Annotated in this window: 53 protein-coding genes and 3 pseudogenes (2 of these 56 cut by a window edge); 29 read left to right on the top strand and 27 right to left on the bottom strand. The window is 70.7% G+C overall.

The window, feature by feature from the left end; genetic code table 11:
• The 3 genes in view from OG787_RS01330 to OG787_RS01340 are tightly spaced (at most 54 nt apart) and all read left to right on the top strand, a layout consistent with a single transcriptional unit that may run on beyond the window.
• A protein-coding gene (locus tag OG787_RS01330; protein ID WP_405534030.1) for a DeoR/GlpR family DNA-binding transcription regulator crosses the window boundary here: on the top strand, positions 1-279 show its final stretch. It extends 528 nt beyond the left edge of the window; only the last 279 of its 807 coding nucleotides appear in the window; its start codon lies off the left edge, out of view; it ends in the stop codon at positions 277-279.
• Entirely contained in the window at positions 276-1,013 is a 738-nt protein-coding gene (locus OG787_RS01335; RefSeq protein ID WP_405534031.1) for an HAD family hydrolase, read from the top strand. Before OG787_RS01330 ends, OG787_RS01335 begins: the two co-directional genes overlap by 4 nt.
• A 54-nt stretch (positions 1,014-1,067) precedes the next feature.
• Positions 1,068-1,421, top strand: coding sequence for a VOC family protein (locus tag OG787_RS01340; RefSeq protein WP_369034191.1), 354 nt, complete (start codon positions 1,068-1,070; stop codon positions 1,419-1,421).
• Positions 1,422-1,429: 8 nt separating this feature from the next.
• Here OG787_RS01340 and OG787_RS01345 read toward each other — a convergent pair whose 3' ends face one another.
• A complete protein-coding gene (locus OG787_RS01345; protein ID WP_405534032.1) occupies positions 1,430-2,473 on the bottom strand; it encodes a sulfotransferase in 1,044 nt (347 codons plus the stop codon).
• 89 nt (positions 2,474-2,562) lie between these two features.
• Entirely contained in the window at positions 2,563-3,696 is a 1,134-nt protein-coding gene (locus tag OG787_RS01350; RefSeq protein WP_369034193.1) for an acyl-CoA dehydrogenase family protein, read from the bottom strand.
• Between the two features lie 215 nt (positions 3,697-3,911).
• Between OG787_RS01350 and OG787_RS01355 the strand changes: the two genes are divergently transcribed.
• The gene (locus tag OG787_RS01355; protein WP_405534033.1) at positions 3,912-4,454 is read left to right on the top strand and encodes a hypothetical protein; all 543 of its coding nucleotides are present in this window, start codon (positions 3,912-3,914) and stop codon (positions 4,452-4,454) included.
• 14 nt (positions 4,455-4,468) lie between these two features.
• Here OG787_RS01355 and OG787_RS01360 read toward each other — a convergent pair whose 3' ends face one another.
• Both OG787_RS01360 and OG787_RS01365 read right to left on the bottom strand, forming a co-directional pair.
• Positions 4,469-5,143 carry a response regulator gene (locus tag OG787_RS01360; RefSeq protein ID WP_369034195.1) on the bottom strand — a complete coding sequence of 225 codons (675 nt, stop codon included), beginning with the start codon at positions 5,141-5,143 and terminating at the stop codon, positions 4,469-4,471.
• The gene (locus OG787_RS01365) at positions 5,140-6,732 is read right to left on the bottom strand and encodes an ATP-binding protein (RefSeq protein ID WP_405540378.1); all 1,593 of its coding nucleotides are present in this window, start codon (positions 6,730-6,732) and stop codon (positions 5,140-5,142) included. The genes OG787_RS01360 and OG787_RS01365 overlap by 4 nt, the downstream gene beginning before the upstream one ends.
• Positions 6,733-6,898: 166 nt before the next feature.
• Between OG787_RS01365 and OG787_RS01370 the strand changes: the two genes are divergently transcribed.
• From OG787_RS01370 to OG787_RS01390, 5 genes are read left to right on the top strand one after another with little or no spacing between them, the layout of a single operon-like run.
• Positions 6,899-7,909: a Bug family tripartite tricarboxylate transporter substrate binding protein gene (locus OG787_RS01370; RefSeq protein WP_369034196.1), complete on the top strand. Its 1,011-nt coding sequence runs from the start codon at positions 6,899-6,901 to the stop codon at positions 7,907-7,909.
• Positions 7,906-8,439 carry a tripartite tricarboxylate transporter TctB family protein gene (locus OG787_RS01375; RefSeq protein WP_405534034.1) on the top strand — a complete coding sequence of 178 codons (534 nt, stop codon included), beginning with the start codon at positions 7,906-7,908 and terminating at the stop codon, positions 8,437-8,439. Before OG787_RS01370 ends, OG787_RS01375 begins: the two co-directional genes overlap by 4 nt.
• Complete coding sequence (locus OG787_RS01380; RefSeq protein ID WP_369034198.1) at positions 8,439-9,938, top strand: tripartite tricarboxylate transporter permease; 1,500 nt, start codon at positions 8,439-8,441, stop codon at positions 9,936-9,938. The genes OG787_RS01375 and OG787_RS01380 overlap by 1 nt, the downstream gene beginning before the upstream one ends.
• A 24-nt stretch (positions 9,939-9,962) precedes the next feature.
• A complete protein-coding gene (locus OG787_RS01385) occupies positions 9,963-10,358 on the top strand; it encodes a universal stress protein (protein WP_369034199.1) in 396 nt (131 codons plus the stop codon).
• A 2-nt stretch (positions 10,359-10,360) separates the two neighbouring features.
• Positions 10,361-11,464 carry a DUF475 domain-containing protein gene (locus OG787_RS01390; protein WP_405534035.1) on the top strand — a complete coding sequence of 368 codons (1,104 nt, stop codon included), beginning with the start codon at positions 10,361-10,363 and terminating at the stop codon, positions 11,462-11,464.
• Here OG787_RS01390 and OG787_RS01395 read toward each other — a convergent pair.
• Positions 11,391-12,035 (bottom strand): hypothetical protein, encoded by a 645-nt coding sequence (locus OG787_RS01395; protein WP_405534036.1) that lies wholly within the window; start codon positions 12,033-12,035, stop codon positions 11,391-11,393. The genes OG787_RS01390 and OG787_RS01395 overlap by 74 nt on opposite strands.
• A 222-nt stretch (positions 12,036-12,257) precedes the next feature.
• Here OG787_RS01395 and OG787_RS01400 point away from each other — a divergent pair, with 222 nt between their 5' ends.
• From OG787_RS01400 to OG787_RS01410, 3 genes are all read left to right on the top strand, one after another.
• Positions 12,258-13,400 carry a sensor histidine kinase gene (locus OG787_RS01400; protein ID WP_405534037.1) on the top strand — a complete coding sequence of 381 codons (1,143 nt, stop codon included), beginning with the start codon at positions 12,258-12,260 and terminating at the stop codon, positions 13,398-13,400.
• Between the two features lies 1 nt (position 13,401).
• Positions 13,402-14,055 carry a response regulator gene (locus OG787_RS01405; RefSeq protein WP_369034203.1) on the top strand — a complete coding sequence of 218 codons (654 nt, stop codon included), beginning with the start codon at positions 13,402-13,404 and terminating at the stop codon, positions 14,053-14,055.
• A gap of 184 nt (positions 14,056-14,239) precedes the next feature.
• On the top strand, positions 14,240-15,088 hold the full coding sequence (locus OG787_RS01410; RefSeq protein ID WP_405534038.1) for a hypothetical protein: 849 nt from the start codon (positions 14,240-14,242) through the stop codon (positions 15,086-15,088).
• Positions 15,089-15,107: 19 nt separating this feature from the next.
• Here the strand turns inward: OG787_RS01410 and OG787_RS01415 are convergent, their stop codons facing one another.
• Complete coding sequence (locus OG787_RS01415; protein ID WP_405534039.1) at positions 15,108-16,787, bottom strand: protein kinase domain-containing protein; 1,680 nt, start codon at positions 16,785-16,787, stop codon at positions 15,108-15,110.
• 130 nt (positions 16,788-16,917) lie between these two features.
• On the opposite strand from OG787_RS01415, the pseudogene OG787_RS01420 reads away from it, so the two are divergent.
• A pseudogene (locus OG787_RS01420) lies at positions 16,918-17,067 on the top strand (DNA alkylation repair protein); the annotation flags it as partial.
• Positions 17,067-17,237 (top strand): annotated as a pseudogene (locus OG787_RS01425) (transposase); the annotation flags it as partial. The pseudogenes OG787_RS01420 and OG787_RS01425, both read left to right, overlap by 1 nt.
• A 166-nt stretch (positions 17,238-17,403) precedes the next feature.
• On the opposite strand, the gene OG787_RS01430 reads toward OG787_RS01425, so the two are convergent.
• The 4 genes from OG787_RS01430 to OG787_RS01445 all read right to left on the bottom strand — a co-directional run bounded on the left by OG787_RS01430 (position 17,404) and on the right by OG787_RS01445 (position 19,656).
• Positions 17,404-17,820 carry an RNHCP domain-containing protein gene (locus tag OG787_RS01430; protein WP_369034206.1) on the bottom strand — a complete coding sequence of 139 codons (417 nt, stop codon included), beginning with the start codon at positions 17,818-17,820 and terminating at the stop codon, positions 17,404-17,406.
• Between the two features lie 26 nt (positions 17,821-17,846).
• A complete protein-coding gene (locus OG787_RS01435) occupies positions 17,847-18,212 on the bottom strand; it encodes an RNHCP domain-containing protein (protein ID WP_351838430.1) in 366 nt (121 codons plus the stop codon).
• 355 nt (positions 18,213-18,567) lie between these two features.
• On the bottom strand, positions 18,568-18,942 hold the full coding sequence (locus OG787_RS01440; RefSeq protein WP_369034207.1) for an MFS transporter: 375 nt from the start codon (positions 18,940-18,942) through the stop codon (positions 18,568-18,570).
• Between the two features lie 204 nt (positions 18,943-19,146).
• Positions 19,147-19,656, bottom strand: a complete 510-nt coding sequence (locus OG787_RS01445) for a DinB family protein (RefSeq protein ID WP_369034208.1) — start codon at positions 19,654-19,656, stop codon at positions 19,147-19,149.
• Between the two features lie 396 nt (positions 19,657-20,052).
• Between OG787_RS01445 and OG787_RS01450 the strand changes: the two are divergent.
• The 3 genes and pseudogenes from OG787_RS01450 to OG787_RS01460 all read left to right on the top strand — a co-directional run.
• A pseudogene (locus tag OG787_RS01450) lies at positions 20,053-20,319 on the top strand (phospholipase D-like domain-containing protein); the annotation flags it as partial.
• Between the two features lie 25 nt (positions 20,320-20,344).
• Positions 20,345-20,869 (top strand): phospholipase D-like domain-containing protein, encoded by a 525-nt coding sequence (locus OG787_RS01455; protein WP_405534040.1) that lies wholly within the window; start codon positions 20,345-20,347, stop codon positions 20,867-20,869.
• A gap of 242 nt (positions 20,870-21,111) precedes the next feature.
• Positions 21,112-21,966 (top strand): BTAD domain-containing putative transcriptional regulator, encoded by an 855-nt coding sequence (locus OG787_RS01460; RefSeq protein WP_405534041.1) that lies wholly within the window; start codon positions 21,112-21,114, stop codon positions 21,964-21,966.
• Between the two features lie 76 nt (positions 21,967-22,042).
• Here OG787_RS01460 and OG787_RS01465 read toward each other — a convergent pair whose 3' ends face one another.
• The 16 genes from OG787_RS01465 to OG787_RS01540 form a co-directional block, all read right to left on the bottom strand.
• Positions 22,043-25,045 carry a hypothetical protein gene (locus OG787_RS01465; RefSeq protein ID WP_405534042.1) on the bottom strand — a complete coding sequence of 1,001 codons (3,003 nt, stop codon included), beginning with the start codon at positions 25,043-25,045 and terminating at the stop codon, positions 22,043-22,045.
• A 38-nt stretch (positions 25,046-25,083) separates the two neighbouring features.
• On the bottom strand, positions 25,084-27,312 hold the full coding sequence (locus OG787_RS01470; RefSeq protein WP_405534043.1) for a DNA/RNA non-specific endonuclease: 2,229 nt from the start codon (positions 27,310-27,312) through the stop codon (positions 25,084-25,086).
• Positions 27,313-27,326: 14 nt separating this feature from the next.
• Positions 27,327-27,953, bottom strand: coding sequence for a hypothetical protein (locus OG787_RS01475; RefSeq protein WP_369034213.1), 627 nt, complete (start codon positions 27,951-27,953; stop codon positions 27,327-27,329).
• Entirely contained in the window at positions 27,946-31,047 is a 3,102-nt protein-coding gene (locus OG787_RS01480) for a LamG domain-containing protein (protein WP_405534044.1), read from the bottom strand. Before OG787_RS01480 ends, OG787_RS01475 begins: the two co-directional genes overlap by 8 nt.
• Complete coding sequence (locus OG787_RS01485; RefSeq protein ID WP_369034215.1) at positions 31,044-32,351, bottom strand: baseplate J/gp47 family protein; 1,308 nt, start codon at positions 32,349-32,351, stop codon at positions 31,044-31,046. The genes OG787_RS01480 and OG787_RS01485 overlap by 4 nt, the downstream gene beginning before the upstream one ends.
• Before the next feature lie 7 nt (positions 32,352-32,358).
• Positions 32,359-32,748, bottom strand: coding sequence for a hypothetical protein (locus OG787_RS01490; protein ID WP_405534045.1), 390 nt, complete (start codon positions 32,746-32,748; stop codon positions 32,359-32,361).
• Positions 32,745-33,056, bottom strand: coding sequence for a hypothetical protein (locus OG787_RS01495; protein WP_369034217.1), 312 nt, complete (start codon positions 33,054-33,056; stop codon positions 32,745-32,747). The genes OG787_RS01490 and OG787_RS01495 overlap by 4 nt, the downstream gene beginning before the upstream one ends.
• Complete coding sequence (locus tag OG787_RS01500) at positions 33,056-34,786, bottom strand: hypothetical protein (protein WP_405534046.1); 1,731 nt, start codon at positions 34,784-34,786, stop codon at positions 33,056-33,058. Before OG787_RS01500 ends, OG787_RS01495 begins: the two co-directional genes overlap by 1 nt.
• Positions 34,783-35,151, bottom strand: a complete 369-nt coding sequence (locus OG787_RS01505; protein WP_405534047.1) for a hypothetical protein — start codon at positions 35,149-35,151, stop codon at positions 34,783-34,785. Before OG787_RS01505 ends, OG787_RS01500 begins: the two co-directional genes overlap by 4 nt.
• 68 nt (positions 35,152-35,219) lie before the next feature.
• Complete coding sequence (locus OG787_RS01510) at positions 35,220-35,726, bottom strand: hypothetical protein (protein WP_369034220.1); 507 nt, start codon at positions 35,724-35,726, stop codon at positions 35,220-35,222.
• Between the two features lie 54 nt (positions 35,727-35,780).
• Positions 35,781-36,077, bottom strand: coding sequence for a hypothetical protein (locus tag OG787_RS01515; protein WP_369034221.1), 297 nt, complete (start codon positions 36,075-36,077; stop codon positions 35,781-35,783).
• Between the two features lie 5 nt (positions 36,078-36,082).
• Positions 36,083-36,475 (bottom strand): hypothetical protein, encoded by a 393-nt coding sequence (locus OG787_RS01520; protein ID WP_319094399.1) that lies wholly within the window; start codon positions 36,473-36,475, stop codon positions 36,083-36,085.
• Positions 36,476-36,485: 10 nt separating this feature from the next.
• Positions 36,486-37,622, bottom strand: coding sequence for a hypothetical protein (locus OG787_RS01525; protein WP_369034222.1), 1,137 nt, complete (start codon positions 37,620-37,622; stop codon positions 36,486-36,488).
• A 90-nt stretch (positions 37,623-37,712) separates the two neighbouring features.
• Positions 37,713-38,540 carry a hypothetical protein gene (locus tag OG787_RS01530; protein WP_405534048.1) on the bottom strand — a complete coding sequence of 276 codons (828 nt, stop codon included), beginning with the start codon at positions 38,538-38,540 and terminating at the stop codon, positions 37,713-37,715.
• Positions 38,541-38,557: 17 nt separating this feature from the next.
• Positions 38,558-39,763, bottom strand: a complete 1,206-nt coding sequence (locus OG787_RS01535; protein ID WP_405534049.1) for a hypothetical protein — start codon at positions 39,761-39,763, stop codon at positions 38,558-38,560.
• Between the two features lie 459 nt (positions 39,764-40,222).
• On the bottom strand, positions 40,223-41,026 hold the full coding sequence (locus tag OG787_RS01540) for an IclR family transcriptional regulator (RefSeq protein ID WP_369034225.1): 804 nt from the start codon (positions 41,024-41,026) through the stop codon (positions 40,223-40,225).
• 210 nt (positions 41,027-41,236) lie between these two features.
• On the opposite strand from OG787_RS01540, the gene OG787_RS01545 reads away from it, so the two are divergent.
• From OG787_RS01545 to OG787_RS01570, 6 genes are all read left to right on the top strand, one after another.
• Positions 41,237-44,212 (top strand): BTAD domain-containing putative transcriptional regulator, encoded by a 2,976-nt coding sequence (locus OG787_RS01545; RefSeq protein WP_405534050.1) that lies wholly within the window; start codon positions 41,237-41,239, stop codon positions 44,210-44,212.
• An 88-nt stretch (positions 44,213-44,300) separates the two neighbouring features.
• Positions 44,301-45,944, top strand: a complete 1,644-nt coding sequence (locus OG787_RS01550) for a glycosyl hydrolase family 28-related protein (protein WP_405534051.1) — start codon at positions 44,301-44,303, stop codon at positions 45,942-45,944.
• Between the two features lie 48 nt (positions 45,945-45,992).
• The gene (locus tag OG787_RS01555) at positions 45,993-47,261 is read left to right on the top strand and encodes an alginate lyase family protein (protein ID WP_369034227.1); all 1,269 of its coding nucleotides are present in this window, start codon (positions 45,993-45,995) and stop codon (positions 47,259-47,261) included.
• Positions 47,262-47,426: 165 nt separating this feature from the next.
• The gene (locus OG787_RS01560) at positions 47,427-47,867 is read left to right on the top strand and encodes an Rrf2 family transcriptional regulator (protein WP_369034228.1); all 441 of its coding nucleotides are present in this window, start codon (positions 47,427-47,429) and stop codon (positions 47,865-47,867) included.
• Between the two features lie 105 nt (positions 47,868-47,972).
• Positions 47,973-49,181, top strand: coding sequence for a globin domain-containing protein (locus OG787_RS01565; protein ID WP_405534052.1), 1,209 nt, complete (start codon positions 47,973-47,975; stop codon positions 49,179-49,181).
• A gap of 87 nt (positions 49,182-49,268) precedes the next feature.
• Positions 49,269-49,742, top strand: coding sequence for a carboxymuconolactone decarboxylase family protein (locus OG787_RS01570; RefSeq protein WP_235472507.1), 474 nt, complete (start codon positions 49,269-49,271; stop codon positions 49,740-49,742).
• 93 nt (positions 49,743-49,835) lie between these two features.
• On the opposite strand, the gene OG787_RS01575 is transcribed toward OG787_RS01570, so the two are convergent.
• A complete protein-coding gene (locus tag OG787_RS01575) occupies positions 49,836-50,222 on the bottom strand; it encodes a cupin domain-containing protein (RefSeq protein ID WP_369034230.1) in 387 nt (128 codons plus the stop codon).
• Positions 50,223-50,397: 175 nt separating this feature from the next.
• Between OG787_RS01575 and OG787_RS01580 the strand changes: the two genes are divergently transcribed.
• The 6 genes from OG787_RS01580 to OG787_RS01605 form a co-directional block, all read left to right on the top strand.
• Positions 50,398-51,156, top strand: a complete 759-nt coding sequence (locus OG787_RS01580; RefSeq protein ID WP_405534053.1) for an SDR family oxidoreductase — start codon at positions 50,398-50,400, stop codon at positions 51,154-51,156.
• A 7-nt stretch (positions 51,157-51,163) separates the two neighbouring features.
• Positions 51,164-53,815, top strand: coding sequence for a pyruvate dehydrogenase (acetyl-transferring), homodimeric type (aceE, locus tag OG787_RS01585; protein WP_405534054.1), 2,652 nt, complete (start codon positions 51,164-51,166; stop codon positions 53,813-53,815).
• A 43-nt stretch (positions 53,816-53,858) separates the two neighbouring features.
• Entirely contained in the window at positions 53,859-54,629 is a 771-nt protein-coding gene (locus OG787_RS01590) for a trans-aconitate 2-methyltransferase (RefSeq protein ID WP_369034233.1), read from the top strand.
• Positions 54,630-54,727: 98 nt separating this feature from the next.
• Positions 54,728-55,225: an Ohr family peroxiredoxin gene (locus OG787_RS01595; protein ID WP_369034234.1), complete on the top strand. Its 498-nt coding sequence runs from the start codon at positions 54,728-54,730 to the stop codon at positions 55,223-55,225.
• A 70-nt stretch (positions 55,226-55,295) separates the two neighbouring features.
• The gene (locus OG787_RS01600; protein ID WP_405534055.1) at positions 55,296-56,531 is read left to right on the top strand and encodes an NAD(P)/FAD-dependent oxidoreductase; all 1,236 of its coding nucleotides are present in this window, start codon (positions 55,296-55,298) and stop codon (positions 56,529-56,531) included.
• Positions 56,532-56,624: 93 nt separating this feature from the next.
• Positions 56,625-56,865, top strand: the 5' portion of a protein-coding gene (locus OG787_RS01605; protein ID WP_369034236.1) for an L-aspartate oxidase. Its footprint extends 1,490 nt past the window's final position; the window shows 241 of its 1,731 coding nt (coding positions 1-241); the start codon lies at positions 56,625-56,627; the stop codon falls past the right edge of the window.

Consider the following 56,865-nt stretch of genomic DNA (forward strand, 5'->3'; position numbering starts at 1 on the left):
CTCGCCCTGATGTCCGCCACGGCCGTCCTGGACGGCCGGCTCTTCCACCCCCTGAGCGACTACGTCGAGGTGAAGCTGGCCATGCTCGCCTCCGCCGATCAGGCACTGCTCCTGGTGGACCACTCCAAGTTCGGCAAGACCGCCACGTACGCGTACGGCACCGCGGCCGACTACCACTCCGTCATCACCGACACCGGCACCCCCGAGGGGGAACTCACGGCCATGCGCGACCTCGGCGCACCCGTCGAGACGGTCGAACCCGAAGAGCCCGCCCTGTGATCCGCACCCTGTTCGAAACGCCGACCGCCTACCACCCCAGTGACGCCCAGACAGCCGCGCCGGTGCCCCCGGTCCAGGCAGTGCTGTTCGACTTCAGCAACACCATCTTCCAGATGATCGACCTGGACACCTGGCTGCACCGGGTCGCCGCCGCCACGGGCCGTCCCGCCGTGCTGGACGCGCCGGGTGCGGTGGCGGAGATCTCCGACCAGTTGCGGGCCGCCTTCCGGCTGCCGTCCGTCGTCGCCCTCCAGGAGGGACGGGACCTCTCCTGCGAACAGCACCGCCGTGCCATGTGGGGCTGGTGGGAGCGGGTGGACTTCCTGCGCGGCGCGGAGGAGGCGGCCTACCGGGAACTCACCGCCCCGGACGCCTGGGTCCCGTACCCCGACACCGAACCGGTGCTGCGGGCCCTGCGCGAGCGCGGACTGCGCGTCGCCGTCGTGAGCGACTTCGCCTGGGATCTGCGCATCCACCTCGCCCATCACGGGCTTGACGCCCTGATCGACACCTGCGTCGTCTCGTACGAGCAGGGCCGGGAGAAGCCCGATCCGCAGCTGTTCCTGAAGGCCTGCGCCGACCTGGGCGCGGACCCGCGGGCCACCCTCATGGTCGGTGACAACCCGGTCCGTGACGGGGGCGCGGCGGCCTGCGGTCTGCGCACCTACATCCTCCCGGCCGAGCACCGCACCGGTGAACGCGGCCTGGCGGACGTGTTGCGGCTCGTGGACTGACAGCGGGGGCAGCATGCGAAGGCGGACTCATCACCCTGCTGGCAGGATGACCGCATGGAACGTGTGCTTGGCATCGGTGGACATTTCATGCGGGCGGCCGATCCGGTGGCCCTGAGCGCTTGGTACCGCGACTGTCTGGGCCTGGACGCCGACGAGCACGGCCTGTGGGAGCAGGCGGCCGGGCCCACGGTGTTCGCGGCGTTCGAGTCCGACACCGACTACTTCGGGTCCCGTACCCAGCAGACCATGCTCAACTTCCGGGTCCGCGACCTGGACGCGATGCTCGCGCAACTGCGCGCCCGGGGAGCGGACGTCGCCGAGGAGACGCAGGACATGGAAGGTGTGGGTCGGTTCGGCTGGGTCACCGACCCCGAGGGCAACCGGGTCGAGCTGTGGCAGCCCGCCTGACCGCACCCTCACGCGGGCGGTGACACTCGGCCCTCCAGGACGCGGGTGCCCGGGGCGCAGCTCTCCCGCAGTGCGGCGAGTTCGGCGGCGGGCAGACTCAGGGCGGAGCCTCGCCGACTGTGGTCCAGCAGGGCCGACCCTGCCTTCAGCCAGCTCGGCACAGGGTCCACGCCGATGAACTCCGCCAGGCGGGTCAGGTCTTCGGCAGGGCTGTCCAGGAGGTCCTCGTAGGAGAGGGTGGTGCGCCGGTCGGCGGGGAGCCCGGTGAGGAACTCCGTTCCCTCGGTGACGAGTTGGGACCACAGGGTGCCGAAGGTCCGCAGGGGGATGTCGCGGTCGCGTACGAGGGCCGGGTCGAAGCGGTCGTCGAGAAGTGGTGCCAGGTCCGGGGGCAGTGCGCGGACGTGCTCGGGGGTCAGGTCGCCGAAGCTGTCGATGCCGGCGCGGGTCTTGATCTCGCGGAGCAGGCAGATCGCGCGGTATCCGGGGTGGCGGCTCATGGACAGGGCGCAGTCGGGGCCGTCGCGGAACATGTGCACGAACTTCGCGTCGGGGAAGGCCTCCCGCAGTCCCGGTGCCCAGCCGGTCGAGTAGCCCGAGCGCTCCACGACGGCGGTGCGTCCGAAGCGGGCGCAGAGCAGTTCGTACAGGGCCCGGTGGTGCTCGGCGGCGGTGCGCCGCGGCCACTGGACGACCGCCGCGCCGAGTTCGTCGAGGAGTCCGTCCGGGTCGTCGGTGAGGTGGGGCAGCACCATCAGGGAGAGCGCGGGAATGCCGGCCGTGGTCCGCCCCGAGTATCTGCCGGGGCGGCTGGTGTGGAGGAACTCCGGCAGCGGCAGCCCGCTGCGGATCATCCGCTCGAAGTGCGGCGCGGGGTCGGAGAGCGCCTGCCAGAACTCCTCGCCGCCCACTTTCCCCTGGGGGAAGGAGGCGTCGCCCACCGAGGCCATGAACTCGTTCAGGCTCAGCACGTCCGGGTGGGAGTTGAGGATGCGGGACAGCGCCGTGGAGCCGCTGCGGCCCGTACCGAAGACGAAGGTCAGAGAACGCATGATCCCCTTTCGACTGGTGGATTTCGAGTGGTGGACGGTGCGCGCTGTTCAACTCTGCCCGGCCCGGCAGGTTGCGCACCCCGCGAGTCCTAGAGGTAGCCGGGGAAAGCCTGGACGCCCATGAGGACCGCGCCCGCGCCGTCGTACATGCCCTCCTGGAGGAAGGCGTGCTGCGGTACGACCGAGGCGTCACGCAAGTAGCGCTGGAGAGGGCTGTCGTCGGCGACGGCGTCGATGCCGCCGAGTTGGTAGGCGGTCCGGACGACCTCGAAGGAGGTCTTGGCGAGGTGCGCGGAGGCCAGGCGCAGCATGCTCGCCCGGTGGGCGGTGACGGGGTCGCCGGCCCGGACCATCGCCCACGCCTCCTCCGTGGCCTCGTAGAAGAAGGCGCGTACGGACCGGAGTTGGGCCTCCGCCCGGCCGACCGCGATGCGGTAGGTGGCGCGTTCGGCGGGTTTGGGGGCGCCCGTGTAGCCGGACCGGCCACCTTGCGCGATGACGTGGTCGAGGGCGGCGCGGGCGACACCGAGGCCGACGACGGCCAGGACCTGGGAGGCGTAGGGGACGGTCGGATAGCGGTAGAGGGGTTCGTCGACGGTGGCGGCGCCGCCACGGACGAACGTCCACTCCTCGGGTACGACGGCCCCGTCGACCACCAGGTCATGGCTGCCGGTACCGCGCAGACCGATGACGTCCCAGTTCTCGGCGATCCGCACCCGGTCGGGCCGCAGTACGGCGGTGAGGGGCCGTCCCGCCTTGTCGGCACCGGCCTTGATGCCGACGCCGAGGACGTCCGCGCCCATACAGCCGCTGGCGAACCTCCAACGGCCCGAGACCCGGTAGCCGCCCTCGACGCGCTCGGCGGGTTGTACGGGGAACAGGCCGCCCGCGAAGGCGACATCGGGTCCGTCGGCGTACAACTCGGCCTGGGTGTCGAGTGGTAGGCCTGCCAGGTAGACGCCGGAGCAGCCGAAGCTCGCGACCCAGCCGGCCGAGCCGTCGACGACCGAGATCCGCTCGATCAGGCGGAGGAACTCCGCGGGCGCAAGGGCGTCGCCGCCGAACCGCCGTGGCACGCTCGCCCGGTAGAGTCCCGCGTCTTTGAACACGGCGATCACCTCGCGCGGAACGTGCCGTTTCTTCTCGAACTCGGCCCGCCGATCCTCGACCACGGCCAGCACCCGGTCCAGCTTCGGCCCCGGGACATCCAGCGCATGTGTCATGAGAACAATCCCCTCGCATCGCCCTGTAGGGACGCCAAGTTCGTCATCTGTTCGTCAACGCGCGGCTCGGCCGCGTTCGGTGGGGCCCGATCAATGATTCGAGGGGGCAAACGCCGCAAGGCACCACATCCGGATTCCCCGGACCCTCCTCCGCCCGGCGGTCTACCGTACAGACATGCCGCGCCGCCCGCCGCGGTCGGACGAGGAGGAATCCCGTGTCATCGCCCTGTGACCCCCAGTACGCTCCCGCCGGCGACGTGGGGGCGGCGCTCATGGTGGTCGACTCCCGGATCAGAGCGATCCACGACGGCAAGACCGACACGGACCCGCAACAGCAGCAGCTGATCCAGCAGTACGCCGCGACCTTGGGTCCCGAGGGGGTCGACGCACTGGTGGACGGCGCGTGCACCCTCATCTACATGTTCATGGAGTGGCTGAGGAAGGCCCACGAGGACCACGACAAGGACGTCATCGAGTACGTGGTGCCCACCCTCGTGGCCACGATGCGCATGATGCCCAAGACCTTCCGGCCCGAGATCATCCCCACCATGGCCGGCCTGGTCGTCGCCGCGGGCACCGGTCTGAGCCCCAACCTGTGGCGTGCGCAGTACGGGCTCTGGACCGACGCCGAGATGAATCCCCTGGAGGCCACGGCGGTCCTGCTCGCGGAGCACATCAACCGGATCGCCGAGGACCACGACTTCGCCACCCGTCTGATCACCGACGCGCTGTCCAGGGCGGACGAGGAGCTGGACTGACCCACGGTGTCCGCTCAGGTGTGCCAGTGGTAGCGCCGCTCGGGGCGCCCCGTCTGCCCGTACCGCAGGGTCACCACCGCCTGGCCCGTGACGCTGAGGTATTCGAGGTAGCGGCGCGCGCTGACGCGTGAGATGCCGACCCTGGTCGCGCACTCGGCGGCGGACAGGGTTCCGTCGGCCGTGCGCAGTGCGCGCTGGACGAGTTCGGCGGTCTCCACGCTCATGCCCTTCGGCAGGGTGGGCGTCACCGTCGGAGCCGCCGTCCGTCCCAGTGCGCGGTCCACGTCGGCCTGCCCGCTGACGGTGGCAGCGTGCAGATTGCCGCGCCGGGCGCTGTAGCGCTCCAGCCGGTGCTTGAGGTCGTCGGCGTCGAAGGGTTTCAGCAGGTAGTCGACCACTCCCTGGCGTACGGCGCCCCGGACCGCCTCCGCCTCGCGGGCGGCGCTGATCACCAGCACGTCGCAGTCCTGGGCCGCCGTCCGCAGCCTCGGGATGACATCGAGGCCGAACATGTCGGGCAGATACAGGTCGAGCAGCACCAGGTCGGGCTGGAGTTCGGCGGCTGCGGAGAGTGCCTGTTCCCCGCAGTTCGCGGATCCGACCACGCGGAAGCCGTCGACTCCGTCGACGAACCCCCGGTGGATCCGCGCCACCATGAAGTCGTCCTCGACCACCAGGACGTCGATCATCGGACCTCCTCCGTCTCCCGATCGGTGAGCTGACCCACGGACATCCGGGCCGTGAAGACGGCACCGGGATGGGTGTTCGCCACCGACACCTCGCCCCCTCTGCGGGTGCAGACCAGCCGGGTGAGCGCCAGCCCGATCCCCCGGTCGCCGCCCTGCGCGGCCTTGGTGGTGAAGCCCCGGGAGAACACCTCCTGGGCCAGCTCGGGGGCCACACCCGGGCCCGAGTCGCGCACCACTATCTCCACGCTCGACGCGTCCTGCCGCAGTTCGACCTCCACCCAGGCCTCGTCCGCGTGGTCCGGGGCCGCGGCGGCGTCGAGGGCGTTGTCGACGAGGTTGCCGACCACCGTCGCCACATCCGCGGAGTCCGTCGGTTCCAGCCGGTCCAGGGCCGTGAGTTCCGAGATCCGCAGCTCGACCCGGCGCTCCGCCGCGAGCGCCGACTTCGCGGTGAGCAGCGCGGCGACGGCATGGTCGCGGACCCGGCTGGTGAGAGTCAGGTCGAGCGACTCGCGGTGCTTGCGCAGGGCGCGGACATACCGTACGACCTCGTCGTGCTCGCCGATCTGGATCAGCCCGGAGATGGTGTGCAGCTGGTTGGAGAACTCGTGGGCCTGGGCGCGCAGCAGTTCGGTGCTGCTGCGGAACGAGCCCAACTCGCGTTCCAGCTGGGCCAGTTCGGTGCGGTCGCGCAGGGTCGTCACCGAGCCGAGCCGGCGGCCGTCCTTGGTGACGTCCATCCGGTTCATCACCAGCACCCGCCCCCGGCGTACGACCACCTCGTCGCGTCGCTCGCTGCCGTGCTCGGCGCCCTGCTCGCCGCCGGTCCCGGCCAGGACGTCGTACAGCCTGCCCTCGATGCCGAGGTCGGCCAGGCTCATCCCGACGCAGTCCTCGGGCAGGTCGAGCAGTTTGCGGCCGACCTCGTTGACCAGGGTGAGCCGCAGGTGCGGGTCGAGCGAGATCACGCCCTCGGCTATCCCGAACAGCATGGCCTCCCGGTGCTCGGCGAGGCCCGCGATCTCGCGGGGTTCGAGGCCGAAGGTCTGGCGTTTGATCCGCCGGGCCAGCAGCCAGGACCCGGCGACCCCGAGCACGCTCGCGATGCCGAGATAGGCGAGCAGATACGAGGAGGCTCCGCTCAGCCGCTGCCAGACCGTCGGTGAGACCCGTCCGATCATGACCGTGCCGAGGTGCTCGCCGACGTGATCCAGGTCCTCGCCGAGCACCGGGACCTGGGCGACCAGCTCGCGGACCCCGTCCACCGGCAGCTCCCCGGACCAGCCGCGTGCCTGCGCGACGCTGGGCCCGTCGACCGGCAGCTCTGTCCCGACCAGGGTGGGGTTGGTGGAGGCGACGATCCTGCCGTGTTCGTCGGCGACCGTGACGGAGGTGACGTTCGACCGCACGAGCGTGGTCTGTAGCAGCGGTGCGAGGGTCTCACCGGGGGCGGGACGGACGAGCTGGGTGCGCAACAGTGGGTTTCCGGCCATCTCCTCGGCGAGGGCGCTCACCCGCCGGCCCTCGACCCGGTCGAACGTCGCCCTCGACTGCGCCAGCGACACCGCGGCGACCGCGAACAGCACCATCACCACGCCCGTGAGCTGCAATACCAGCAGCTCACCGGCGAGCGTATGACGGCGTGACACAACGACCACTATGAACTCAACCTTCAATGGTCACACAAGGCAGACGGGGTGTCCCCCGAGCCGCACAATCATGGCGCCGGACTCGCCCAAGCGAAAGAGATGAGCCATGAGAACTCGCAGAGCCGCACTTCTCTCAGCTCTTGCCACTGTGTCGATACTCGCCGTGAGCGCCTGCGGTGCCACCGCGGAGAAGGAGGACTCGGGGAGCGCAGGCACGGGCGGCAAGCCCGTCACCGGTCTGCGGATCATGGTGCCCAACACCCCGGGCAGCGGGTACGACGTCACCGCCCGGACGGTCGCCCAGGTGATGCAGGACGTCAAGGTGGCGTCCGGGGCGCAGGTGTACAACCTGCCCGGGGCGGGCGGCACCGTGGGCCTCCAGCGGCTGGTGAACGAGAAGGGCAACGGCAAGCTCGCCATGCAGATGGGGCTGGGGGTCGTCGGCTCCTCGTACACCTCTAAGTCGGCGGCGACGCTCACCGACACCACGCCCCTCGCCAAGCTGATCGAGGAGGCCGGCGCGATCGTCGTGTCGAAGGACTCCCCCTACAAGACGATCGACGACCTGGTCACCGCGTGGAAGAAGGACCCGAAGAAGGTCGCGGTGGGCGGCGGCTCGTCGCCGGGCGGCCCGGACCACCTCCTGCCGATGCAGCTGGCGAAGGCGGTCGGCATCGAGCCGAAGGACGTCAACTACATCTCGTACGACGGCGGCGGTGAGCTGCTGCCCGCCATCCTGGGCAACAAGATCGCCTTCGGTGCCAGCGGGTACGGTGAGTTCCTCGACCAGATCGAGGCCGGGCAGGTGCGGGTCCTGGCGGTGACCAGCGAGAAGCCTATCGACGCCGTCAAGGACGCCCCCACCCTCAAGGACTCGGGGATCGACCTGGTCTTCACCAACTGGCGCGGGATCGTCGCCCCTCCCGGGATCACCGACGAGCAGACGAAGACCTGGATCGACTCCCTCACCACGATGCACGACTCGGCGCAGTGGAAGTCCGAGCTGACCAAGCGCGGCTGGACCGACGCGTTCGTCACCGGTGACGACTTCGGCTCCTTCCTCACGGAGCAGGACAAGTCCGTCGCCGACCTGCTGACCGAGCTCGGTCTGGCATGAGCGCCCAGGTCGACGAACGGAGCGTCGAGGACGCCCGTCCACCGCAGGGCAAGGACCGCGCGCAGTACGGCGTGTGCGCGTTCCTCGTCCTGGTGGGCATCGCGGTGATCGTGGACGGCCTCGGCATCCCGCACATCACCAGCAGCACCGACCCGGTGGGCCCGCGCGCGGTGCCCGTGATCCTGGGCGTACTGCTCCTGCTGGTCGCGGCGGCGTACGCGGTCGACGTGGCCCGGGGCGGCCACGGTGAGCCGGAGGCAGGCGAGGACGTCGACCTGTCGCAGGGCACGGACTGGCGCACGGTGCTGCTCCTGATCGGCGCGTTCGTGGTGAACGCGGTGCTGATCGAACGGCTCGGCTGGGTGATCAGCGGCGCGCTGCTGTTCTGGGGAACGGCGTTCGCCCTCGGCAACCGGCACTACGTACGCAATCTGCTGATCGCGGTGGCGATGTCGCTCACCACGTTCTACGCCTTCGCGATCGGGCTCGGTGTGACCCTCCCGGCCGGTGTGCTGCAAGGAATCCTCTGATGGACAACCTGAACAACCTGATGCAGGGCTTCGAGGACGTCGTCGCCCCGATGAACCTGCTGCTGGCGCTGATCGGCGTCCTGGTCGGCACCGCGGTGGGCGTGCTGCCGGGCATCGGTCCGGCGATGACCGTGGCCCTGCTGCTGCCGATCACCTACGGCATGGAGCCGGTGCAGGCGTTCATCATGTTCGCCGGGATCTTCTACGGCGGGATGTACGGCGGTTCGACGACCTCGATCCTGCTGAACACCCCCGGGGAGTCGTCCTCGGTGGTGACGGCCATCGAGGGCAACAAGATGGCCAAGGCGGGCCGGGCGGCGCAGGCCCTCGCGACCGCCGCGATCGGTTCCTTCGTGGCGGGCACGATCGGCACCCTGCTGCTGGTCCTGGTCACCCCGTTCGTGGTGGATTTCGCGGTCAGCCTGGGCGCGCCCGACTACTTCGCCCTGATGCTGCTGTCCTTCATCGCGGTCACGTCCGTGCTGGGCGCGTCCCGTATCCGGGGTCTGATCTCGCTGCTGCTGGGTCTGACGATCGGCCTGGTCGGTATCGACACGGTGTCCGGGCAGCAGCGGCTCACCCTGGGTGTCCCGCAGCTGGCCGACGGGATCGACGTGGTGGTGGTCGCCGTCGGGATCTTCGCCGTCGGCGAGGCGCTGTGGGTGGCCGCGCATCTGCGGCGCAAGCCCGTCGAGATCATCCCGGTCGGCAGGCCGTGGATGGGCAGGAAGGACTGGAAGCGGTCCTGGAAGCCGTGGCTGCGCGGTACGGCGTTCGGCTTCCCCTTCGGTGCGCTCCCGGCCGGCGGCGCCGAGATCCCGACGTTCCTGTCGTACGCGACGGAGAAGCGGCTGACCAAGCACCCGGAGGAGTTCGGCAAGGGCGCGATCGAGGGCGTCGCCGGTCCCGAGGCCGCGAACAACGCCTCGGCGGCGGGCACGCTGGTCCCGATGCTGGCCATCGGCCTCCCGACGAACGCGACCGCCGCGGTCATGCTGGCCGCGTTCCAGTCGTACGGCATCCAGCCCGGCCCGCTGCTGTTCGAGCGGGAGGCGAGCCTGGTCTGGGTGCTGATCGCCAGCCTGTTCGTCGGCAACCTGATGCTGCTCCTGCTGAATCTGCCGCTCGCGCCGGCCTGGGCGAAACTGCTTCAGATACCTCGCCCCTATCTCTACGCGGGGATCCTGTTCTTCGCGTCGATGGGCGCGTACGCCGTCAACGCCCAGCCCCTGGACCTGTTCCTGCTGCTGACGCTGGGGCTGCTGGGCTTCGCGATGCGGCGGTTCGGGCTGCCGGTGCTGCCGCTGATCATCGGCGTCATCCTCGGCCCACGGGCCGAACTACAGGGACGGCGCTCCCTCCAGCTGTCGGGCGGCGAACTGTCGGGCCTGGTGGGCGGGCCCGTGTCCTACGCGGTGTACGCGGTGATCGTGCTGGTGCTGGTCTGGCCGCTGGTGCGGCGGCTCGCCGTACGTCGGCTGCCTGAGCGAACTGCCTGAGAGTGCCTGAGAGGAAGAGCAGACATGACCGTACTGGTCGGATACGTACCCTCACCCGAGGGTGAGGCCGCGCTACGGGCGGGGATCGCCGAGGCCCGGCTGCGCGGCGAGAAGCTGCTGGTGGTGAACACCTCGCGCGGGGACGCCTATGTGGACCCGCGGTTCGCGCAGGAGCCGGATCTGGCTCATGTGCGGGAGGATCTCGCCGCGCTGGGCATCGAGTTCGACATCCGCCAGGTGCTGGGCGGGGGCGATGCCGCCGAGGAGATCATCGAGCTGGCGGAGAAGCTGGACGTGTCCCTCGTGGTGATCGGCCTGCGGCGCCGGAGCGCGGTCGGCAAGCTGATCACGGGCTCGGCCGCGCAGCAGATCCTGCTGGGCACCGAATGCCCGGTCCTCGCCGTGAAGGCGGCGGTGTAGGCATGGTGGGGAGAACCTTCGGGTGGTCGTTCGCCGTCACGGTGGCCGGCCTGGTCTTCGCCGCGTGGCAGTGGGGCTGGGAGGCGTTCGGGATCGTCCTGATCCTGTCGGTCCTGGAGATCTCGCTGTCCTTCGACAACGCGGTCGTCAACGCCGGAATCCTCAAGAAGATGAACGCCTTCTGGCAGAGGCTCTTCCTCACGGTCGGCATTCTCATCGCGGTGTTCGGTATGCGACTGGTCTTCCCGGTCGTGATCGTCGCCATCAGCGCGAAGGTCGGTCCCGTCGAGGCGGTCGAACTCGCCATCGACAACCCCGGGCGGTACGAGGACCTCGTCACCGACGCCCACCCGGCGATCGCCGCCTTCGGTGGCATGTTCCTGCTGATGATCTTCCTCGACTTCGTCTTCGAGGACCGCGACATCAAGTGGCTCGGGTGGTTGGAGCGCCCGCTGGCCAGGCTCGGCAAGGTCGACATGCTGTCGGTCTGTGTCGCGCTGATCGTGCTGCTGGTCTCGGCGACGACCGTCGCCACCCACGCGCACATCAGCACGGGCCATGCGGACAAGTCGGCCACGGTGCTGCTCTCCGGCGTCGCCGGGCTGATCACGTACATGGTCGTCGGCGGTCTCTCCGGCTACTTCGAGGACAGGCTCGAGGACGACGAGGAACACGAACACGAGGAAGAGGAGAAGGCCAGGGCCGAGGGCAAACCGGTCTCGGTGGCCGCCCTCGCCGGCAAGGCCGCCTTCTTCCTCTTCCTCTACCTCGAAGTCCTGGACGCGTCCTTCTCCTTCGACGGTGTGATCGGCGCCTTCGCCATCACCAACCACATCTTCTGGATGGCGCTCGGACTGGGCATCGGCGCGATGTACGTCCGGTCGCTCACCGTCTACCTGGTCCGCCAGGGCACCCTCGACGACTACGTCTACCTGGAGCACGGCGCCCACTACGCGATCGGCGCCCTCGCCGGCATCCTCCTCGTCACCATCCAGTACGAGATCAGCGAGATCATCACCGGCCTGGTCGGCGTCATCCTGATCGCGGCCTCGTTCCTGTCGTCGGTACGCCGTAACCGGGCTCTTGAGACGGCGGAGGGGAACTGAGCGCGACCGAGAGCCGGATCAGGATCGCGCCGACCAGGATGTGCAGCGAACTCGTGAGCAGGGACTCCGGAAGTGAGGTCAGGAACGCGAACAGGGGCAGGACGACGGCGTACCCCCACGACGGGACCTTCGGGAACACCCGCGCGCGGAGCATGGCCGCTCCGAACAGGGCGCAGCCCACGGCGAAGACGGCGGCTGAGCCGATGAGCACGGGGACGGTGGGGCCGGTGAGGGTCTCGTCCAGGACCTCCTCGTCGAAGTAGAAGAGCACCAGGTTCCCGGCGAACGCGGCACCGCCGAACAGGCCGAGACCGATGAGGTTCACGGTGTGGGCGATGTCCCCGAAGCGGCCGGCGGCCGGGCTCTGCCGCCGGTGCAGCGCGGTGAGCAGCGGCAGGGCGAACGCCGGGGACAGGGCGAGGAGGACACTGGTCGCGGAGGTCTCCCCGGTGAAGATCTCGACCAGCGCGGGCAGGGCGATCAGCAGACCGGCCAGCACTCCGCAGAGGGCGCCGGCACGGGTTGTCGTCGAATCGGCTGTCGTCGAAGTGATGGGCAGGGGCGAGGACATGGGACCGCTCCGGTTGCTCGGACAGTGGGTCAGGGCGGCAACCGTAGGGAGCGGGCGACCTGCGGCGGGAGGTGCGGGGCGGCGACATCGGGTGGTCGGAAGTCACCATCTCCCGGGCGCTGTACGGCCGTTCGGCAGGTGCCGATCGGCCAGGGTTCCTTCACCGGGCTCCCTCGGGGGCCGCCCGCGCCTTAGCCTGGCGACAGCGGGTGAGGGGGTGTCATGGCGGCGTATGTGCCCGTGCGGTGGGTGGCGCCGCTGCTGTACGGCGCGGTGCTCGTCGGCGGTCTGTACTACGCGGCGGCCGGTCTGGGTGAGGGCCCGGGGCCGTCGGGGTGGCGGACGGCCGGGTTCGCCGCCGCGATCGGGGCGCTGTTCGCCCTGGAGGCGGCGGTACGGCGGCGGCCCGCGTCCCGGGTGCCGGCGCTGCTGGCGCGGTGCGGTCTGATCGTCGCGGTGGTGCTCCTCGACGCCTCCGGGTTGTCCCAAGTCCTGTTCGTGCTGCTGCCGTTCACCGCCTACTTCGCCTTCGGCCGCACGACCGCGCTCACCCTGGGCGCCCTGTGCCTCGCCGGGCTGCTCACCTCGTACCTGCTCACCGCCCCCGGCTGGTACCGCGACCTTGAACACGTCTCCGATCTGCTGATGCTCACCGTCGGCCTGGTGCTGGCGCTCTCCATGGCCGCCGTGGCGGTCGGCGAGCAGCGGGCCCGGATCGAACTCCAGGAGTACGCCGCCCGGGTCGCCGCGCTGTCCGCCGCCGCCGAGCGCAACCGGCTGGCCCGGGACATCCACGACAGTCTCGGTCACCATCTCACCGCGATGTCCGTGCAGTTGGAGATGGCCTCGGACTTCCGGGCCCTGGACCCCGACGCGGCCCAGCGGGCACTCAATGAGGCGCGGCAATCGGTGCGGCTCGCCCTGGGCGACGTACGGCAGTCGGTGCACGCGCTGCGCGACGAGGCGGTGCGGCCCGCGCTGTCGGACGCGCTGAACGGCCTGGCGCGGGACGGCGGAGCGCCTCCGCGGGTCACCGTCGAGGTGAGCGGCGACGAGGACGGCTACGGCACGGCCGAGCTGACGGCCCTGTACCGGGCCGCGCAGGAGGGTGTGACCAACGCGCGTCGCCATGCGCTGGCCTCGCGGGTGACGGTGGTGGTCCGGCTGGCCGGGGACGCCGCGCGGCTGGTGGTGACGGACGACGGCCGGGGCTTCGCACCGGCCACGGCGGCCGGCGGGTTCGGGCTGGTCGGGATGCGGGAACGGGTGCAGTTGGTGGCGGGGAGGGTGGAGATCGACAGCGGTCCGGGCGCCGGTACCCGGCTGACGGTGACGGTTCCGCGTGGGCGGACGGGGGTGGCGTGACATGGACCAGGAGCCGACGCCGGTACGGGTGCTGGTGGTGGACGACCAGCGGCTCATCCGGGACGGCATCGCCTCCCTACTGTCCATCCGGCCGGGCATCGAGATCGTCGGTACGGCGGTCGACGGCCGGGACGCGGTCGCGAAGACCCTCGAACTGAGCCCGGACGTCGTCCTCATGGACGTACGGATGCCGGAGATGGACGGCGTCGAGGCCGTGGCCGTCCTGCGCGGCCGGGCCCCGGAGTGCCGCGTGGTGATGCTGACGACGTTCGACGACGAGGAGTACGTCGTCCAGGCACTGCGCGCCGGAGCCCACGGCTACCTCCTCAAGGACCTGCCCGCCGAGGAGCTCGCCCACGCGGTACGCCTGGCACACGCGGGCGTCACCCAGCTCGACTCCTCCGTCGCCCGCCACCTCACCGCCGCCCTGCCGACCCCCTCCCCCGCCGGCGCACCTCCCGCCGTGTCGCTGAGCCCGCGCGAGACGGACATCCTGCGGCTCCTGGCACAGGGCCACACCAACCGTGAGATCGCGGCCCGTCTGTACGTCAGCGAGGGCACGGTCAAGAACCACGTGTCCCGCATCCTCACCCGCCTCGCCCTGCGCGACCGCACCCAGGCGGCGCTCCGGGCGCGGGACCTCGGCCTGTTGTGAAGCCCGTACGGGCCAAATGCCGCGCAATCGACGGAAACGGCACGTGGATGTGTCGTAGGGCCGCCATGCCCCGGACGCATCTGCGCAGGAGCGTCACACAGGCTGCACACACCCCCTGGAAAGCCTCGCTACCTTTGCTCGCGACTCGCTCCCCCGTGCGAAAGTGAACACAGGAAGACCCCAGATGGACTACTGCTCCACGTGTCGTCGGCATCTCAACGGCGCCCTCGTATGCCCCGGGTGCGGCGCCTACGCCCCGGACATCGCTCCCCTCGCCGTCGGAACACGGGCCCCGTACGCCACGACGGGTGGGGCGGAGCGGCAGGTCTCCGCCGCCCCGTGGAACGAGGTGGACTCCGGCGCCGAGGCCCCCGGCCGGGCGCCGCAGGAGCAGCCGTACGACGACTCGGACGTCCCGGCACCTCCCGCGCCTGTGGGCCGGGCGGCACGGCGTCGCCAGCGGGAACGCTGGAAGAAGACGCAGCGCAGGGCCCTGGTCGCCACCGCGGTCGCCATAGTCGGCGGAGGCATGACCGTCTCCTCGCTGAACCGCCAGTCCACCGACCGGACGCAGACGGCCACCGCGCCGGACCGGGAGGTCATGGGGATCGCGGAGGAGGAGGCCACGGACTCCGTTCCGGTCCCGTCGACGCCGACCGACACCACCCACCGGGCCGAGCGCACCTCGCCGCTCACCACCGGCTCCGCCACGGCGAACGCGCCGCACGAGCAGTCCGCCGTCACACCCGTGGCCACGCCGACGGCACCGACGGCGGTCCAGCAGGACAGCGTCAAGGTTCCGTTGACAGCGGCGACGACCTCGGCCGTGTCGCAGACGGCCTCCGAGGTGTCCGGTGCCACGGGCACCGTCACGGAGACGACGGCCTCGCCCACCCCCTCGGCGACCGACAGCACAAGTACGTCGGACACGGACACCTCGTCGGCGACTCCCTCGCCGTCCGAGTCGTCCTCCTCGTCGTCCTCGTCCTCGCCGTCGGAGATCTGCCTGCTCGGGCTGGTCTGCATCAGCTGATCCCTCGGCGCGGGGTCGGTCAGTCCTTGGCGGGTGACACGTCGGTCACCCTGCCCTGGGTGTCCGCCTCCAGGAAGCCGGCCCCGTACGCGTCCGAGAGGTAGACGGCTATCTCGGCCGGGGTCTCGCGTGAGGTGTCGGGCAGCCTCAGCAACAGGTAGCGGTACTCCGGATCGTCGACGTTCAGCTTCTTGTCCGCCTCCGCGAGGAGGGCTGGAAGCCTGTCCCAGTTGAAGATGTCGAGATCGACCGGCTGGTCGCTGGAGGACAGGGTGCCCGCGGATGTGCCCTTCTCCACGCCTTCGCCGGGGCGGTAGGTGTAGTCGTCGTACTTGGTGTCGCTGCCGTCGACCATCATCCTGGCCGACGCGAAGTCCGGGTAGACGGTGAAGGAACCGAACCTCTCCCGCCCGCTCTTCTCCTTCAGCGCCTTGATGGCGGAGCGGATGCCGTCCGGGGTGAGCAGCGAGGTGCTCTGGGTCCCCCCGGACTGCTCGGCATCCGGGGCAGCGATCGTCTGTGACGCGCTCGACCCTGGGGGCGATGTGGACGATGTTGACGTCGGGGCGCCCGATGCCGCGTCACCCGAGTCGCCGCCGAGGGGCAGCAGCCACCACAGCAGGACAGCGGCGAGCGAGGTTCCCGACACACCCAGCAGGGCTATCAGGCCAGGCGCACGCCCGCGTGCCGGCCGTACGGGTGCGGTCGCCGGCACGCCCGTGATCCTCCCGGGCCCGGGGACGACCGGCGGCGGCCCGAACCCGGCGGTGGTCCGCGGGGCCGAGGCGGCGGACGGCGGGGCCAGCGGGTAGGAGGTGGGTTGGTGCCACTCGGCCGTCGGTCGGGCCGGGGGCGCCGATTCGATCGCGGCGAGCTGTCGGTCCAGCACCGCCGTGGACGGCCGCGCCGCGGGGTCCCGTACGAGTACGCCCATCAGCACCGGGCCCAGGGCTCCGGCCCGTACGGGCGGTGGCACCTCGTCGTGGAGGACCGCGGCGAGGGTGGCCAGGGTGCTGGCGCGGCGCAGCGGGTGGTGGCCCTCGACCGCGGTGTACAGCATCATCGCCAGGGACCACAGGTCGGAGGCGGCGCCGCCCTCGTGGCCCGAGATGCGCTCGGGGGCCATGAAGTCGGGCGTACCGATGATGGAGCCCGTGGCGGTGAGGCCGGTCGCCTCGCGGATCGCGGCGATGCCGAAGTCGGTGAGCACCGGGCGCCCGTCGGGCCGCAGGAGGACGTTGGCGGGCTTGACGTCCCGGTGCTGGATGCCCGCGTCGTGCGCCGCGGTCAGCGCGGCCAGTACGCCCCGGCCGGTCCGTGCCGCCTCGTCCGTCGGCATCGGTCCCTTGGCCAGCCGGTCGGCCAGCGAGCCGCCGCTGACCAGTTCCATGACGAGCCACGGGTAGGTGCCCTCGCCGCCGTCGACGATGTGGTGGATGGTGACGACGTTCGGATGGTCGATCCGGGCCAGGGCCCTGGCCTCGCGCAGCACCCGCTCACGCAGCATCCGCGCGCCCTCGGGGTCGTACTCGGCGAGGTCCCGGTCGGGCGGGCGGACCTCCTTGACGGCCACCAGCCGGTGCAGCACCACGTCCCTGGCCCGCCAGACGGTGCCCATCCCGCCTCCGCCGAGACGGGCCTCCAACTCGAAGCGCCCGTCGACGATCCGCCGTCCGGCGCCTCTGTCTGCCTCACTCATGGACGGGAGCCTAGACGCCACCACCGACAACGCTCACCGCACCCCTCACCGGCCCCGATTCCCGTCGTACGCTGACTCCCGCACGGACGGAGAGGAGGCCGCGGTGACCGAGACGGCGTTGGCCGAGGTGATGGCCGAACTGGCCTCGCTGGAGGACCCCGGAGCTCGCGCGGTGAACGAGAAGCACGGTGACGATCACGGGGTGAACCTCAGCAAGCTGCGCGCGGTCGCGAAGCGGCTGAAGACGCAGCAGGAACTCTCGCGGGACCTCTGGAAGACGGTTCGGGACTGGGCAAGGTCCGTTGGGTGGTGGGGAGCGTGCCTTCGCCTGGCTGCACCAGTTCAAACGGCTCCGCACCCGCTACGAGCGACGCGCTGACCTCCATCAGGGCCTGCTCTTTCTGGCCTGCAAGCCTCATATGCCTCCGCCGGCTACGAACCTCGCGTTGAAGCGGCCCATGCTGGTGTTCTGGCAGTGCAGGTGGCCATGCGCTTCATGACGAAGCCCCAGGTTCACAGGAGTGCTCCTTTTCGGTAATGGTGATGTTCGTGGGCGGGGGGCCGTGGGCGGGGCGCGGCATCGGGGGGCGCCCCGCCCACGGTCGGCACGGCCGGGTCACAGGGTGAGCAGGGCGCGGCTGGCGCGCTTGGGATCGGCGAGGGGCCTGAGGGCGAGGCGGACCAGGGCGAGCGGGTTGTCGTCACCGGCGATGCGGTTGGCGCTGAGCTCGCCGCAGGAGACGCACTGGTGGATGATTATCCACTCGCCGTCCGGGCGGACGGACATGCCCAGCGCCTCCATCCGGCCGCGGCAGTCCGCGTCGCGGTCGCCCGGGATCTTCCGGTCGACGTGCAGACTGGCCAGGCAGTTGGGGCAGTGGTTGCGGTGCGCGGTGCCGGGCGCGTCCAGCGACACGTCGAGCCGGCAGGACGTGCACCGGAAGTCGCCTGCCCGGTGCCCACCCTGGGTGTGCAGGACATCCTTGTGCCGCTGCGGACGGCGCCGCCCGCGACGGCTGTTGGCGCGTGACATGGCCGTGCTCCTTTCCTGTCGGGCGGTCAGAGGGTTCCGAACGCTTCGAGCGGAAAGGGCGGTTGGGCCAGCGGGCGGACCGCCATGCGCATCAGGATCAGCTGGTTGTCGTCCGCACACACCGGGTTCGAGGTTAGCTCGTCGCAGCGCACGCAGCGGTGGATCACCATCCAGTCACCTGTGCGAAGCACGGCGATGGCGATCGGGGACATCCGGCCCTCGCAGTCGCTCGGACCGTCCTCGACGTGGTCGAGGACGTGCCGGGAGTGCAGGCAGGAGGGGCAGTGGTTGCGCAGAGCGCCGTCGGCGGCGTACGCGGACACGGTCAGCCCGCACCAGGTGCAGGCGAAGGTGCTGAGGCTGAGAGTGTTGGTGGTGGTGTGGCTGGACACCCGGGTGCTCCTTGCTGGAAGTCGATCAGGACAGCAAGAGCAGGCCGAGTGGCCTCGTCAGAGGACAGCCCGATAACACCGCGGAACGGCGGACAGGCAGGTCAGAGCACCGGAGGAAACGTCCGGCAGCAGCCCGGAGAAACGGGGAGCGGAAGCTGGCGGACGGTTACGCGGTACGGCGAGGCGCACTCGGCGCGGGCCGGGACATCAGTACACCTCTTCCAGGGCGTGCAGGCCCAGAACCAATCAGAACGACGCCTTGAGGCTAACAAGACACCTCCCTGGGGCGTCAACGCATTATTCCGGTGGCGGACTGCGGTGTGGTTCCGGTCGCACCTGCCCGGCAGGGTGCTCGTCACCGTCGTGAGCCGATGATGATGATCACCGAGTTCATCATCCCGGCAGTGGCGGGCGCGAACCCGTGGTCGTGCATGATCTCGGGCAGCCATGCCATGAGCGTGTAGAACATCAGCGACGTCATGCCCATGAAGACCATCAAGGACCAGGCCGGCGGCGAGCGCAGCAACGACCCCTTCTCCGCACGGGCTTCCGTCACGGCCGACGGGTGAGGGCCCGTGGCCGAGGAGGCGGGGGCGCCCGGCGGTCTCGGTGTCCGCTTACGCCCGCGAAGCGCCAGCGGGCCCCACACCAGGGCCGCGATCAGCGACGGGACCGCCCACAGGGCCAGGGCCAGGGCCAGTCGCCAACCGCCCAGGTGGTCCAGGGGCACGGCCAGGCCGCTCCGGCGGCGCCGCCGACCGACAGCAGCATCATCGACAGGCCGGTGAGCGAGCCCACGCGGTGCGGGAACACGCATTTGATGACCGCCGGCACCAGCACGTTGCCCATGGCCGTCCCTGCTCCGGTCAGCGCGGCACCGGTGACGAAGTCCCCTACCGCATCGGCCCGTTGAGCCCTCGCACCTGAGGCCGGTTCAGGCGCCCACCGTGCCGTCGACGCCCTCGCGCAGGAAGTCCGCGTGCCCGTTGTGGCGGCCGTACTCCAGGAGCACATGGACCATCACCATCCGCAGCGACACCTCCTCCTCCCATCGAGGCTGATAACCGGCCAGGTCAAGGGAGTCGGCCTCCCGCTCGATCCGGCGAGAGTTCTCCACCTCGGCCTCCCAGGCAGTGAACGCCTCCTCCCTCGTCGAGGCGCTCGCGTCGTACGCCGCCTGGAAGTCGATCCGGTCGGACCAGACCATGGGCGCGTCGTTGTCCTCGAACACCCGGCGGAACCAGGCACGCTCCACCTCCGCCAGGTGCCGCACCAGGCCGAGCAGCGACAGCGTGGACGGGGGCATCGAGCGCTGCCTCAACTCCTCGTCGGTGAGACCCTCGCACTTCATGGCGAGGGTCGCCCGGTGGTAGTCGAGAAAGGCCCGCAGCATCTCGCGTTCGCTGCCGAAACTGGGCGGTCCTGTGCGGGTGTCGCTGGTCACCGGTCGTGCTCCTCGTCCGTGCCTGTAGGAAGATTTTGCGAGTGTACGGGGATCACATGAACCACGCCCCACCTGCGCGAAGTCCGTATTATCCGCCGACACGGCCCACCGGAAACTCCGCGTTCACCCAGTTCCTCTTCCTCGACGATCTACGCGCGTGGTGACATGCACGCGCCCACCATCCCCCCAGGTGGGTGTCAACCGGACCAGGAGTCACGCATGTTGTGGAAGACCCTCGGCCGTGCGGGCGTCGCGCTGGCGGCCGGTGCCGCCGTGTTCGCCACCGCCGTCCCCGCGAACGCCGCGAGCTACTCGGCGTTCACCTTCTCGCGCAGCGACAGCCAGCCCACCGTCTACGACTTCATCAACTCGGCTTCCTCTTCCCTCGACATGACCATGTACGAGCTGGAGGACACCACGGCCGTCGACGACCTCATCGCCCTGGAGAACAAGGGCGTCACGGTACGGGTCGTCCTGGACGGCGCGCACCAGTCCGCCAACCAGTCGGCGTACAACGCCCTGACGGGCGCGGGCGTGGGCGTGGTCTGGTCGGCGTCCACCTTCGTCTACACCCACCAGAAGACCATCACGGTGGACGGCGCCAAGTCGCTGATCCTCACCGGCAATCTCACCTCGCAGTACTACCCGACGGGCCGCGACTACGGCGTGTTCGACGACGACAGCCGCGATGTCGCCGCGATCGAGAAGGTCTTCGCCGCCGACTACGCCCACACCACGATCACCCCGACCGACGGGGACCATCTGCTCTGGTCCCCCCACCGACTCCCGCAACCGCCTGCTGTCCCTGATCAACGGCGCCACGACGACGCTCGACATCGAGGAACTGGAGTTCAGCGACAGCGCGGTGGTCAACGCCGTGGTGGCCAGAGCGAAGGCGGGCGTCGCCGTACGGGTGGTCCTGGAGAGCCCCGGCAGTTATTCCAGCCAGGTGTCCGCCGTCGAGGCGGCCGGCGGCACCGTCGTCGGATACTCCGACCCCGACGGCTTCTACATCCACGCCAAGGCGATGGTCGCCGACTACGGCCTGTCCACCCAGGAGGTGGAGGCGGGTTCCATGAACATCAGCAGCAACTCCCTCGCCAACAACCGGGAGTTGGGCATCATCCTCACGGGCACGGGGGTGGCACAGGCGGTAGCCACCACCGTGGAGAACACCTTCGACGGCGACTATGCGGGCGGCACTGCCGCCTGACCCGTCGTCAGACAGGCGGCACAGTCCGGATTCACGGGCGAAGTCCCAGGTCGCGCCGCTGGTGATCCTGGTCCGCTGAGCGGAACAGAGCGCGACAGGGGACTTTCCGCATGCCACGCTGTCCACCGGAAATCGGACATCGTCGAGGAGATGCTGACCCCTCTCCTTACTCCCTTCCCGAACCACATATGTCAATCGCGGGGGCGAACGTGACATCGGAGACAGGTGTACTGGAATTACGTGTGCTCGGACCGTTGGAGACCGTCGTCGACGGCAGGTCCGTGGATCTTGGCGGTCCTCAACTGCGGTGCGTTCTCGCCCGGTTGGCGGTCGCGCCCGGTCGGACCGTGAGCGTGGGGGCGCTGGCGGCCGAATTGTGGGGTGCGTTTCCGCCCGCGGACGCGCACCGGACCGTACGCACCTATGTGTCGAGGCTGCGCACCGCTCTGCGCTGCGCCGCCGGTGCGGAGGGGCTGCTGATAACCCGGCCGCCGGGCTATCAGCTGCGGGTGGATCCGACGGTGGTCGACGCCGTGCGGTTCGAACGCCTGGCGGCGTCCGGCCGGCAGGCGCTGGCGGCGCAGCAGCCGCAGCTCGCCGTTCAGCGGCTGACGACCGCGCTGGGTCTGTGGCGTGGTGATGCCTTCGCCGAGTTCGACCGCCATCCGGCGATCGCGGCGGAGGCGACCCGGCTGGAGCGGACCCGGATGTCGGCGATCGAGGCACGGATCGAGGCCGCGCTGGTCATGGGCCTCGACGCCCAAGTGGCCGTCGAACTCGAAGGGTTGGTGCGGGCCCATCCCACCCGGGAGGTGCTGTGGGGCCAGCTGATGACCGCGCTGTACCGCTCGGGCAGGCAGGCCGAGGCGTTGTCCGCGTTCCAGCTCGCGCGTGCCGTACTGATCGAGGATCACGGGGTCGAGCCGTCGCCGGGGCTTGTCGAGATCCATCGGCAGATCCTTCGGCACGACACCGCGCTGGGGCGTGGCGGGCGGCCGTCGGGCGGCGGGAGGCCCACCTGGGGTGGCGACCAGGGGGTCGGTGCGGACGCGCCGGACCACGGCTCGCCCTTCGTGCCGTCGGGTGCGGCTGTCTGACATCACGTCAAGGTCGTACGGAGGGACCCCGGTCGGCGGTTCCTGGCCTCGTCGCCAGGGACCGCCGGCCGGTTCCTCATTTCCGGGTCGCCGCGTTGCGGGCGGCTTCGATCGCGCCGTACAGGGGGTCCGACCGCCCGACAACCCGCAGCGGTATGTGAGCGGGCGTCGAGTCGTCCGGGACCGCGATGCCCTGGTCGTCGTAGTGGACGTCGCCGGGACCGATCCGGGCGACATGGGGCCGGCTGCCGCTCACGAACGCCCGTGTGCCGGGGCCCGGGACGTCGATGCGGATGATGCTGCCATCCCTGAACACCCAGGTGAGCGTCACGGCACCTGTGACCTCCGCACGGGGAGCGTGCGGCTGCCGGGCACCTTGCGGCAGCTCGATCCTGGGCGGCCTCCCGATGCCGGCGACGATCTCGCCGTACGTCCGGTTGGCCAGACCGCCCGGCAGGACGGTGGCCGCGGTCGGCCGGTCGGTCCTGCGGCCCGCCACGGTGGCGTCGAGTTTGTCCTTGCCGAGCAGGATGCGCCGTGCTCGCGCGAGCGACTCGATGTGGAAGAGCAGGGTTTCCTCGCCCGGCGCGTGACGCGCCGCCCGCAGTTCCAGCCGGATCAGTCCGTCGCGGACCGCGTCGCGCTGTGCGAGGGCGGTCGCGTCGCCCTTCGCAACACGTGCCTGGAGGTCGCGCAGCTCGGCGAGTTCCCGGACGTAACGGTCGATCACCTCCTGCTGGGCGGCGGTCGGGAACGGCACCGGCGTCACCTGAAGTTCCAACCTCCGTACCTGGTTCGTGACGCCGTGGATCCTCCGCTCGACCCAGCCGATGGCCTCGCGCACCTCCGCGTCCATCGCGGGCTCCGTCCACTGCTTCCGGTGGCCGGAGAGGCCGACCGTGAGGCGTTCGTCGTACGAGGTGAGTCGCTTGGCCAGGGCGTCGGCCCGCCCGAGCAGTAGTTTCTTGCGGTCGCCGTCGGCGAATCGTTCGAAGCCGGCCTCGGCCTTCTTGGTGCGCTCGGCCAACTGCTCGATGACCTCCCGCAGTCGTGCCTCGGCGGCGGCGGTCGCAGGTGACAGCCGGGACATGGCTCCGAGCGAGCCGAATCCCGGCCGTTTCGCTCCGAGGCGGGGTATCGGATCGGCCGGTGCGGGGAGCGCTCGCGTGTCGGGGCGGACGAGGGCGCTCCTGGACGTGGGCGTCGCGGCTGTACCAGCGGCGGTGTTCGCGGTGGACAGCGGCCAGTGCCCGGTCTGCTCGACGACCCCGTTGACCTTGCGGTACCGGGTGAGACCGGTGGCGTCGAGGCTGAACACCTCGTCGGGGAAGTCCGGGTGCCAGATGGCCACCCGGCCGGGACCGGCCTCGGCGAACCGGGTCCCGGGCAGGAATCCCCAACGGCTCCCCTGGCGCACGGTGCCCGCCGACAGCAGCTCCCCGGCCTTCGCCGACAGCCGGGTGCCACGCGGGTGCAGTGCCCGGAGAGCGCCGGGGACCGCTTCGCCGATCGAGGTGAACAGCGCGAACAGCTCCCACCCGTGGCCCCTGGGGGCAGGAGTGGTGGCGAGCGGCGTGCCCGCGTGGGACCGCGCCCGCTGCCGGTGCTCCTCCCCGTCCAGTTTCACCACGTCATGGATCTGTAGCGCGAGGACGACCGCGCGCGCCGCGTAGCCCACCGCCGCCAGCGGTCCACCAGCGAAGCTGAGGACGAGCAGCAGCAGGTCGACCGCCGCCCGTACGAGGTTTCGCGGCGCGGCCCGCCGGTCCCGGACGACCAGCGCCTGTACGGAGTTCGCGGGCAGCCCCAGCTGGTCCAGTGCCTCGTCGATGATGTGGTTGAGGCCGAAGACCTCTTCGCGGTCCTCCCCCAGGGTGGCCCGGACGCCGTCGATGTTGGCGAGCTGTGCCTGGGCGTTCTGTCGCAGCAGGTCGCCGAGGAGGTCCGGCACCCGGGCCCCCAACGCGCCCCGCAGCGCCACCGGGTCGCGGAGGATCGGATAGTCGCCGATCAGTTTCAGCACGGCGTCCACGGAGGGCGCGGGCGGGCGCCGCATCGCCGCGAGTTCACCGGCCAGCGCCACGAGCACCCCGGGCTCCCGGTAGCGGTGGAGTTCCGCCCGGAGCACCCGCTCGCTCTCCTTCATGGTGGCGAGCGCGATACCGACCGCACGTTCCCGCACGACCTCGCGCAGCGCGCGGACGGCGTCGTCGAAGGCGTCGAGGCCGGCGAAGTCCGCCGCACGCAGGGCGCGCAGCATGTCGTCCTTCGCATCCTGCTTCCTCGTCGTGTCGAACCCTTCCCTGTCCGGGCGGTCGTTCGGGAGGCCCTCGTAGAACTTGATGGTCTCGTAGAGCTTCTCCAGGCCGTTGAGCCGCCCGATGGCCCGCGCCTCCCGGACCGGACTGACCCGCCTGTGCGCCGTGTCGATCGCCGCGTCCCGCGCCGCCGCGTCACGGATGGCACGGGCCCGCTCGTCGCTCTTCAGGAAGTCGTCGAGCCGGGCGCCCGCCAAGTCCCAGTCCCCGGGCGGGACTTCGGAACCGCTCCGCTGCTCCAACAGGGTCCAGTCCAGCTCGGAGAGCTGCTGGAGCCTGCCGTACACGCGCGTCAGTGCGGCGAGTTGGTGCAGTCGCAGCGGGGCGAAGTCCGGCAGCCGATGGCGCGGGTGGAGCCGCAGGTAGTGGTCGCGCAGTCCGAAGTACCGGCGCATCTCGGGCGAATGCCGGATCTCCTCGACGTCCGGGTTCCCGCGCAGCTCGTCGTCGGTCTCGAAGGCGGCGGGGCCGGGGTCCTGGGCGCCTGCCACCTGCGGGTGCAGCGTGACGGCCACGGGGCGGCCGTTGTCGTCGTAGCTGGGTACGGCGTACCGGCCGCCGGGCCGGTCGAACGGCTCCCGGGCGGGCCGCCGGGCGGGGCCGACGGGCACGGCCACCTCCTCGGGGACCGCCGTGCGCACACCTCGCGCGACACCGGTCAGCACCGTCGTGACGAGCTGCCGTCCTGTCTGCCGGGACATGGTGTCGGACAGGGCGTGGGCCCCGTCGACGCCGTCGGGGAGGTGGTACTGCCGCTTCATCGCGCTCTCCTTCTCCGCTTTCCTGTCCACCGGCCCGGTCAGTCGGCCGGATTGTGGGACAGGTCGCTCAGGCCGGGCGTACGGATGTTCCGCACCGGGACGACGACCCGTCCGGTCGCGGTCGTCGCCCAGACCTCGATCTCGTACGGCGCCACTTCGCGCCCACGGAACTTGGGGCGCACCCCGAACCGGACGTTGTGCCCCTCGCGGAGCGCCCTGATGACCGGGTTCTCGAAGGCGGTCTTGAACGAGGAGTTGTTGACCAGTACGTGCATCCAGGCGAGGTTCCCGAGGTCGCGCCCCGAGCCGCCCATCACGTTGGCGAGGAGATGGCCCTTGCGGGCGCCGTACCTGGCCACGCCTTCGGGTTGCTGGCCCACGGGGTTGACGTCGTGTGCCGAGGAGGTGCCGGTGTTCAGGTCGGCCGGGGTGAGTTCGCCCATCGTGCCGGTGGGCAGACCGTTCTCCAGATCGCCCACGTGGACGCGGTCCGCGAACGCGACGGCTGTCTGCCGGGACGCCGAGGAAACGGAGGAGCCGGAGGCCGCTGGTCGACGGCCATCGGACCGGCTCGGCATGGTCTCCACGTGCATCCCGCGCTCCCCCATCACCCGCGCCTCCATGGAGGTTCCCCGGCCCGTCACGACTCGCGCGGCCTCCTCGCGGGCCTTGAACCCCGGCGCGGTACCGGGGGCGTCGGGAGTGGCTGCGGCGCCGGTGGCCCGTCGTACGCCCGTCCGGTCGACGGTGGTCACGGCGACGACGCGGGCCACGGCAGGGCCGGCCTGAGTGTCGGCCCCGGCGCGTGCACCGGCCGTCCCCGGAGCGGTCGCGCCGGGAGCAGCGGTACGGGGAGGGGGCGCGACCGGCGCCGGACTGCCCTGCCGGGCCGCGGACGTGGCCGCGTCGCCTCTGGGCACGTCACGTCCGGACGCGACGTGCCGGGGCGGCGCCGACGACGGGGTCCGCGGAACGGCGGCGGAAGGAGATCCCCGAACCGGAACCGGGACGCCCGCTGACGACGCCTCGCGCGCGGTGAGCGCCGCCACGGGCCGCCCGGCGCCGATTCCCGGCACTGCCATCCCGGCCTCGGTGCCCTCCATCGCGGCGCCCAGCGGCCGGCCGAGACGGCGCGTGGTCAGGCGCAGCGCGAGCAGGGTGTTCCTGACGTACGCGCTGCTCGCGCCGGACGCCAGGAGTCGCGCTCCGGACCGTAACGCCAGGCTCCCGAGCTTGACCGCGGCCCTGCCCATGAGGAGGTACTCGATCGGTCCGAGCCCCTCGTCGACCAGGGCCGCCTCACTGAGCCAGAAGTCGGCCACGTCCCCGTTCACGTCGTGGATCCGGTGCTCACGGCGGCCACTGCCGCCGGACACGGTGTAGTAGCCGACGATGTGCGGGCCGTCGAACTGCGGGACCGGCTTCACCTCGTTCCAGTTCGCCACCAGGTACTCCTCGAAGGGCGTCAACCGCCCGCCGACCGTCCCGACGAGAAAGGCGTGCAGCGCCTGGGGGGTCATCTCCCAGCTGTGCTCGTGCACGACGACATGCGTGTTGGCCTGGTCTCCCCGACCCTCGATCACCTCGGTCCGGTCACGCACCGTCAGATGCGTCCGGTCGCCGACCGTGATGGGGGCTCGCCGTTCCTCGAAGGTGAGCGACTTCCAGTGGTCGGGGTCCTCCGGGGTGGGCCCGTAGAGCATCCGGATGGTGTCGGCGCTCAGGGTGGTCGACGGGAGCGGCCTGGCTGCCCCGGTCGGCGGCGCCTGCATGCCGAGGAAGAAGGATTCGAGCCCGTCGCGCCTCAATGCCTCGGTGAACGCCTGGTAGTCGACGGTGTCGGCGTACCAGTCCACGACCCGCCGGAGCCGGGCCAGGTCTCGGCGACTGCCGATCCTCAGGAACACGCTCGCTTCCAGCAGGAGCCGGTCCTCGAACCGTGGCCCGGCATGCGCTCGGCGGTGCGCGCCCGCCCGTGCTGCCGACGCGCCCCGCACAGGCACGGTGACGGGACGGCCACCGTTGTCGTAGCTGGGCACCTGGGCACCGCCCCGGTCGCTCGCCGCGTCCCGGCCCGGCTCGTACCGCTCCCGCACCGGCGGAGCGGTCCCTGCCTCGAAGCGGTGCCGCTCGGCCAGCACCCGCTCCACCTGCGCCACTCGCGCCGCCACGGTACGGGCCAGTGCCCGGCCGAGCTGCTCCAGCTGTGCCGGGGTCGGCTCCCCCACCATCCGGACGGATATGGGGACATGGCAGTCGATCGGCATGGGGGATCGGTCCCTCAGGGGTTGGTGTAGGTGATCTGGAACGCCACCAGGGTGACCGGGTCGGAGGCGGTGCCCACTCCGCTGTTCGCCGAGATCACATAGCGGTAGTTCGCGAGGTCGACGACATTGACCTCGGACGGGGTCAGGGGCACCTCGGTGTCGAGCGGAACCGTGCGGGTGTCGAAGGACACGACCTTCTGGACGGCGCCGTCGGTCAGGGACACCCGGTTGAGGAAGAAGGCCGTGTTCTGTCCACTGGGCGCCGCGCCCCGGCCACGGACCCGCACCGAGGTCATGGTCACCCGGTCGGGCAACGCCAGGGCCAGCGCCCCGGCGGGCGGGCCGGACGTCGGTGCCACGGCGTTCCCCGAGCTCCGCAGTGCCCACGGCCCCGAGTCCTGCACGGGATGCAGTGTCGGGGCGAACGAGGCGATGGCCGTGCGGGGCACGGTGGGCACCCGGGCGGCCAGCCGGTCGAGTTCGGTGCCGATCTGTGCGACGACCGTGGACACGCCCTGGAGGTCGTTCTCGATGGTCTCGAACCGGATGTTGAAGCCGTTCGTGCCGCCGGCCTCGCAGCGGTCGATGTTGTCGACCCAGGCGAAGTGGTGGAATTTCGGCGTGTAACTGAAGTCAGCCACGAGTGTTGTCCCTTCGTAGCGGTGGCAGCACGCTGCGGATGCGGAACTTGGGAAAGGTGAAGTCGGGGTTGACCTCGGCGAGATTGCCGCGGACCTCGACGGTGTGATCGCGGATCAGCTGGGTGTTGACCTCGATGCCCACCGGGTGCAGGGCGTTGAGGATGTTCAGGATCAGGTCGTACTGGTCCTTGGAGATCACCGTGTCCGGGTTGTCCAGCTCGGGCCGCAGCCCGACCCGGAAGGTGTACGGGGCGGGCAGGTCGCCGAGCAGATAGCCGGCCTGCACCCAGGCCTCCCCCGCCGAGTCGCCGCGCAGGAGCGTGGCCGTCTGCTTGGGGTTGCCCAGGGTGGCGCGGGCGGTGTCGAAGGTGCCCGTCGCCCAGCCGAGCCGGACCCGGCCCGCGCCTCCCGATCCGTCGCTCACCAGCACCGGCCGCACCGACACCCCGACCGACTCGCCCTCGTCCACCTCGATGACCGGGCTGTCCTCCGGCCCTTGGACCACGACAAGCTCCCCGGGAGCCTGCCGTACGACCACGGTGGCGTCTGCCCGCTCGACATGGCCGAACCCGACGGCATGCGCGAGTGCGGCGAGTACGCCCGGCGGGACGGTGGTGTGCCGCAGGACCAGCGTCCGGCCATGGGCGCCGAACTCGTCCCCGGCGGGCTGGTACGCCGAATCCACGATGAGCCGACCCTCCGCCGACCGCCGGTCCAGTTCGGCGAGCAGCGCGTCCAGCGTCCGCCCCACGGTCGGCTGCATGAGGCTGTGGTTGTCATCGTCGCCGTAGTCCACACGTGGGTCGTCATGGCGGGTCAGGAACTCCGGGTCGAAGAACTCGTCGGGGTCGCCTACCACTTCGGCCGGTGCACCGAGGGTGCCGTCGGCCGCGATCGTCCCGCCGTCCGGGAGGTCGGGCACGCCGATGCGCAGTGCCCGGCTCGCGGACACGGTGTGCCTGCCCCGGGTCACCTCCGCCTTGACGATCAGCCCGCCGGGCGCGGTGGCCCGTACGTCCGTGGTCGACGTCGGACGGCCCAGCGGGCCGGTCGTGGTGAGCGTGGCGCGTCCGGGGCCGGCCGGTACGGTCAGCCAGCGCAGCACGGAGTCCGCGGGTGGTGCGGGGCGCAGCGACAGGGGCGCCGTCCGTCCGACGTCCAGGTCGGTGGGGCCGGCCGGGGCCGGGGTGAGGTCGACGGCGAAGTAGTCGCCCGGAGCACGCGCCGCGTAGACCGACGCCCCGTCGCCCTTCTCGTCGGGGCGGAAGTGCACGAAGTCGAAACCGGCGCGGTGGGCCAGCGCGGCCAGCCGTCCTTGCGTGATCGTGCCGTGTCCGAGCAGCACCGCCCGTCCGGTGGCCCGCAGGTCGTCCGCGCCGGGATCGAACGCGGCGCTGATCCGCAGTCGGCCCGGGGGGCCCGGCTCGGCGGACGCCAGGGCGAGCAGTCGGTCCAGGGTGTCGGCGACGCCGACCTGTACGAGGTGCGGGTCCGCGGAGATCTCGCCGGGCGGCGGGGCGGTGAAGTCGACGTCCGGTCGGTCGTAGCGCAGCAGGAACACCGGGGCGAACTGCTCCTCCTGCTCGGCGGTGCCGACCGTGTCCGCTTCGTTCACCTCGCGTCGGCCCGCCGCGTCGATGCGTTCCCCCGGCCGCAGCGCGACCGGGCGGATGCGTACCGGGCGGGTGCCGCGGACCAGGGTGGCGTTGGTGTCCTGCACGACCAGGGGGTCGCGCAACCCGCCGATGGTGCCGACCAGTTCGTTGAGCATCGACGCCAGGTTGGCCGGGGTCGGCAGGGCCCAGCGCCGGAACAGCCTGAGCCTTCTGCGGTAGTGCTCGTCCGCCTCGCCCAGCACGGGCGCGAAGTCGGTCCGGGCCACGGCGGAGATCCGTACCTCGTCGATCACCCCTCGGAACCGGCTGCCGTCCGGGCCGATCCGCAGCGGCGCGGTGTTCGCCACGGCGCCGAGCCGGCCGAGCGGCGCCATGGCCCGCGGTACGCCGTCGACGTAGAGCCGGAGTTCTCCGGCGGTCCGGTCCAGCACTCCTGCGAGGTGGGTGAAGGCGTCCGTCGGCAGGCTCAGATCGGCGAAGAGTGTGACGGGGGGTGTGGTCCCGTCGCTGACCAGCAGCCGGGGGTTCCGGGCCACGCCACGGTCGAACTCGCCGACGGAGAGCAGCCAGCCGGCCCCCGTGCCGCCCGGATCCGAGTGCCGGGACAGCACTTGTCCGTCGCGGCTGTCGGCGTCGGGCCGGACGAAGCACTCCACGGTGGCGCTGCCGTTCGCGGCGATGTCGAACGCGGAGTCGGTCGTCACGTCGACCACCGCGTCCGGCGCGCGAAACCCGAACGCGGCGCCGTACCGCCCGGCCGCGCCGCGCTGCACCGAAGCCGCGGGGGAACCGGGATGGCCGACGCGTCCGGGGTACTGCCCGGTGACGTCCAGGGCGACCGTGCTCCCGGGGGCGTCGTCGAGGTGGTACAGCGCGACGGTGCCCGCGTCGAACCCGTAGGGCAGCGGCGGGAACCTGGGTACGCCGAGGTCGGCGCCGATCAGGTCGAGGCTGCGGCCGGTCGCCGTGGGCAGCTGCCGCTGGGCGACCGTACGGGCCAACTGGCCGCGCAGCTGGTCGCGTTCACCGCCGAGCACCCACAGCACCTTGGCCGTGTTGCCCAGCAGCGCGGTCAACCGCCATGCGAGGTCCGGGCGTTCGTCCGCCGGGGCCGGTGCCGTCCACAGGCCGGTCACCCGGATCCGCGCGTCGACGGGTATCGCGAGCGCGACGGAGGCACCGGCCACGCTCCCGGCCGGGAAGACCGCCCGTACCGTCTCCGGCGGTCCGCCCGGCCGGGTGTAGGTCACCGTCACGGTCGTGTCGGCCGCCAAGTCCCGTGCCGTGGCCAGGACATGGCTGGGCTCCGGCGGCCGGTCGAACCGGCTCTGGTGCTCGGTGAAGTCGTACGGTGCCACCTCGGCGGCCGACGGGTCCGCGCCCGGCAGCAGCCGCAGCTCCAGGCTGTCGGCCCCGCGTGCGAACGGTGTCGTGAGCCTCCTGCTCATCCGGACCGCGGCGAGTCCCGGCGCGGTCATGACGTCACCAGCGTGATGTCCAGGGCGTCCCCGCCGGGCGAGAAGACCGCCAGTTCGGTCGGGCCCATGACCAGGTTCTCCCCCACCTCGGCCTCCACCGTCACGCTCTGCCGGGCCACCGCGCCGAAGGCGGTCGGACCGGACGGCACCGGGCTGCGCCGCAGGTGCAGTTGCTGTACGTCGGCCACCCCGGGCTGTTCCACGAACGCCCGCACGACCTGCGAGTACAGGACGTCGCCGCCGAGCCGCAGGCTGCCGATGTCGGTCGCGAGCCGCTGCCGGATCGACGCCAGCAGGGCGGCCCCGTCCGATCCCGGCTGGACGACCACCTTCGCCCGTACCCCGACCTCGACATGGATGGCCTCGACGATGTTCGGGTGGACGCCGACCGGCCGTACCGTGTCGACGGCGGCGGTGACCCGCTCGAAGATCCCCTGCACGGGGCCGATGGTCCGCCACGGCGCCCGGAAGTCGTGCGCCACCAGGACGTTGAAGAAGTACGGTTCGCCGATCCGCCTGGCCTCCGAGCTGAAGGCGCGCTGGTCGAAGGCGAACGTGCCGAAGTAGCTCTGGGAGACGTCCACCCCGCCGAGCGGATCGGACAGCACCACGTCCAGGACACCGCTCACGCCGAGCGCGGCCTGGGCCACCGACTCCACCGTCCACAGATTGCGGGCCAGTCCGGCCAGCCGGGCGCGGTAGGTGTCGTCGGGGACCACCTTGCCGCCACCGCTGGTCGCCTTCGGGTTCGTCACGGTCAGCGTGGCGGTGCCCAGGTCGGCCAGGAAGATCGAGCGGTACGTGGGGTCGATGCCGGTGATCGCGCCGGCCAGGACGTCCCCGTCGGGCCCCGGCTCGAAGGCGACAACGTCCACCGTGGCGTTCCGCTGGGTCACGTCCAGGGTCACCTGGGCGGTCGTGCCGAAGGCGCGTACGGGTGCGGCGGTGACCAGGATGGCGCCCTCGGGTACGACATAGCGCCGGCCGGGTGCCCCGCCGACCAGGGTGATCCGTACCGTGCCGGTGCTGGGCAGGTGCGGCCTGGCCAGCCCCATGTCCTCGCCGAGCAGGTTCAGGTTGTCGCCGAAGGCGGTGGAGATGAAGTTGCCGTAGTACAGGTCCTCCATCCGTTTCCACAGTTCGCCGTCCTCGGCGGCGGTCACTTCCAGGATCTTTCGCAGCGGGCTGGTCGTGGTCAGGTCGATGCCGTCGAAGACGGCACGGGCCCGCTCGAACGCCTCACTGAGGATCCGGTCGACCGGCTTGAGCACGAAGCCGTCCTCGGTCACTCCGAAATCGGTCATCCCCCGCTCACACCCCCACGTCCACGAGCAGCGTCAGCGGATCGCCCGCCACCGTGTCCAGTTCGACCCGTACGGTCCACACGCGCCGGTCCTGATCCTGGGCGTCGTCGAAGACGACCTGGCGGACGTCACGGACCCGTGGATCGGTGCCCAGGGTGCGGACCAGGTTCAGCTGCACCAACTGCTGCGCCACCGACAGCGGGTTGGGCCCCGTGAAGATCCGGCCGATGTCCAGCCCGTAGCCGGTGTTGAACGGATCGGACCCGAACGGGGTGAGCACGCGCAGCGTCAGCGCCTGGCTGAGGTTGGCGACCGACTCGACTTCCCGCAACTGCCCGGCCGTCACCACCAGGTCGCCGTCGTCGAGCAGCAGACTGCGACCGAACGAGGTGGTCATGCTGCCTCCAGTTTTGTCTGGCCCGGCACGTCCACCTGCCACAGGCCGGCGTTGGTCTTCCCGTGTGCGGTGGCCAGCAGCACGGGCCGGCCGTCGACCGTCAGAGTCCTGCTGACTCCCGCGGTGACTTCCTCGACCTGGGCGCACTTGGGCGTCGCGATACAGCCGACGATCGGGGTGAGCGGCAGATCCTGGTCCACCAGTACCGGCGTTCCGTCCACCGTCAGCCCACTCCGGGAGGCCTGTGCCTTCGCGGTCCCCTGGTGGTCGCACCGGAAGGTGGACGCCTCGGTCAGGACGGCGGGCATCACGTCACCGCCACGGAGGAGCCGTCGAGTTTCATGCTGACCGAACCGTTGGTCAGGGTGATCGGCCGGTCCGCCGTACTGATCGTGACCGCGCCGCCGGAGTCCACTGTGATCATCGTTCCGCTCTGGTGTTCGATGGTGATCGAGTTGTCGGTGGGTGGATCGGGCCGGGTACCGACCTCGGGCAGGCTGTCGGTGCCGACGAGTACGTGCAGGGCCGCCACCTGGATGACCCGCTGCCCGGCGGCGTCGGTGAGGTCGTTGGCGCCCTTGCCGCGCGGCAGGTCGTCCGCGCCCAGTTCGGTGGGCAGGGCCAGCCAGTGGTCGCCCGGCCGGTTGGGCGGACGCTCGTGGGCCGGGTTGTCCGGCCAGACGAAGCCGGTGATCATCGCGTCGTTGACGTCGCCGCGGTTGTGCGCCAGGACCGCGCGCATCTTCGGGTACACGGGCGTGACCAGCCCGGTCTTGTGGAACGCGAACGGCGACACGACCGGCTTGTCGTGCAGTTCGACGGCGGTGTCGATCGGGCCGGCCACGCTGGGCGCCGCGACTCCGGGCTCCGGCCGCTGCCCGTAGTACAGCGAGGCCATGTGCTTGCCGTCGGCGCCCGGGGCGTACTCGGTCACCTCCCCGAGATCGACCGCCGGGTGGTCCTCACGGCTGCGGTCCAGGACATCGCGCCAGCGGTCCACCACGCCCTGTACGCCGGTGTGGACCTGCGCCCGTTCGCCGGGGCGGGCCGCGATCAGCCGGAGCTGCGCGGTGTAGCCGGACCCGACGCGGAAGGAGTGCACGACGTGGGACAGCCGCAGCGGTCCCGTCGGTACGCCGGACAGGCCGGTCGTGGCGGCCACTTGGCCGACCCGCAGCCCGGGATGGCCGAGCACGGTCAGCTCCAGCGTGGTGCGCACCGGCGGCAGTACGGCCGACTCGGGCAGCGGCACGTCGTCCACTGCGGGGCGAGGCGGAAAGGCCGGACGCGCCCCGGTGTCCTCTGCGGTCGAGCTGCTGAGGGCGACCAGGTTGGTGTCCGGGTCGAAGACGACCGGCGCCGGATCGGTGAACGCACCGACCGCCGCGCCGAGATGGACCGCGCGGTCCCGCACCACGAGCGGCACGTCCGCCCGCGCCGCGAGCGCGCCGAGGGCGTCCAGGGCGGATCCGGCCCGGACGGTGAAGTCCCGCAGTCCGCCGCCGATCGTGGAGCCGGCCGCCAACTGCACGCCGGCGGCCTTGGCCAGTGACGTGGCCAGGTCGACCAGCTCGGTGCCCACCCGGCGGTCCTGCTCCACCGGCGTGCTGCGCAGCAGGTATCCACCTTCCTCCTGGCCGCAGAGCACCGTGCGGGACAGACCGTCACCGCCGACACCGCCGGTCACGGAGACGATCCGGCCGACCAGCACCTGCCCCGTGGTCGTCGTCCTGGTCGTCGGCTCGTCGAAGTACCCGAGGTGGATGGTGGCGTTGACGGGCTTGGCTGCGTGAGTGTTCTTGATCAGCTCCGTGACCTGGCCGGGCAGGTTGATCAGGCTGATCTCGAACGTGTCCACGGCCGCGCCGTCGGTCATCGTCACGTTTATGTCCGCGTCGATGACCAGGGAGCCGCTCAGGACATCGTTGGACACCGCGAGCGGCAGCCCCAGCCCGGACCCCCCGGCCACCGCGCCGCCGGGCAGGCCGGGCACCTCGGCCTCGGCGATCTCGATCCGGTACCACAGCACGAAGCTCATACGAGTGCCACCCCGCCGACCACTTCGGAGCCGAACGAGCCGGCCGCGTTGAGATTGCGGAGGTCCAGCCGCATCGTCCGGAAGGTCAGGGCCAGTTCGGCCGCCGGGTACTCCACGTCGGGCACCAGCTTGCGGCGCAGGATGGTGACCGGCCCGCCGGGTTCCTCCCGGTCCACCGACAGCACCAGGAACGCGTGCGCGGTGGGCAGGTCGAGCGGGCCGGACGGCGCGCTGTCGACGATGTCCTCCGCGACATTGGCGTACAGCCGGAACTGGTAGTTGCGGCCGGCCACGGCCAGCCGGAACGCCTGCGGGAAACCCTCGTCGGCGTCGATCGGCAACCTGAGAAAACTGCGCGTCACCACGGATGCCTCCTTTCTCGACCTGGTTGCTCGGGTTCTGGTTCTGGTTGGGGTGCTGATTCGCCGTGCGGCTACAACAGGCCCTGCGCCGCGCGGGCGATCGGGTTGGGTGCCGCGGAGCCCGGCACGAGGGCCGTCCCGGCGCCCACGGCGAGATCCGCCACTTCGCCGACGACCGCGATCAGGCTGGACCGGGGCACCTCGATCAGCGAGATCGACACGTCCAGGGCGTCCCGTCGGGCCACGCTCTGGGTGAAGTGCAGCTCGGTGATCTGCATGTCCAGGCTGATCGTCAGGCCGGACACCACGGGGATGCCGTTGGGCAGCAGGGCCGCGGAGGTCGCCACCAGCGCCCTGGACGTCAGTGCCAGGGCCTCCAGAGCCTTCTTCAAGGCCAACCGGTTGGAGCCGATCAGCAACGCCTCGATGCTGATCTGCTTCTTGGTGGGCCGGGTGGCCTGGAGGAACCGGCTGCCCATGATCCGTTCGATCTCGTAGCCCTCGACGACCGTCATCTTCTGTACGTAGAGCAGTGGTACCGGCCCCACCAGCACCGGGACGTTCGTCCCCGTCGCCATGTCTCCCCCCGCGCTTGTCGATCCGGCCCGCGCCCGACCTCCGAGTCGGCCGACTCAGAGTCGGCTGGCCAGCTCCCGCCCGATCTGGTCGAAGACCTGTCCGACCAGTTGTGCGCTCTCGCTCTCGGGCAGTGACCCCACCGCCTGTATCTCGACCGGAAAGTGGTAGTTGATCACCGGGCCGGCACCGGCGGCGTGCGGCGAGACGGCCGCCTCGCTGCCGGGCGCGGGCACGATGTACTCGCCCTCGTGGACCAGCGCGATGCCGGTGCGGTCCACTCGTCCACCGGCGGCGAACCCCGGCAGTTCGAACGAGCCGCCCGTCCCCTCCTCGGCGTCCTCGGCGGCCACGACGGCTACGCCTCCAGACCGACGTCCAGCGCCAGACAGCTGAAGCTGGCCTGCGGCACGCCGTCGATCACCACGTTGCTGGGATTGGCCGAGGTGACGACGCAGCGGGCGAACTTCATGGAGTCGAACGCCCAGTCGGTGCCCTTCTTCTCGGCGACCACCACGGAGAACTCCTGGCCGTTCGCGGCCAGTTCGGTCAGATCGGCGACGGCCGCGGCGACCGCGGGCACCGCCATCATGAACGTGAAGGTGAACGGCTGTCGGACGAAGCCGACGTTGTCCGCCTCGATGCTGTGCAGCACGGTGTGCGGCACGTTGAACGTCGGGGTGAAGCTCGATATCGGGGTGATGGTGCTGTCCCCGAGTTTCACCTCGAGCCTGGTGTTCCAGTCCGGCATCGGTGCTCTCCTAGTCGAACTTCATCGTGAGGGAGAGCCGGTGCATGGCACCGGCGTAGTGGATCGCCACCATGACCTGCACCAACCGCTGCACCTGGGCGTCGTGGATCTGGTCGGCCTCGGCGGCGGTGAGCGTCGCCGGGTCCTTGTCCAGCAGCGTCAGCAGGGGAACGAGGACCTCGAAGCCGGTCAGTACGTCGTTCTGCACCTGCGGTGCGAGGACCGCCTCAAGGCGGGCGATCAGCGCGCGCAGCCCCGAGCGGCTGATCCGCACGTTGCCGATCGTCTTGACGAGCTGCGCATGGAGCCGGAAGGTGAGGTCGTCGATCACGCGCAGGGCGTCGATGTACTTCGTCCCGCCCGGATTCCCGGTGTAGCCCTCTCCCATGTAGACGCCCCCGCCGGGGATGATCGACGGGCTGGTCAGCCAGTTGACCCCGCGCCCGGCCGGTCCGGACTCGAACGTCTCCGGGCCGTTCAGCTCCCCGATCTGGGCCTGGGTGAACGGCGGGCTGGTGATGTTGACCGGCTTCAACAGCAGGGAGATGTGCGGTTGGTGGCCCGCGATGGTGCCGGCCACGGCCGCCGCGGCGTCCTGGTCGCTGCGATGGGCGATGTAGACCATGCGCTCGTGGGCCAGGGTGCCCTTGACCAGGTCCGGCTTGGACGAGTCCTTGGGCAGCATGGCCACGCCCATCCGCTGCTTGCCCTCGCCGCCGGTCTCCGACACCGAGGCGACATGCTTGGCCAGCGTCACCAACGCGCCTTGCGGGTTCTCGATGTGCCCGGTGGTGGCGTCCAGCGGAGTGTTGGCCAGCACCACCAGTTGCACATCGAGGCCGGCGACCACGTCCAGCGCGGCCTGCCAGTCCGGGTCCTCCTCGTCGACCCGTACAGCCGTCACCAGGGTCGGTCCGGGCGACTGTTCGAAGGCGAGGGCCACGGCTTCCCCGAGGTCGCCCGGGGCGCGCCGACGTGCCTCGTGCGGGTCGGTGAAGTCGAGCGGGATGTTGACCTCGGCCGGATCGGTCGGCGGTGACTCCTCGGGCAGCGCGATCGTGCCGACCACGGCGATGTTGCCGTAGGCGCGAACGGCTGGTGCGAACAGATTGACCACCGGTTTCACCCGGACATAGCGGACGGTCATCGGCCCCTCCTCTGTCTCTCTCGGGCCTGATGTGCGATGGAGTTCAGTGGTATGTCGATTTCGCGGCTCGCGTTCCTCTGCCCGCGAGCCTCAATTCGTGTTCAGGAACAGCGCCGCCACACCCGCGCCGGCGAACAGTCGCTGGACCGCGGCGGAGGTGATCCCGCTCTCGCCGGGCCCTTCTTCGGCGAATACGACGGCGACCGCATAAGCCGCGGTGCATTCCGCCGGGATCGCGCGCTGCGGTGCACCGGTCAGTTCTCTGCTGGTTTCTCTGACCAGTTGGGCGGCCCGCAGCCCCTCGGCGACATCGAAGGGATCGACCGCCAGCGCGGCGAGTGCGACATTCAGTGTGTACGCGTTTCCCGGGTCGTCCGGATCGAATGGTTCGGCGGCCCGTATGCGTACCGTTGTCAGCAAGTACTGGAAGGCGTCGCGCAGTTGTTCCACGGTGCTGATCCCGTGCTCGGCCATGAACGCGTCCAGGTCGATGAACGGGAACTGCCGGCGGAACTCGTCCAGCGTGGAAAAACTGTCGGCCGCCTCGGAGACGACCGATTCGGCACCGGCCGGATCGATCTCCGCGACCACCGTGACCCGTAACCGGGCCAGGATGTCGATCCACACCGGGTTCCGTGACGTCGTCCCGTCCAGGGCGAGTTCCGTCCGGGCAAAGCTGGGCACCGTCTGTGTCCAGGTGCCGGTCTTCCGGTCCGTCGCGAAGAGCGGGTGCTGCAACTCCAGTTCGCCCACCGTCACGTCCCGGACCCGGTCGATCCGGACCGCCGACAGGTCGTACGTCGCGGCCAGCATCGTACGGATCAGCTGCCGGTCGGGATCCCCGGCGGGCAGCAGCAGCGCGCCGAACGCGGCCGGAACGCCCAGCTCCAGCATCACCCGGTCCCTGAATGACGTCACGTGCGTGATCCCATCGGCTACAGGTTCAGGTTGATGGTTCCGGAGGCGGAGACGGTGCTCCCACGGGAGTTGGTGGCGATGACCCTGAACGTGTAGGTCCCGGTGGTGGGCAGGGCGTCCCGCAACCGCCAAGCCGACCAGTCGCCGCCCGGCGACGTGTCCTGCGCGACCCCCGACGGGCCGTTGTCGAACACATACGCGACCTCGGTGATCCCGGACGGCGCGCCGTTCGTCGTCCCGGTGAGGGTGATCGGGTGCGGCAGCGAGGTGGCGGTCTGGTTCCCCTCGAAGGGGTCGAGCGCCACGGTGGGCGGCACGCTGTCACGTCCCGTCAGCGAGCGGGTCTGGGTCGAGGAGAGACCGTTCGGATCGGCACACGTCACGGAGATCGACCGAGCGCCCACCGGTGTGGGCCCGAACGTGACCGTCTTCGTGAACTCCGTACCCGTGTACTGGTCCGTCGTGGCCGGAAGACCGTCGTGCGCGATGCTCACCGTGAACGGATAGAACTGATCGCTCCCCGACGTCAGCCGCACGGCGACCTGCCCACCGGTCGGCCCCAGATCGACCGTGTCGCCGGCGGCCGGAGTCGCCCAGGTGAACACCGGCGGGCCCTGGGCGACCAGCGTGATGGTTCCGGAGGCGGAGACCGTGCTCCGACGGGAGTTGGTGACGGTGACCGTGAACGGGTAGGTCCCGGTGGTGGCCAGCGGAGCCTGCACCCGCCAGGTCGACCAGTCCCGGCCGGACGAGGTGTCCTGCGCGGCCCCCGACGGGCCGTTGGTGAACGCGAAGGCGACCCCGGTGATCGCGGACGCCGCCCCGTTCGTCCTCCCGGTGAGGGTGACGGTGTGGGGAAACGACCTGACCGTCTGCCTGTCGCTGAAGGGGTCGAGTGTCACGGTCGGCGGCACACTGTCACGCCCCACCAGCGAACGGGTCTGCGTCGACGAAAGCCCGTTCGGATCGGCGCACTTCACGGAGATCGACCTTGAACCCAGCGGCGCCGGACCGAAGGTGACCGTCTTCGCGTACGAGGTGCCCGAGAACTGCTCGGTGAGAGCGGGCAGACCGTCGCGTGTGATGCTCACCGTGAACGGCTGGAACTGATCGCTCGCCGCCGTCAGCCGCACGTCGGTCTGTCCGCCGCCCGGCCCCAGATCGACCGCCGCGCCATCGGTCGGCGCCGTCCACGTGAACGCCGGAGGGACGGCCTCGGCCACCGTGATGATCCGTGCGGGGGCCTGAAGCCAGTTTCCGGCGGTTGTCTCAGCGTCCGCCGAGAGGCCCTGGTTGCCCGCGTTCGGGAAGGTCGCGGTATAGGTGAATCCGCTTGCTCCGGGGGAATTGATTTTCCTGCCCAGAATGTAGAGATCCGACTGGGTGAAGGTGACCAGAGGTCCCTTTTCCCATTTCCTTCGCTCCTTGTCCCAAGTCCAACCGGTGCCGCGGTCGACATTCACCGTGATCTTTACCGGCCTCCCCGCCCATACTGTTCCGGTCGGCCAGGAGATACTCACACTCGCCGGTATCTCGGCCGGCTCGGTCGTCGCGTCAACAGACTCCGGCGATTCATCGACGGTCACGGATTCCCCCTTCAGGTAATGGCCGCTCGCTCCGGACAACCGTCGCAGAGCCCGTCGACAATCCGTCGACAGTTCATCGACTGTCGGCGGAACGGCTCATCTGGCGCCCAGCCGCGCGCTGATCGTCCGCCCCGTCTGCTGAACGACATCCACGAGCCGGTCCAGGCTGTGCGCGGGGTCGGTCACGACGCTCAAGGACGCCAGCGGCACACCACTCGGCCCGTACAACGGCACCGCCACACAGCACGCCCCCGCCGCCACTTCCTCCCGGTCGAAGGCGACACCCCGGTCACGGATGGCCTCGGACTCGCGTCGCCAGGACGCGGCCAACGGTCCCAACGGGATCCCTGGGTGCGCCCCGGCCACCAGCACCTTGCCTGCCGCCGTGAACCAGGGCCAGACCACGCCGTTCGGCACGAGGTCGAGCGCGTCGCCGGTCTCGCAGGCCGTCCAGTCCAGGACGAGCGTCCGCCCCTCCCGCAGGACGTTGACCCCCACCACCGCGCCCGTGACCCGCGCCAGCCGGTGGGCCGGCCCCCGTGCGGCGGATCGCAGCCCGGGATACGGCTGCCACGCCTGCCCGAGCCGGAAGAGACGCGAGCCCATGCGATAGCCCCCGCGCCCCCGCTCCACGGCCCCCAGCTCGACCAGTTGCTCCAGCAGCCGGTACGCGGTCGTCTTGGGCAGCCCGCACTCCGCCGCGAGCCGGGTCAACCCGGCCTGCCCGGCCCGCTCCACCGCCTCCAGCAGCCCGAAGGCCCCCTCCAGCACACTCCGCCCGCCACCGTCCGCCGCGGCAGGCGCCTGCCGCGCGACGCGCTCGGGATCGGGCTCGGACAGCCGGTCGAGCCGCCGAACCGATGAAGCCGCCGTCGCTGTCGCTCCCCGTGGGTCTCTCACGTCCGTCTCCCCCAGCCACGCCGGCTTCGCACGGTTCCCCCGACTCCCCGCGCCACCATTCCCCGTGTGCGGGGCGCCGCCGTGCGTGGACACCTCTCCGACCCTCAGACTGAGGCCCGACTGTGGCTCAGAACGTTGTCGATAGGTTGTCGCCCGGCGTGAGAGTGTGCGCGACACGCGGAGAAGTTCTGCACGAGGAGTGTGGAGATCGTGGTGGATGTGCGACTTCTCGGTCCGGTGGAACTCTCGGCACGCGGCCGGACGGCGGAGGTCGGACCACCCCAACGCCGGGCCGTGCTCGCGGCGTTGGCGGTGGACACCGGCCGACCCGTCACGGCCGACGTACTGATCCAGCGGGTCTGGGGCGCGGATCCGCCCGACGGGGCACGGCGCGCGCTGCACGCCCACATCGCCCGGATCCGGCGCCTGTGCGAGCAGACCGGAGAGGCGGCGGACGCCCGATTACGTCTGGTGCGCCGTTCCGGCGGCTACCTCCTGGAGGCCCGCCCGGACCAGGTGGACGTACACCGGTTCCGGCAACTGGTGGGCCGCGCCCGGGAGTCGGGGCGGACGGACGAAGCGCGGGCCTCGCTGCTGCGGGAGGCGCTCGGCCTCTGGCGCGGGGAGCCGCTCGCCGGGCTCGGCGGGCCCTGGTCGGGGCGGGTGCGCGAGGCATGGCGGCAGGAGCGGGTGGACGCCGTCGTCGGGTGGGCCCACCTGGAGACCCGCGTCGGCGATCCGGTTTCCGTGATCGGCCCGCTCACCGAACTCCTCGGCGAACACCCGCTGGTGGAGCCACTGACCGGAGCCCTGATGCGGGCACTGCACACCGCCGGACGCGGCGCGGAGGCATTGGACCACTACGCCGGCGTCCGGCAGCGACTGGCCGACGAGTTGGGCACCGACCCCGGGCCGGAGTTACGGGAGGTGTACCAGGCGATCCTGCGCGGAGGCCCCGCCGAGCCCACCGCCTGGCCGACGCCCCGGACCACGGCCCGAACCGCTCCCCGCACGATTCCCCCAGCACGACCACCCGGCGAGATCCCCGTACAACTGCCCATGGGGGTAAGGGGGTTCACCGGACGCGGCAAGGAACTCGCCCAACTGGAGGAGATCCTCGCCTCGGCGACGGACCAGCCCTCGGCGGTGGTGATCTCGGCGGTGTCGGGTACCGCCGGGGTGGGCAAGACCACACTGGCCGTGCACTGGGCGCGACGGGCCCAACGGGCCTTTCCCGACGGGCAGTTGTACGTGAATCTGCACGGGTTCGCCCCCGGCGGACCGGCGGTGAGCCCGGCGGAGGCGGTACGGGGGTTCCTGGACGCCTTCGGGGTGCCGCCGGACCGGGTCCCGGCCGGCTTGGAAGCACAGGCCGGGCTGTACCGGAGCCTGCTGGCCGGGCGGCGGGTGCTGGTCGTGCTGGACAACGCCCGTGACGCCGAGCAGGTCAGGCCGCTGCTGCCGGGGTCGCCCGGATGTCTGGCGCTGGTCACCAGCCGTAGGACGCTCACCGGGCTGGCCGCGTCCGAGGGAGCCCATCTGCTGACGCTCGGTCTGCTCGGTCCCGCCGAGGCCCGGGAGCTGCTGATCGGCCGGCTGGGTACGGACCGGGTGACGGCCGAACCGGCCGCCGTACGGGAGATCGTCGGCGAGTGCGCCGGGTTGCCGCTCGCGCTGGCGATCGTCGCCGCCCGCGCCGCCGCCCAGCCGGGTCTCCCCCTCGCCGCGCTCGCCGGGGAGCTGCGCCGGGCCGACGAACGTCTCGACGCCCTGGACGGCGGGGAGCCGGTCAGCCAGGTGCGGGCGGTGTTCTCCTGGTCCTACCGCGCACTGAGCACCGGGGCCGCCCGGCTCTTCCGGCTGCTGGGCGTGCACCCCGGGCCGGACGCCGCCCTGCCGGCCATCGCCGCGCTGGCCGACGTGCCGGTACCGCGCGCCCGTGTTCTGCTGGCCGAGTTGGTGCGCGGACACCTGCTCACCGAACCCGTCCCCGGCCGGTACGCCTTCCACGACCTGCTGCGCGCCTACGCGGCCGAACTCGTCGCCTACCACGACAGCGACGACGTCCGGCGCACGGCGGTGCACCGGATGCTCGACCACTATCTGCACACCGCTCACACGGCCGACGCCCTGCTGACTCCCCGCCCCCGCCCGACTCCGCTGCCGCCCGCCCAGCCGGGCGCGGCGCCCGCCGAACTGGCGGACCATCCGCAGGCGCAGGCCTGGCTCACCGCCGAGCACGCGGTTCTTCTCGCGGCCGTGCAGCAGGCCCCCGCCTCCGGTCTCGACGCCCATGCCTGGCAGCTCGCCTCGGCACTCACCACGTATCTCGACCGGCACGGGTACTGGCGGGCGCTGACCGCCGTCCACACCACGGCCCTCGACGCGGCGCTGCGCCGGGGCGACAGGGCCGGGCAGGCCGACGCCCACCGCGGTCTCGGACTCGCCCAGGACCGGCTGGACCGTCCGGACGGCGCCCGCACGCACTATCTGCGCGCGCTGGAGCTGTTCGGCGAGGTCGGCAGCCACACCGGGCAGGCCCGTATCCACCAGCACCTGTCCCGGATGTCGGAGGCACAGGGCCGGCGCCGGCAGGCTCTCGGCCACGCCCACAGCAGCCTCGCGCACCATCGGGCCGCCGGTGACCGGGCCGGGCAGTCCGCCGCCCTGAACCACATCGGGTGGATCCTCGCCCAACTCGGCGACCACCACCAGGCGTTGGCGCACTGCCGTGAGGCCCTCGGTCTGGCCCAGGAGACCGCGGACCTCAACGGACAGGCCCACATCTGGGACAGCCTCGGCTACATCCACCACCACCTCGGAGGGCACGAGGAGGCCGTCGACTGCTACCGCCAGGCCGTCGACCTGTTCCACCGCACCGGCGACCGCCACAGCGAAGCCGCCGGACTCGTCTGCCTCGGCGACATCCAGCACGCGACGGCCCACGCCCAGGCCGCCGACAGCGCCTGGACGCATGCCCTCGCGATCACCGCCGATCTCGGTCTCCCGGACACGGATCCGCTGCGCGCAGGCCTCCGCGAGCGCCTCGATCCCGTACCCCCGGCAGTTCAGCGATCTGAACCGGCAGTCCTGCCGTCCGTGCAAAGGCCCACGGGAAATAACCCTGCGCGACCTCTTTCCCACTCACAGGTGCCATGGCATGCTCACCGGTCGACGCAATCCTGAACGTCGTTCATATCCATGACCAGATCCATGGGAAGGGCGAACGGACATGAGAAACGCGCACACGGACACACCCGGCATCACAAATGTCATGGGCATGACCAGACGGGCTCTGCTGGGAAGCGCCGTCGCCGTCGCGGCCGGCGCCGGCACCTCGGCGGCAGCGGACATGGGTTCGGCCGAAATCCCGGTCCTGTGGCGGGAGTTCAGCCGCACTCCCTTCACCCACCCGCAGATCCCGTACATCGGCCGAGCCGGTTTCCGCGGCGGGGCGGCGCACTTCCCCCGCCGCCCTGCCATCATCGACGTACGGGACTTCGGCGCGATGGCGGGCGGTACGACCGACTCCGCTCCCGCGATCAACCGCGCCATCGCCGCTGTCGGCAGGGCCGGCGGCGGCACGGTGACCGTCCCGCCGGGCACGTTCCGGATCGACGACATCATCCGCGTGAACCGCTCGAACGTGACCCTCAAGGGTGCCGGCAGCGGCCGTACGACGCTCTACGCGACGAAGAACCTCACCGAACTCATCGGCGCCTACGGCTCCCGCTACGGCGGCGACAAGTCGGGCTGGTCATGGGCGGGCGGTCTGATCTGGCTGGCCCCCGAAGCCCGTTGGAACTCCCTGGTCGCCGCGATCAGGGCGAAGGCGTGGCCCTTCGAGGGCTGGACGGGCAACCGGCGCGACGAGTGGCGGACGCTCACCACGGTCGCTCCGGCGCGACAAGGGTCCTGGACGGTGACGGTGGCGGACTCGTCCCGACTGCGCCCCGGCTCACTGGTACTCCTGCGCCTCTCCGACGACCCGGACCACACCCTCCTGGAGCACATGTGCGGCGGCGGGCCCGGACCGGACGCCTACGTCTGGGACGACAAGACCAAGCTGACGTCGTACGTCCCCTACGAATGGCCGGTCCGTATCGCCCGGGTCCATGGCCGACAGGTCACCTTGGAGCGCCCCCTCCCGCTCGACGTACGCCCGGAGTGGGATCCCCGACTGACCACGCACGTACCGGAGTTGACCGGCTCGGGTGTCGAGGGGCTGACCCTGGAGGCCGTGGAGACTCCGCAGCAGCCGCATCTGCTGGACAAGGGGCACAACGGTGTCGTCCTCCAGTGCGCGTACGACTGCTGGGTGGACGATGTGACGGTCCGTCACGTCGACAACGGCTTCGGCCTGGTGGCCGCCTCCGCGTGCACCCTGCGCCGGACACATGTCACCGGCCGGGGCGCCCATCACCCCTACTTCTGCCGCGAGGGCTCGCACGACAACCTCGTCGAGGACTTCACGATCGAGGAGCGCACCGGCCCGGCGCCGTCCGGCACCCAGCTGCACGGCATCAACGTCGAGGGGCTGTCCTCGTACAACGTCTGGTCGCGCGGCGACATGCGGATGGGCACCTTCGACAGTCACCGCGGTCTGCCCTTCGCCAATGTGCGCACCGACATCACCCTGAACAACAACGGCCGCCACGGCGGTGACGCGAGCGCCGGCCCCCTGTTCGGCGCGCGCTTCACCCACTGGAACATCCGTGTCACCAACGCCAGGGCGGGCCTGGTCAGGATCGACGGCCTGGCGCCGTACTCCGCGACCGTCGGCATCGACGAGGTCAGGGAGTTCGACCAGATCGACGTACCGGATTTCGCCGGTGACCTGCACACGCGACTGGAGCTGTACGGCAGCCCGCACACGGTCCGGCCGCGCAATCTGCACGCGGCGCAGCGCGCGCTGTAGCGCCGGAGCACCTCACCGCACGTTCACCCATCTGAACGGAGTGGATCGATGAGCGCACTGTCACGCTTGGGCGTCCTCCTGGTGGCCCTCACCGCGTTCGCCACCGGCGCCGCTGTCCCCACCGCCTCCGCGCATGCCATGCCCGAAGTCCCGCACACCGCCGTGCTGGACGGCACCCGGCTCCAGCAGACCAAGCTCCGCCTCGATCGCGGCGACCGTCAACTGCGGCAAGCGGTAAGGGCGTTGACGACCCGCGCCGACAAGTGGCTGGACCAGGGCCCCTGGACGGTCGTCGACAAGCCGCGGCCCGCGCCCGGCGGCGACGTCCACGACTACCTCAGCCAGGCCCCGTACTGGTGGCCCACCACACCCCCGACCGCCGACAACCCCTGGGGCTGCCCGTACGTGCAGCGCGACGGCGAGCGCAATCCCGAGGTCGACTCCGGCACCGACCGCCAGGACGTCGAGAAGACCTTCGACTCCGTCTACGACCTCTCCCTCGCCTGGTACTACACCGGTCGGAAGCGGTACGCCGAGAAGGCGGGGCAGGTGCTGCGCACCTGGTTCCTCGCCCCGGCGACGAGGATGAACCCGAACCTGAACCACGCGCAGTTCATCCCTTGCAGGTTCGACGGCCGGGCCATCGGCATCATCGACTTCTCGCAGTCCTTCACCAGCGTCCTCGACGCGCTCGCCCTGCTCGACACCGGCGCCCCGGGCTGGACCAGGACGGACCGGGCGGGCATGGCGCGGTGGAACAGCGACTTCCTCGGCTGGCTCAGGAACAGCGACTTCGGCAAGGAGGAGGCCGCCCAGACCAACAACCACGGCACCTTCTACGACATGCAGCTCGCCGCACTCGCCTACGCCACCGGCGACAGGGACCTGGCCCGTCGCACGGTCCTGAACGTCCGGAGCACCCGCATCGCGTCGCAGATCGCGGCCGACGGAAGCCAGCCGCAGGAACTGACCCGGACCAGGAGCTGGCACTACTCGACGTTCTCACTGGTCGCCCACACCCGGCTCGCGGCCGTCGGCCGGCATGTCGGCGTGAACCTGTGGGCGTACCGGGGCCCGGACGGGCAGAGCCTGTTCAGGGCGGTGGACTACCTGCTGCCCGCCGCGACAGGGGCCGCCGCCTGGCCGCATCCGGAACTCGGGTTCCTGCGGTACGCGGCGACCGATGTCGTCCACGCCGCCGCCGACGCCGGTGACGCACGGGCGCGGCGGGCGGTCCGGTCACTGGAGGCGCCGCCGGGCGGGGACCTGTGGGTGCTGCGTCCGGCGGCGGAACAGCTGGACTCCCTCGCGGGCTGATCAGTGCGTCGTGCGGCGCCCGCCCGCCATACGTCGTCGCCGGGGAGCCGCCAGGCGGTGGCCCACGACGGGTAACACGTTCGGAACGACGGCACGGACCCTCTCGGGCGGCCTCGGACGGACCCTAAATACGCATCTTCGATGCAACATTGATAGGGTGTCACCGTGAGACTGACCAGATACACGGATCTCGCCCTCCGGGCAGTGATGCGCCTGGCCGTCGTGGACGGCGAGGAGCTGCTGACCACGCGGCAGATCGCCGACTCCATGAACGTCCCCTATACGCACATGGCGAAGGCCATCGCCCAGTTGCAGCACCTGGGGGTGATCGAGGCGCGGCGCGGACGCAACGGCGGGCTGACGCTCACCGGCGCAGGGCGGAGCACTCGCGTGGGGGACCTGGTCAGGACGCTGGAGGGGGACCGGGAAACCGTGGTCTGCGAGGGCGACGCCCCATGTCCGCTCGCAGGCGCCTGTCGACTGCGACGGGCACTGCGACAGGCACAGGAGGCGTTCCACTCCTCGCTGAACGGTGTGACCGTGGCCGACCTGGTGGCGTCACCGACGGGACCGGTGCTGTTGGCGCTGGGCACCCCCCCGGGCTGAAGCCGGTTCGTCATGGTCGGTCAGACATGGCGACCATGGCGACCAAAAATACGCATCCCATATACCAATTCCCCTGCCCATGGCATCCAACAAGGAGTGTGTCCCATGCTCTCTGCTCAGTCGGTCCCTGTCGTACGGGCGACGCTTCCCGTGGTGGGAGCCTCGCTGACCACGATCACCGAGCTGTTCTACCGGCGGCTGTTCGAGGAACACCCGGAGCTGCTGCGGGAGTTGTTCAACCGGACCAACCAGGCCACCGGCGCCCAGCACGAGGCACTGGCCGGTTCGGTGGCGGCCTTCGCGACCCTCCTGGTCGAGCGGCCCGACCAACGCCCGGACGCCGTCCTGTCGCGCATCGCCCACAAGCACGTCTCCCTGGGGATCACCCCCGACCAGTACCCCCTGGTCGGACGCCATCTGCTCGGAGCGGTCGCCGAGGTCCTCGGCGATGCCGTCACCCCCGAGGTCGGCGCCGCCTGGGACGAGGTCTACTGGCTGATGGCCAACGCCCTGATCGCCATCGAGGCCCGGCTGTACGCCGAGGCCGGTATGGAGAACGGCGACGTGTGGCGGCGCATGGAGATAGCCGAGCGCCGCCGGGAGTCCGCCGACGCCGTCTCCTTCGTCCTGCGCCGGACCGACGGCCGTCCCACCGCCGCCTTCCGGCCGGGACAGTACGTCAGTGTCCGCGTCGAACTGCCCGACGGCGCCCGCCAGATCCGGCAGTACAGCCTGTCCACCGCGCCCGATCACAAGACCTGGCGCATCACGGTCAAGCGCGAGCAGGCCGCCGACGGCACCGTGCCCGACGGCGAGGTGTCGTCCTGGCTGCACGCCAACGCCGAGGTGGGCGACGTCCTCGACGTCTCGCTGCCCGCCGGTGACCTCGTACTGCCGACGACCGGCACCCCGCTTCTCCTCGCCTCCGCCGGGATCGGGATCACCCCCATGCTGTCGATGCTCGACCATCTCGCCCTCACCTCCTCTGCACGTCCCGTCACCGTCGTCCACGCCGACCGGAGTCCCCTCGACCATGTCCACCGTGACGAACAGGCCGACCTGGTCAGCCGTCTGACCAGCGCGGATCTTCACCTGTGGTACGAGAACGACGCCCATCGCTCCCCCGGCACCAACGTCCTCTCCGGCCGCGCCACGCTCGACCACCTCACCCCCGCTCCCGACACCACCGCCTTCCTCTGCGGACCGCTGCCCTTCATGCGTGCGGTGCGGGGTGAGCTGCTGGCCAAGGGTCTGCACCCCGCCGCCATCCACTACGAGGTGTTCGGACCCGACCTCTGGCTCAGCAAGGGATGAGACCCACTTCTCGCCCACCTTGCTGTCACACGTTGCCGGGTCACCCGGTCTTAGGTGTGTATCCGTAATACGGCGAGGGAGATCAACGTGGAATCGCGTCTCAACTACTTCGGCCACCCGCTCGCGGGGAAGGTGCTCAAGCACATCAACTCGGCCGGCAAGCTGGTGCAGGACTCGACCCTGCCGACCACGGTCCAGGAACTGGTGAAGATCCGCGCGAGCCAGATCAACGGCTGCGGCTTCTGCACCGACATGCACACCAAGGAAGCCACCGCGGCCGGAGAGACCCCGCAGCGCCTCCACCTGGTCGCCGCCTGGCGTGAGGCCAAGGTCTTCACCGAACCCGAGCGCGCCGCACTGGAACTGGCGGAACAGGGCACCCGTATCGCCGACGCGGCCGGCGGGGTCACCGACGAGGCCTGGGCGAACGCGGCCAAGCACTTCGACGAGGACCAGCTCGTCGCCCTGATCTCCCTCATCGCCGTCATCAACGCCTACAACCGCATCAACGTCATCAACCAGCAGCCTGCCGGGGACTACCAGCCTGGCCAGTTCGGCTAGCCGACACCTCCCCCGGCCCCCGGCCAGGCGCACACGGTCCGTCTCCACGCCGCCCCGACCTACGGCGTGGAGACGGACTCAGGCGTGCGCGGGTCAGACCGCGGGACGCGGTGCCCGCAGATGGGCCCGCGCGGCCAGTTCGTCCTCGTCGACGAACGTGAGCATCGGCTGGCCCGGCGCGCACAGCATGGTCACGACGAACCGGCAGGGCTCGTCCGGCAGGGCGTTGCCGTCCTGGTAGTGGATGACGTCGCCGCCCGGCTCCCAGAAGGTCTCCCCGGCCTTGACCACCCGCTCCGGTTCACCCTCCAGCTCGAAGCGGACCGCGCCCTCGATCACGTACCCGAAGGCCGGTCCCGAGTGACGGTGCGGCGGGCTGCCGACGTTGCCGGGCGGCCACTCGACCAGAAGGGTCATCCCCGAGGCGCCTTCGGGGATATGGGGCGGCGTGACGTCCTGGATCACTTTCGCCGCGGTCATCCATGCCTCGTTGGTTGACACTGTTGCACCTCCGTGGACTCTTGCATCCGGTGTTTTCACACCCTTTCTCGACGAGGAGACCGGATACGCCCCGGTCCTGTGACAGTCGCCGTGCGAGTCGATGTCACAACAGTGGTACGTGGTCTGTCGTATGGGCAGGAGAAAGGGGATCCAGATGAAGGTAGTTGTCGCGGGAGCCACCGGCCGGATCGGCTCCAGGACGATGATGCGGCTCCGGGACCACGGTGTGGAGGTCGTGCCCGTGTCCCGTCGCCACGGTGTCGACGTGATCACCGGTGACGGCCTCGACGAGGCGCTGCGGGACGCCGAGGTGCTGGTGGACGTCACGGACGCGCCCGCGCGGACCGAGGGGGCGGGGCTCCAGTTCTTCCGTACCGCCACGACCAACCTCCTGGGCGCGGCGGTCGCGGCCGGTGTCGAGCACCATGTGGTCCTCTCCGCCGTGGGGGCCGACCTGCTGTGGTCGGACTACTTCCGCGCGAAGCTGCTCCAGGAGGACATGGTGCGGAGTTCGCCGGTTCCGCACTCGATCCTGCGGGCCACACCGTTCTTCGAGTCCATCGAGGCCATGGTGGAGAAGAACACCGTCTACGACCATGTACACGTCGCGCCGGTCCTCGTCCCTCCCGTGTCGACGGAGGACGTCGCTGTCGCCGTCGCCCATGTCGCCGTAGGGCTTCCGCTGTTCGGTGCCACAGAGGTCGCCGGGCCCGAGATGCGTCGCCTCGACGAGTTGGCGGACGAGTGGCTGACCGCCCGTGGTGACAAGCGGGTTGTCGTCCCCGACGCGCAGGCCCGGTACTTCGGGGCCGAGTTGAGGGAACGGACCCTGGTGCCCCGGACGAACCCCCGCGTGGGCCATCTGTCGTTCGCCGAGTGGCTGGCGCGGCCCGTCGTCCACGCCCAGGGGTGAGCGCGTCATGAGCGAACTCGACCAGCTGCCCGACCGTGACGCGGAGGAGACCGCCGAATGGCAGGCGTCCCTCGACGCCGTCATCCGGCACACCGGGCCCGAGCGCGCCGTGTATCTGCTGCGGCGCGTGCACGAGTACGCGGCCAGGTCCGGGGTGGCCCTCCCGGGGCTGCTGTCCTCGGACTACATCAACACGATCCCGGCGTCCGCCCAGCCCGCCTTCCCCGGCGACCTCGCCATGGAGTCCCGGATCACCGCGCTGAACCGGTGGAACGCGGCCGCGATGGTGACCCGTGGTTCACGTCTGGGGCTGGGCGGCCACATCGCGACCTACGCCTCGGCGGCTTGGCTCTACGAGGTCGGGTTCAACCATTTCTTCCGGGGCAAGGACGGCGAGGGCTCCGGGGACCAGCTGTACCTCCAGGGGCACGCCTCGCCCGGTATCTACGCCCGGGTGTTCCTGGAGGGCCGGCTGAGCGTGGAGCAGTTGGACGGTTTCCGGCGCGAGGCCGACGGTCACGGGCTGCCGTCGTACCCGCATCCCCGGCGGCTGCCGTGGCTGTGGGAGTTCCCGACGGTCTCGATGGGGCTCGGCCCGCTCGCCGCCGTCTACCAGGCCAGGTTCAACCGCTATCTCCTCAACCGGGGGATCAAGGACACGTCCGGGTCGCGGGTGTGGGCCTTCCTGGGTGACGGGGAGGTGGACGAGCCCGAGTCGACGGCCGCGCTGGAGCTCGCGGCCCGTGAGGATCTCGACAACCTCACGTTCGTCGTCAACTGCAATCTGCAACGCCTTGACGGGCCGGTGCGGTCGAACTCCAAGATCGTGCAGGAGCTGGAGGCACGGTTCCGGGGCTCCGGCTGGCATGTCGTCAAGACCCTGTGGGGCGAGGCCTGGGACTCCGTGCTCGGGCAGGACCTGGACGGTTCCCTCGTCCGCCGGCTCGGCGAGACTCCCGACGCCCAGCTCCAGACGTACGCCGCACGGGACGCCACGTACATTCGCAAGCACTTCTTCGTCGGCGACGAGTTGTCCCACCTCGCCGCGGGGTTGAGCGACGCGCAGCTGACCGAGCTGTTCGAGAACTCCCGGGGCGGCCATGAACCGCTCAAGGTGTACGCCGCCTACCGGGCCGCCGTCGAGCACAAGGGGCAGCCGACCGTCGTCCTCGCCCAGACGGTGAAGGGCCACACGCTGGGGTCGGCGTTCGAGTCCCGCAACGCCAACCACCAGATGAAGAAGCTGACGACGGCCCAGTTCCGCGAGATGCGCGACGCACTGGAGCTCCCCATCCCGGACAGCGCGTTGAGCGGTGACCTGGTGCCGTACTGGCACCCCGGTGAGGACTCGGAGGAGGTGCGCTACCTCCGCGAGCGGCGTACCGAGCTGGGCGGCCCCGTCCCGCTGCGGCGGGTGGTGGCCAAGCCACTGCCGGAGCCGCCGACCGACCCGTTCGACGTCCTCCGGAAGGGCTTCGGCAAGCAGGAGGTGGCCACGACGATGGCGCTGGTCCGGCTGGTCAAGGACCTGATGCGCATCGAGGGGACAGGACCGCGCTGGGTGCCGATCATCCCCGACGAGGCACGGACGTTCGGCATGGAGTCCCTCTTCCCGACGGCCGGGATCTACTCGCCGAAGGGCCAGACCTACGAGCCGGTCGATGTCGACCAGTTGCTCCACTACCGGGAGGCCACGGACGGCCAGCTCATCGACGAGGGCATCACCGAGGCCGGTTCGATGGCCGAGTTCACGGCCGCGGCGACGTCGTACGCCACGCACGGCGAGCCGATGATCCCCTTCTACATCTTCTACGCCATGTTCGGATTCCAGCGCACGGGCGACCAGTTCTGGGCCCTGGCCGACCAGATGGGCCGTGGCTTCGTCGTCGGGGCGACAGCCGGCCGTACGACGATGACCGGCGAGGGGCTCCAGCACGCCGACGGGCACTCCCATCTGCTGGCCTCCACGAATCCCGCCGCCGTGAGCTACGACCCGGCCTTCGCGTACGAGATCGCGGTCATCGTCCGGGAAGGACTGCGGCGCATGTACGGCGAGGCGCCCGAGGACGTCTTCTACTACCTGACGGTCTACAACGAGCCCAAGCGGCAACCGGCGATGCCCACCGGGCCGGACGTCGAGGAGGGCATCCTGCGGGGCATCTATCCCTTCCGGCCGGTGCCGCCGCACGTCACGGGCCCTCGCATCCAGCTGCTGGCGTCGGGCACGGCCATCCACTGGGCGCTCAAGGCCCAGGAACTCCTTCTCTCCCAGTGGGGAGTCCACGCCGGCGTCTGGTCGGTGACGTCCTGGACGGAACTGCGCCGCGACGCCCTGTGCGTCGACCGGGCGCGGCTGCGGGGCGAGGAGCGCGTCCCGTACGTGACGGCCGCGCTGTCCGGCGTACAGGGCCCCGTCCTCGCGGTGAGCGACTGGATGCGGCAGGTGCCCGACCAGATCAGCCAGTGGGTCGAGCAGGACTACTCGTCCCTTGGCACGGACGGCTTCGGGCTGTCGGACACCCGTGACGCCGTACGCCGTTACTTCCGCGTGGACGCCGAGTCGATCGTCGTCGCCGCCCTGGACCAGTTGGCGCGGACCGGCGCGATCGCCCCGGAGACGGTCGTGCGGGCGCGCGACCGCTACGACTGGCAGGGCTGAACACCTCGTCGAAGGCACGGCGCGTCGAAAGTGAGCCAGTGACATGCACCCTCTCCCGACGGCGGTGTCCGTCGCTCCTCCCGGCCGGGAGGAGCCGGACGACTACGCGATCAGCGCCGAGTTCTACGACGTCCTACAGGCGGAGCGGGACGGGGCCCGTGTGCACCGGCTGTACGGCGACGCTGTCGGCAGGGCCCGTCTCGGGGTGCTGGACGTCGGCGCCGGCACCGGACGGGTCACACTGATGAGCCTGCTCGAATCGCGGGTCCCGGTGCACGCCGTCGAGCCCACCCGCTCCATGCGGTCCCCGCTGATGACGCGCCTCGCGTCGCTGCCCGCCGACCTGCGGAGGCGGGTCACCGTGCACCCCCATCGGCTCGACGAGGCCGAACTGCACGGGGTGGCCGACGTGGCCGTGTGCCACAACACGATCGCCTGCCTCCACCCGGCTTCACGGCGCGCCCTGTGGCCGGCCGTAGCCGGAGCACTCGTACCCGGAGGTGTGCTGCTCGTCCAGCTTCCGCCCGCCCGCCTCCCCCGCCGTGAGACCACGCACGATCTGCCGACGCAGCGGATCGGACAGCACGAGTACGGCGGACGCATGGTCGCGTCGGCCGACGCGAACCGGATCCGGACCCGCTTCCACTACTGGGTGCGGGGCGAGGGCGGTGTGCTGCGGGAGCACCACGAGACGTTCTGGATGTGGCCGACCACCCGTGGCGAGGTGATCGGAGAACTGGCGGAGTGCGGCTTCGCTCCGCTGCCCGGGCGGACCGATCCGGCGGTGCTGGCGGTGCGGCTCGTGCGGCGCTGAGGAGTCCGCACCGGACGGTTGTCACAAGCGGGGTTACTTGTCGGTCAACCGGATGTCCGGGGCCCAGGCCTTCCCCAGCACATCTACGGAGTCGCGCGATGACCGAGCAGAGTCCGCTGCCCGATCTGTCCACCGAGATGGACTTCGGCGGAGAGTCCTTCGCCCCCATCTACACCACGACGGTGACGGTGAGCGGCGGGACAGCGAGTCATGGGCGGGCCTCGGGCAGGGCGCGTTCGGCCGACGGGGCCCTTGATCTCGATCTGCGGATGCCCGCCGAGCTGGGAGGGGACGGCCGGGGCACGAATCCCGAGCAGCTGTTCGCCGCCGGTTTCGCCGCCTGCTACCACGGGGCGTTGAGCCTGGTGGCACGGCAGGTGCCGCTCGATCCCACCGAGATCTCCGTGGAGGCGACGGTGGCCTTCGGGCGGGACCCGGAGGACGGCGGCTATCTGTTGCGCATCGACCTGCTGGTCCGGTGGCCGGGCATCGACCCGGAGGTCGCCGCCCCGCTGCTGGAGAAGGCCGATTCGCTGTGCCCGTACGCGAAAATGGCCTGGCAGGGAACGCCGACGACCATCACGTTGGCTCCGTAGCGGTCCAGCCGTCCACTGTCACAGGACAGGGCGCTGCGCGGTCTCATGGGTGTCCCACGCCGCATCCGAGATGAGGAACCCCGTGAACACTTTCGTGATCGTCGGTGGCGGTCTGGCCGCGGGCAGGACCGCGGAGGCACTGCGGAAGCACGGCCACAGCGGGCCGCTCGTCATCATCGGCGACGAGGCCGAGAAGCCGTACATCCGGCCGCCGCTCTCCAAGGGGTACCTGCTGGGCAAGGAGGAACGCGACTCGATCTTCGTGCACCCCGACGACTGGTACCGGGAGCACGACGTCGACCTGCTGCTCGGCACGCGTGCCCGCGCGGTCGATCCGCGGGCGCGGACGGTGGAACTGGACGACGGCCGTCAAGTCCCGTACGCCAAACTGCTCCTGGCCACCGGCTCGTCCCCGCGTCGGCTGTCCGTCCCCGGTGCGGATCTCGACAACGTCCTGTATCTGCGCCGGGTGGCACAGAGCGAACGGCTCAAGTCCGTGTTCCGGGCGGGGGCGAGGATCGTGGTGGTCGGGGCCGGGTGGATCGGCCTGGAGACCGCCGCTGCCGCCCGCATGGCCGGCGCCGAGGTGACGGTCCTCAACCACTCGGAGCTTCCGTTGCTGAAGGTGCTCGGGCGGGAGGCGGCCGAGGTGTTCGCGGCGCTCCACGCCGATCATGGCGTCGACATACTGCCCACCGTGGAGGTGGAGTCCCTCACCGGGACGGACGGGCACGTGGACGGCGTACGGCTGGCCGACGGCAGACATCTGGACGCGGACGCCGTCGTCGTGGGCGTCGGCATCACGCCCAACGTCCAACTCGCCCAGGAGGCGGGCCTGGAGGTGCACAACGGCATCGTGACCGACGAGCGTCTGCGGACCTCGGTGGCCGACATCCACGCGGCGGGCGATGTCGCCAACGCCTACCACCCGCTGCTCGGCCGCCATCTCCGCGTCGAGCACTGGGCCAACGCCCTGCGGCAGCCGGAGGTGGCGGCGCTCTCCATGCTCGGCGAGGACGCCGTCTACGACCGGCTGCCGTACTTCTACACGGACCAGTACGACCTCGGGATGGAGTACACGGGTTACACGGAGCCGGGCGGCTACGACCGGGTCGTCTTCCGCGGTGAGCCGTCCGAACGACGGTTCGTCTGCTTCTGGATGGCGGGCAAGCGGGTCCGGGCGGGCATGAGCGTCAACGTGTGGGACGTCATCGAGCCGATTCGGGCCCTCGCCGCGTCCGGGGCCGACCTCGACGACGCGGTCCTCGCCGACCCGGACCTACCGCTGGACCGCATCCTGCCGTGACACCGGAACACACGGTGTCACTCGCTGTGCGTGTCACAGATCCCGGGACGGCCTGGTCGTACTGAGTGACAACCCCCGCGATCGGAGTGAACGGTGGCTATCGACGAACAACAGCTTTCCACGACGGTGCTGGTGATCGGCACGGGAGGTGCCGGGCTGCGGGCGGCGATCGAACTCGCCGAGGCCGGTGTCGACGTCCTCGCGGTCGGCAAGCGTCCCAAGGACGACGCGCATACGGCGCTCGCCGCCGGTGGGATCAACGCGGCGCTGGCCACCATGGACCCCGAGGACAGCTGGCAGCAGCACGCGGCCGACACCCTCAAGGAGAGCTATC

The sequence above is a fragment of the Streptomyces sp. NBC_00075 genome, from assembly GCF_045041225.1.
GTDB classification, from domain to species: domain Bacteria; phylum Actinomycetota; class Actinomycetes; order Streptomycetales; family Streptomycetaceae; genus Streptomyces; species Streptomyces adonidis.

Coding starts and splice junctions, on each gene's coding strand:
- OG787_RS01510 (WP_369034220.1), bottom strand. CDS start 35,726: ATGGCGACGGGGACGAACGTCCCGGTGCTGGTGGGGCCGGTACCACTG.
- OG787_RS01455 (WP_405534040.1), top strand. CDS start 20,345: ATGTCGCCGCGATCGAGAAGGTCTTCGCCGCCGACTACGCCCACACCA.
- OG787_RS01575 (WP_369034230.1), bottom strand. CDS start 50,222: ATGACCGCGGCGAAAGTGATCCAGGACGTCACGCCGCCCCATATCCCC.
- OG787_RS01500 (WP_405534046.1), bottom strand. CDS start 34,786: ATGAGCTTCGTGCTGTGGTACCGGATCGAGATCGCCGAGGCCGAGGTG.
- OG787_RS01370 (WP_369034196.1), top strand. CDS start 6,899: ATGAGAACTCGCAGAGCCGCACTTCTCTCAGCTCTTGCCACTGTGTCG.
- OG787_RS01350 (WP_369034193.1), bottom strand. CDS start 3,696: ATGACACATGCGCTGGATGTCCCGGGGCCGAAGCTGGACCGGGTGCTG.
- OG787_RS01600 (WP_405534055.1), top strand. CDS start 55,296: ATGAGGAACCCCGTGAACACTTTCGTGATCGTCGGTGGCGGTCTGGCC.
- OG787_RS01550 (WP_405534051.1), top strand. CDS start 44,301: ATGGGCATGACCAGACGGGCTCTGCTGGGAAGCGCCGTCGCCGTCGCG.
- OG787_RS01490 (WP_405534045.1), bottom strand. CDS start 32,748: ATGACCACCTCGTTCGGTCGCAGTCTGCTGCTCGACGACGGCGACCTG.
- OG787_RS01430 (WP_369034206.1), bottom strand. CDS start 17,820: ATGTCACGCGCCAACAGCCGTCGCGGGCGGCGCCGTCCGCAGCGGCAC.
- OG787_RS01365 (WP_405540378.1), bottom strand. CDS start 6,732: ATGGTGCTGTTCGCGGTCGCCGCGGTGTCGCTGGCGCAGTCGAGGGCG.
- OG787_RS01595 (WP_369034234.1), top strand. CDS start 54,728: ATGACCGAGCAGAGTCCGCTGCCCGATCTGTCCACCGAGATGGACTTC.
- OG787_RS01395 (WP_405534036.1), bottom strand. CDS start 12,035: ATGTCCTCGCCCCTGCCCATCACTTCGACGACAGCCGATTCGACGACA.
- OG787_RS01485 (WP_369034215.1), bottom strand. CDS start 32,351: ATGACCGATTTCGGAGTGACCGAGGACGGCTTCGTGCTCAAGCCGGTC.
- OG787_RS01525 (WP_369034222.1), bottom strand. CDS start 37,622: ATGACCGTCCGCTATGTCCGGGTGAAACCGGTGGTCAATCTGTTCGCA.
- OG787_RS01495 (WP_369034217.1), bottom strand. CDS start 33,056: ATGCCCGCCGTCCTGACCGAGGCGTCCACCTTCCGGTGCGACCACCAG.
- OG787_RS01415 (WP_405534039.1), bottom strand. CDS start 16,787: ATGAGTGAGGCAGACAGAGGCGCCGGACGGCGGATCGTCGACGGGCGC.
- OG787_RS01390 (WP_405534035.1), top strand. CDS start 10,361: ATGGTGGGGAGAACCTTCGGGTGGTCGTTCGCCGTCACGGTGGCCGGC.
- OG787_RS01465 (WP_405534042.1), bottom strand. CDS start 25,045: ATGAAGCGGCAGTACCACCTCCCCGACGGCGTCGACGGGGCCCACGCC.
- OG787_RS01405 (WP_369034203.1), top strand. CDS start 13,402: ATGGACCAGGAGCCGACGCCGGTACGGGTGCTGGTGGTGGACGACCAG.
- OG787_RS01470 (WP_405534043.1), bottom strand. CDS start 27,312: ATGCCGATCGACTGCCATGTCCCCATATCCGTCCGGATGGTGGGGGAG.
- OG787_RS01520 (WP_319094399.1), bottom strand. CDS start 36,475: ATGCCGGACTGGAACACCAGGCTCGAGGTGAAACTCGGGGACAGCACC.
- OG787_RS01340 (WP_369034191.1), top strand. CDS start 1,068: ATGGAACGTGTGCTTGGCATCGGTGGACATTTCATGCGGGCGGCCGAT.
- OG787_RS01555 (WP_369034227.1), top strand. CDS start 45,993: ATGAGCGCACTGTCACGCTTGGGCGTCCTCCTGGTGGCCCTCACCGCG.
- OG787_RS01360 (WP_369034195.1), bottom strand. CDS start 5,143: ATGATCGACGTCCTGGTGGTCGAGGACGACTTCATGGTGGCGCGGATC.
- OG787_RS01385 (WP_369034199.1), top strand. CDS start 9,963: ATGACCGTACTGGTCGGATACGTACCCTCACCCGAGGGTGAGGCCGCG.
- OG787_RS01345 (WP_405534032.1), bottom strand. CDS start 2,473: ATGCGTTCTCTGACCTTCGTCTTCGGTACGGGCCGCAGCGGCTCCACG.
- aceE (WP_405534054.1), top strand. CDS start 51,164: ATGAGCGAACTCGACCAGCTGCCCGACCGTGACGCGGAGGAGACCGCC.
- OG787_RS01565 (WP_405534052.1), top strand. CDS start 47,973: ATGCTCTCTGCTCAGTCGGTCCCTGTCGTACGGGCGACGCTTCCCGTG.
- OG787_RS01375 (WP_405534034.1), top strand. CDS start 7,906: ATGAGCGCCCAGGTCGACGAACGGAGCGTCGAGGACGCCCGTCCACCG.
- OG787_RS01590 (WP_369034233.1), top strand. CDS start 53,859: ATGCACCCTCTCCCGACGGCGGTGTCCGTCGCTCCTCCCGGCCGGGAG.
- OG787_RS01400 (WP_405534037.1), top strand. CDS start 12,258: ATGGCGGCGTATGTGCCCGTGCGGTGGGTGGCGCCGCTGCTGTACGGC.
- OG787_RS01380 (WP_369034198.1), top strand. CDS start 8,439: ATGGACAACCTGAACAACCTGATGCAGGGCTTCGAGGACGTCGTCGCC.
- OG787_RS01410 (WP_405534038.1), top strand. CDS start 14,240: ATGGACTACTGCTCCACGTGTCGTCGGCATCTCAACGGCGCCCTCGTA.
- OG787_RS01580 (WP_405534053.1), top strand. CDS start 50,398: ATGAAGGTAGTTGTCGCGGGAGCCACCGGCCGGATCGGCTCCAGGACG.
- OG787_RS01480 (WP_405534044.1), bottom strand. CDS start 31,047: ATGACCGCGCCGGGACTCGCCGCGGTCCGGATGAGCAGGAGGCTCACG.